We start from the raw sequence: 56721 nt of genomic DNA on the forward strand, positions 1-56721 counted from the left end.
GGCGCAGATCGAGGAGACCACCTCGGACTACGACCGTGAGAAGCTGCAGGAGCGTCTGGCCAAGCTCGCGGGCGGCGTCGCGGTGATCCGCGTCGGCGGTTCGACCGAGGTCGAGGTCAAGGAGAAGAAGGACCGCATCGACGACGCGCTGCACGCCACCCGCGCGGCGGTCGAGGAAGGCATCGTCCCGGGCGGCGGTACGGCGCTGCTGCGCGCCAAGGCGGCCGTTCAGGGCCTTTCGAACGACAACCCGGATGTCCAGGCCGGCATCAAGATCGTGCTGAAGGCGCTTGAGGCCCCGATCCGTCAGATCGCCCAGAACTCGGGTGTCGAGGGCTCGATCGTGGTCGGCAAGATCCTGGCCAATGCCTCGGCAACCTACGGCTTTAACGCCCAGACCGAAGAGTACGTCGATATGCTCCAGGCCGGCATCGTCGACCCGGCCAAGGTCGTCCGCGCTGCCCTTCAGGGGGCGGCTTCGGTCGCCGGCCTGCTGGTGACCACCGAGGCGATGATCTCCGAGGCTCCGCGCCAGGAGGCTCCTGCCATGCCTGCCGGCGGCGGTATGGGCGGTATGGGCGGCATGGATTTCTGACCTGCCGAATGAACTCAGGAAGCTCTTCGGCGAGCCGTAGGTCGGTTCGTTGGGGGGTATCCTCGCGCAACGCTGGCCGGGTCGCATGGGCCGGCGCCCCGTCGGTCGAGCGGGCGCGCTGAGCCTGCAGAGCTCCTGTGATCCGCGCCATCTCACCTCGATCGAGGTCGCCGGCTCGCACAGTGATGCGGTCTGGGGCTTACGGCGCCGTGGGGGCCGACGCCGATCCCGCAGTTGCTCCTGAGGACAACGCCCATGCGCGCAGTCTCGTCGGCTGCGAGATGACCAACGAACTCCCCCACCCCACCCCATCTCGCGACGCTCAACGTCCACACATCGCGCTTTTCGGATCTTGAACGGCCCAACGACCTGCTTACGACCCCGCTTTGCCTGTCGACGGCTACCGCGATAGCTTCGGGAAATGGTGCAGCCGTATGGTTCCCCCGGCCGGCCGCTTCACCCTGAAGATCGATACGATTGTGCGAGACCCTGCCTGCGGTGAAACGCATGCGTTTGACGCCCCGGGAGATTGCCGTCGAGGATCGGCAGTCAGTATTGTGTGACCGACGGCCTGCCATCGATTGCTTGGGATCTGTTCAGGCGCGTACCACCAGGCTGGGGGGCGTGTGCAGGCGATCTGCGGCTACGTCCACGAGCGGATCATCTTCGGATACGAACATGCGCGAGCAACGCGGACAGCCTTCGACGCATTCGAAGAGCGGCAAGACGTCTGTCGTGACTATGCGCATCTAAAGATCGCGTTCAGCCGCTGTTATAACATCCCGGCACGCTAATGTAGCGGTTACGTCAGCGACATCGGCCTGCCGCTTCCACATGCGCCCGGCGATGTTACTGCCTGGACGGAAGTCTATCTCGGCGGCCATCGGCACACATTGATCCGCGCAACAACAGCTCACCTGTCGGTCGGATCCTGGTCGCCTATGGTCGCGACGCCGCGGACTTGCCGTTGACGCTGAGTTTTGGACCTAACGATCTCGTCGGGTTCCATATGGAGGCGGAAGAAGAGCCTCTGATACCCTGAGGGATTTTCATGGGCCGCGCTGAGGCCTGGCAGCCCTTGGCCCTTCAACCACGGATCATCATCGGCACCGCATTGAAGGCACCTGGAGTCCCTATCGCTCTTCAAGGCGGATTAGCAAAAGCAGAGGCAATGTCCTGTGTGGATGGCTCCCGCATTGCAAGTGGCGAATTGCGCTTCTGACGCCTTGGTCGGGTGCAGTCTTGTGTCCGGCCTGTCGATGCAGTCGTTCATGTTGACTGCTGGCCCTGCCGGCCGTGACGAACGATCGGCAATTTGCCACACTGGATATTCAAAGACGCTTCTATATCAATACAGTCTCGTTTATTACAGAGATTGCACATATCAAAATATCATGAGTCTCATTTTTTAGAAAATCGCGTCGAAAAATTTACGTGTTGCACAAGAATTTGTACTTAATTCGATTTCATTGCCGCTCGTCGTTATGTATCGCCTCGTACATGAGTATTGTGGGAACTCAGCCCGAAGCCTAGGGTAGGATGTTGGGACAAGCGCGTTGGAGTTTTATCGAATTCAATCTCTGCGAATGCTTAATACGCAGCCATCACAGCAGTAGCCAAAAAACTGCGAAATCAATGCCACATATATTATGAAAAGAAACCCCGGAGATATACTTGAATCCATTTCAAAATTTGTTGGTATGCGCGACATTTCTCGATTCGCAACTGTGCATCTGAGCACGGATGACGTGCCACAGCAGGCGCGTTTTGAATATTGGGAGCATGCGTGCCGGGAACTTATTGGAGATTTTGAATTTACAGGCCATAAAGCGAAATATTTTCATGCAAAATTCAGTATGCTCTCTGTAGATAATCTAACAATAGGTCATTATTCCGGTTCGCCTCACGCAATGGATTGAAAGAAGTCCCACATCAAATCCGTCGACAATGACTCTTATTTGGTGATACTTCAGTCTCAGCGCCGATTCAATCTATCGCACGGGCCACATCGACAATCTACACTGGGTGGAATTTCTCTGCTCAACAACGTTCAGCCATTTTTGGGCGCCCACCCTGAAGGATTAGACATTATTAATGTCTTTATCCCTCGTACCGTTTTTGAAAATGCGATCGGTCCAGTCAAGCATGTCGTGGGATTAACCCTTGATCCGGCGCAGACAACATTTCCGATAATTTCATCGTATCTGCAATCGCTCATAGAGCACAGTACATTTCTCACTCCGGCGCGCAAAGCTCGCATGGCCGCTGTCGCCGTTGAACTCATTGCAGCCGGTTTCGGGGAGAGAATGGAACAAGACCCGCCTCAATCTTTGAGCGGCGCAGCGCTCCTCGATCGCGCGCAGACCTTCATCGCCGACCATATCGGAGCAGAGGGCCTATCAATGGAGGATGTAGCGGCTGCGCTCAACTTGTCGGTCCGACGCCTTCAGGAGGTTGCCAGCGCGGAAAATATCTCGCTGATGGATTGGATGGGGGAACGCCGACTGCAATTGGCTCATGCGAAGCTGGCCGACGTGGCCAATTCCGTCATGCCGGTCGGCCTCATTGCATATCATTGTGGATTTGTCAGCCAAGCGCATTTCTCTCGCCGCTTCAAGGAGCGGTTCGGACAAACGCCGACTGAATTCAGGGCCTCCATTATCGCAGATCATTCACGAGACAGAGCCGGCGTTCGCCTTCTAAAGCGACGCTAATAATTTTAAGGCTACTAATAGCCTCGGCCACATCGGCAGCCTGAAAACAGGCCTTCCCGGGGCGCATAATGGGCCTCAGGGAACATGGGGGGCCGCGTCGCTCCGGTAACGTGCCCTCATGCGAACGGCCCGAGAATCCCGCAGCGTCCGCTTACGGGATCTCGTCAGAGGCAGCTGAGTGACTGTATCGGGCCGAAAGCGGCATTACCTCCATGGGGTCAGCGCGCGAACTATGGAGTTGCGGGAGCGGCCTCCACGGACCGCCACCGCCTCGAGTTCCGCCGCGTTCGGCTGATCGCCAATCCGTCGGCCTCCAGGCGCTCTGCGGCCCGGGCGGCGCGTATGGCGCGCTCCCGGCCGGGCAGCCCATCGCGCTCGGCGATCTCGGTGGCGGTAGACGGCTCGGATGTGAGCGTGTCCAGGATACGCGGGCGGATGTCTCGGCGCGGCCGGGCGCCTCAAGGCGATGGCGCGTTCGGCATGCCGCTACCCCAGCGCGATCAGCATCCAGGTGCGCGCCTTGGCCATCAGGTCCCCGTCACCGGCTGAAGGCTCGGACGCGATCACGCGATCGATGATCTGGCGCGCTTCCGTCCCGCTCATCCCGATTCCCTGCGCGAAGCCGCTCAAGCGCTCCTTCAGGCGTTCGGCCGTCGCCTCGAGATCAGGATCGGTCTCGCTCATCCCTTCACCGGATGGGCCTGCAGGATCGCGGTTCGGACCATGACCGCCTCTCAGCCCGACACGAACAGCATCATCATGCGAGCCGCGGTCGCGATCTGCTCGACGGAGGCCTCCGGTATGTCGGCAACCGCCTTCTCGACGATGCTGCGCGCGATTCCCTCGTACAGGCCGACGCCGAGCGCAAAGGTACTGAGCCGAGCCAGCACGCTGTCAGCGATCGTCTTCCGTTTCTGATCGGGCACGTCGCTCATCTCGGTACCGGAAGGCCCATGATGACGGCGGTCTTCACCATCGTGCGGCGAAGGCCGGGTGTGCTCGCTTCGTCGGCCAGCAGCTTCTTGGGCCTGAGGGTGCATCTCGATGTCCTTGGCCATGTCGATAGTGTTGCCCAAGTTGAGGGCGAACGGCTTCGCGGTGTCGTCCTTCAGGTAGGCTGCCGTGGCCGCTTCGATCTCCTCAACCGTCATCTCGGACTTGCGGCGCAGGTCGCCGACGCTGGGGATCTCTTTGGCCATTCGGGACTGTGCCGGCTTTTGTGCCGCCGAAAAACACCTTCTGTTCCGGTGTGTCCGTTATGTCCGGGTCTCGAAGGTGCTGTTTTACTTGGAAAATTTGGCTGGGGCGCCAGGATTCGAACCTGGGAATGGCGGTACCAAAAACCGCTGCCTTACCACTTGGCGACGCCCCAAGGTGAGCGGACGCTGTCTAGACGCCGCGCTCTCCCCTGGCAAGCCGTGGATCACGGCTGATCGGCCCGCCCGCCGTGGCTCAGCGGTGCTCGGGCACGCCGTCGATCCGCCGGGGAAGCCCCAGCGGATTGGCGGCCTGAAGCGCCGCCGGCAGCAGGGCGTCGGGAAAGTCCTGGTAGCTCACGGGCCGCAGGAATCGGTCGATCGCGAGACTGCCCACCGAGGTTGTCCGCCCATCCGAGGTCGCCGGATAGGGACCGCCATGGACCATCGCGTGCGCCACTTCGACCCCGGTCCCGAAGCCGTCCACCAGGATGCGGCCGACACGGCGCTCCAAGAGCGGCAGCAGTTCCCGTGCGGCCGCGTGGTCCTCCGGCACGAGATGCAGCGAGGCCGTGAGTTGCCCCTCCAGATGCTCCAGGACCGACCGCATCGCGTCGAAATCCGCGCAGCGCACCACGAGACCTGACGCGCCGAACATCTCCTCCTGCAGCTCGGGATCCGCCAGGAACACGTCCGAGTCCGCGGCAAACAGGGTGGCCCGGCCCTGGATTGCCCCACCCTCCGCACCCTCTGCGATACGGGTCACGGCGGCGTGGCCGGCCACTCGCGCGACGGCCTCGCGGTAGGCGCGCTGAATGCCGGGCGTGAGCATGGTCGCGGCCGGGCTCTCCTGCAGGGCCGCGCCGGCCGCCTCCAGGAAGGCGTCGAGGCCCGGGCCGGGGAGTGCCAGGATCAGGCCAGGATTGGTGCAGAACTGTCCGGCACCCAGCGTCAGCGAGGCCGCGAAGGCCTTGCCGATCTCTGCGCCTCGCTTGGCCAGCGCGCCGGGGAACAGCAGCACCGGGTTGATGCTGCTCATCTCGGCATAGACCGGGATGGGCGTCGGGCGCCCGGCCGCAATCGCCATCAGGGCGGTGCCGCCCCGGCGCGAGCCCGTGAAGCCCACGGCGGCGATCCGGGGATCGGCCACCAGCCCCTGCCCGATCGACTGACCGGCATCGAACAGCAGCGAGAAAGTCCCCTCGGGCAGACCGCAGGAAGCTACCGCCTTCTGGATGGCGCGGCCGACGAGCTCCGAGGTGCCGGGATGGGCGGGATGCGCCTTGACCACCACCGGGCAGCCTGCCGCCAGGGCCGAGGCGGTGTCGCCCCCCGCCACCGAGAAGGCGAGCGGGAAGTTCGAGGCGCCGAACACTGCCACCGGGCCGACGGCGATCCGGCGCAGGCGCAGATCCGGCCGGGGCAGCGGCTTGCGGTCCGGCAGGGCCGGATCGATCCGCACCTCGACGGAGCTGCCCTCGCGGACCACGCCGGCGAACAGGCGCAGCTGGCCCACGGTCCGGGCGCGCTCGCCTTCGATCCGCGGCCGGGGCAGCCCCGTCTCGGCCATGCAGCGGGTGACGAGATCGTCCCCGATTTCTAGGATGTTCGCGGCAATCGCCTCAAGGAAGCCGGCCCGCGCCTCAGGATCGGTCTCGCGGTAGGTGTCGAAGGCGGCCTCGGCGAGCGCGCAGGCCCGGTCCAGGTCGCTCCGGCTCGCGCCCGGGAAATCCGGCTCCAAGGTTTCGCCAGTGGCCGCCGCGACGGCCCGGAAGGCCGACTCGGTGCCGCGCCGCGCCTCGGCGCCGATCAGGTTCTCGCCGCGCAGGGTCATGAGCTGCTCCTCTTCGTTTGGGTGCGGGCGGGCCGCACCGGGACGGACGCGCGACGGGCAATCAGCCCCGCTGTGCCGCCAGGGCTTTCTCGCGGATAGCCGCGAGGGTCATGGTCGGGGTGAGCGCCTCGGGATCAACGCGGCAATGGATCATCGCCGGCAGTCCGGAGGCGAGGCTGCGCTCGAAGGCGGAGGCGAATTCAGCGGTGCGCTCCACGAACTCGCCGTGGCCGCCGCAGGCGCGGGCGAGCGCTGCAAAATCGGGATTGCGAAGCTCTGTCGCCGAGACGCGGCCGGGATACTCGCGCTCCTGATGCATCCGGATCGTGCCGTACATGCCATTGTCGAGCACGACCACCACGATGGCGATCCCGTATTGCACGGCGGTGGCAAATTCCTGCACGGTCATCATCACGTCGCCGTCGCCCGCGAGCGCAACGACGATCCGCTCTGGATGGCTGCGCTTGGCCATCACGGCCGCGGGCAGGCCGTAGCCCATCGAGCCCGAGGTCGGTGCGAGCTGCGTGCCGAAGGCGCGGAACCGGTAGTAGCGGTGGACCCAGGTGGCGAAGTTGCCGGCGCCGTTGCAGATCACCGCGTCCGGCGGCAGCCGCTCGCGCAGCCACGTGATCGCTTCCCCGTACTGGAACGCGCCGGGCTTCGGCTCCGGCGTCTCAGACCACGCGCGATAGGCGGCGTGGGCCTGGGCGGCCCGCCCGCTCCCGGTCGGGACGAAATCCGGCAGGACGGCGCAGAAGGTCTCGGGCGCCGCCTCGATCGCCAGTGCCGGCTGGTAGACGCGGCCGAGCTCCGCCACGTCGGCATGGACGTGAACCAGCGGCAGCCCAGGATCAGGGATGCCGAGCAGGCCGTAGGATTGCGCCGGCATCTCGGAGAGGCGCCCGCCCACCATCAGCAGCAGGTCGGCCTCCTTGATCCGGGCGAGCAGCGCCGGGTTCGGCCCGATCCCGAGTTCACCCGCGAAGTTCGGGTGGTCGGCGGGGAAGAGCTGCGCCCGCCGGAACGAGACCGCCACCGGCAGATCGTGGCGCTCGGCCCAGGCGGCCAGCGCGGCGACGGCGCTCTGCGTCCAGCGGGAGCCGCCGAGCAGCACCACCGGCCGCCGCGCCTCCGCCAGCATCGACCGCAGGCGCGCGACATCGTCCCCCGACGGAGCCGGCGCGGCCGGGACGACGTGCGGCGCGTCGGACACGGCCGCAACGTCGTCGAGCATATCTTCCGGCAGAGCGACAACGACGGGGCCTGGGCGGCCCTGCATTGCGACCCGGAAGGCCCGGGCCAGGATCTCCGGGATGCGCGCGGCGTCATCGATCTCCACCGCCCACTTGGCGACGCCGCCGAACATCTGCCGGTAATCGACTTCTTGGAAGGCCTCGCGGTCCCGCATCTGCCGAGCGATCTGACCGACGAACAGGATCATCGGCGTCGAATCCTGGCGTGCGATGTGCACGCCGGCGGAAGCGTTGGTGGCGCCAGGGCCCCGGGTGACGAAGCAGATTCCCGGGCGGCCCGTGAGCTTGCCGGCGGCCTCGGCCATGATCGCCGCGCCGCCCTCCTGCCGGCAGACCAGCACGTCGATGCCGCTGTCGCGCAGGGCATCGAGCACCGCGAGGTAGCTTTCCCCGGGAACGCAGGTCACGCGCTCGATCCCCTGCGCGCGGAGTTGGTCGACGAGCACCTGCGCGCCGGTGCGTGGGGGCAATCCGCTCAAGACGTTTCTCCCTGGCGCTCGAGCCGCGTCCCGACTCTTTAGCTAGGATCAGCCACCGTTCCTCCCGCAGCTGAGATGCATCTGATATCTCAGGTCAGGATAGGGGCGGGTTCGAGGTGATCAGACTGTCAGACGAGGGGACGCCGGTCGAGGGCCCGGCGGGTCATCCGGTCGAGAAAGTCGAACAGCGCCCCGATTCCGGCAAGGGCTGCCGCCTCGTCCCGCGCCGCGAGTCCGGACAGGATGTCCGCGTGGATCCCGGCGCAATCCACGAAGCTCGCGGTCGGCTCGTAGGTGTACCAGAACCGGCGCGACTGCGCGTGGAGCGGCGTCATGGTGCCGGTCAGGGTCGGGTTGTAGGCGGCGCCGACCAAGCCCTCGTGCAGGGCGCGCTTGTGCTGGAAATAGGCCTCCCGATCGCGGGCCTGCGCGGCGTCCCGCAGGCCGGCGACGCGGTCCAGAAGGCGCGCCATGTCCTCCTCCGTGCCGCGCGCGATCACGCAGCGCGCCACCGTCTCGTCGAGGGGACGGCGCACCTCCAGCAATTCGAGATGCTTGATGATGTCGACCTGGGTGACGAGGACGCCGCGCCGCGGATGGACTTCCACGAATCCGATCGTCTTGAGCCGCGCCAATGCTTCACGGACCGGAGTCCGGCCGAGACCCAGTTCCGCGCCGAGTTCGCCTTCGGAGACCATGGCGCCCGGGGCGAGGCGGCGGCTGATGATCATCTGCTCGATGGCGTCGTAGGCGGTCTCGGCGAGCGAGCGCGGCCTGCGCGTGTCCTCCGGTGGCGCCTGTCCGCTGCCCGCAAATCCCAATCCGGCCAAGAGCTTCCTCGTCGATATCAAACCATGTCCGTCGCAACCCGCGCTGGTTGACAATGGCGCTGCGCACCGTGCTACTCAAGACCTGGGATATCAGTCGCTGTCCAGCAGAGGCCGAAACCAAATTCGGCCCAAGCGGCGCGTGATCGTCATCGATCACGATCGCGCAGACCGGGTCCCAGGGAGGAGTTACGTATGGCCGGGCTGTCCGCCGAGACGCGCGCCAAGCTGAAGTCGGTCAGCACGGCAACGCTGATGACCGCCCTCTACAAGCGCGGCTTCCGCAACCAGATGATCCAGGACGTGCGTCCCTTGAAGGCCGGCGGCGCCACGATGGTCGGCGAGGCGTTCACCCTGCGCTACATCCCGGCCCGCGAGGATCTGAACCCCATCACCGTATTCCGGGACCGCGCGCATCCGCAGCGCAAGGCCGTGGAGGAGTGTCCGCCCGGCGCCGTGATGGTGATCGACAGCCGCAAGGATGCGCGGGCGGCCTCCGCCGGGTCGATCCTGGCCACCCGCCTGATGGTGCGAGGTTGCGCCGGGCTCGTCACCGACGGTGGCTTCCGCGATGCCGCCGAGATCGCGCAACTCGAGATGCCGACCTACCATGTGCGTCCCTCGGCGCCGACGAATCTCACCATCCATCAGGCCATCGACGTCAACGTGCCGATCGGCTGCGGTGACGCGCCGGTCTTCCCCGGAGACGTCATCGTCGGCGACGGCGACGGCGTCGCGGTGATCCCGGCCCATCTCGCCGAAGCGGTTGCCGACGAGGCCGTCGAGATGACCGCCTACGAGGATTTCGTGACCGAGGAGGTGCGCAAGGGGCGCTCGATCCTCGGCCTCTACCCTGCCACCGACGAACAGAGCCTCACCGACTTCGCCGCCTGGCGGGAACGCACCGGACGCTGAACGCCTCCGTGCCGCCCGGCCTGCCGGCGGCCCATTCGACCGCGCGTGAGGCCGGAGACAGAGCGATGACCGCGCGCAAGAAGACCCTGGACGACCTGCGCAGCCAGCGCTGGTTCGGCGCCACCGACCTGCGCAGCTTCGGCCACCGCTCCCGCATGCTCCAGATGGGCTACGAGCGGGCGGATTTCAGCGCCAAGCCGATCGTCGGCATCATCAACACCTGGAGCGATATCAACCCCTGCCACCAGCATTTCCGCGAGCGCGTGGAGCAGGTGAAACGCGGCGTCTGGCAGGCGGGCGGATTCCCGATCGAGTTGCCGGCGCTCTCGCTGTCGGAGAACTTCGTCAAGCCGACCACGATGCTCTACCGCAACCTCCTGGCCATGGAGGTGGAGGAGCTGCTGCGCCAGCATCCCGTGGACGGCGCGGTGCTGATGGGCGGCTGCGACAAGACCACGCCCGGCACGGTGATGGGCGGCATCTCCATGAACCTGCCGATGATCTTCCTGCCGGCGGGGCCCATGATGCGCGGGCATTTCGGCGGGACGATCCTGGGCTCGGGCTCCGACGTCTGGAAGTACTGGGCTGAGAAGGAGGCCGGCAACATCACCACGCAGGAGTGGAACGACATGGAGGCGGGCATCGCCCGCTCCGCCGGCACCTGCATGACCATGGGAACGGCCTCGACCATGACGTCGATCACCGAGGCCCTGGGGCTGTCGCTGCCCGGCTCGGCCTCGATTCCGGCGGCCGACGCAGACCATCCGCGCATGGCCGGCGCCTGCGGCCGGCGGATCGTCGAGATGATCTGGGAGGACCTGAAGCCCTCCGACATCCTCGACCGGCGCTCCATCGACAACGCGCTGGTGGTCCATAACGCGCTGGCCGGCTCAACCAACGCGATGATCCACCTCGTGGCCATGGCGGGCCGCGCCGGCATCCCGGTCAAGCTCACCGAGTTCGACGAGTTCGCCCAGAAGGTGCCGGTGATCGCCAATCTCCGGCCCTCGGGTCAGTGGCTGATGGAGGATTTCCACATCGCCGGCGGCATCCGGGCGCTGATGGTGCGCCTGTCCCCCCTCCTCCACCTCGACGCCCGCTCGGTCACCGGCGGCACGATCGGCGACGGGCTCGCCGGCATGAAGGTCTTCAACGACGACGTGATCCGCCCCCTCGACCGGCCGATCGTCGCCATGGGCGGGACCGCGATCCTCTACGGCAACCTCGCCCCGGACGGCTGCGTGATCAAGCCGCCGGCCGCCGAGCCGCGGCTCCTGAGCCATACCGGTCCCGCGCTGGTCTTCGACAGCTACGACGCGATGAGCGCGGCGGTGAACGACCTCGACCTCGACGTCACACCCGACCACGTGATGGTCCTGCGCAATGCTGGCCCGATCGGTGGCCCCGGCATGCCGGAATGGGGCATGTTGCCGATCCCCAAGGTCCTGCTCCGGCGGGGCGTGCGCGACATGGTCCGCATCTCGGATGCCCGGATGAGCGGCACCAGCTACGGCGCCTGCATCCTGCACGTCGCGCCGGAATCGGCCGCGGGCGGTCCGCTGGCGGCGGTGCGCAACGGCGACCGCATCACGGTGGACGTGCCCGGGCGGCGGATCCACCTGCACCTCGACGCGGCCGAGATCGCCGCGCGGGTCAAGGCCTTCGTGCCGCCGGACCGGGCCTATCCGCGTGGTTACAACCGTCTGTTCGCGCAGCACGTGCGGCAGGCGCACGAGGGTTGCGATTTCGATTTTCTGGAGGGCGCCGGCGGTATTCCGGAACCCGAGATTCACTGACCGGCCCAAGCCGTCGGCTACAGGCGGCGGGCCACACCACGGGGAGGTACCATGGTCATGATCGCACGCCGGGGTCTGCTCGCCGGAGCGGCCCTGCTCGGTGCCGCGCGAGCGGCCGGAGCCGGGTGGGAACCGTCGCAGCGGGTGCCGGATCCATCCGTCGAGATCCTCGATCCGGCCTTCGCCAAGTACCGGCTCGCCTCCGCGACGGTCGAGCGGGTCGCCACGGGCTTCCGCTGGGCCGAGGGGCCGGTCTGGTTCGGCGACATGGGATCGCTGCTGTTCAGCGACGTGGTCAACGACCGGATCATGAAATGGGAGGAGGCCTCGGGCACGCTCTCGGTGTTCCGCAAGCCGTCGAACTACGCCAACGGCAACACCCGCGACCGGCAGGGCAGGCTGATCACCTGCCAGCACAAGACCCGCAGCGTGACCCGGACCGAGCACGACGGCAGCCTCACCACGCTGCTCGACCGGTTCGACGGCAAGCCGCTGAACTCGCCGAACGACGTGGTCTGCCACTCCGACGGCGCGATCTGGTTCACCGACCCGGCCTTCGGGCCGAACCCGCACGAGGCGATGGCCGCGCCGGAGCTTCCCGGCAACGTCTACCGGATCGATCCGAAGACCGGGCAAGCCAGCGTCGCGGTCGAAGGCGTGGCGGGGCCGAACGGCTTGTGCTTCTCGCCGGACGAATCGAAGCTCTACGTCATCGAGGCCCGCGCCAAGCCGAACCGCCTGATCCGCGTCTACGACGTAGTCGAGAACGGCACGAAGACCGCCAACGGCCGCGTCTTCTACGACGCCGGCACCGGCACGCCGGACGGATTCCGCGTCGATGTCGACGGCAATCTCTGGTGCGGCTGGGGGATGAGCGAGGCCGAGGACGGGGTCATCGTGCTGTCGCCGCAGGCCAAGCTGATCGGCCGCATCCGCCTGCCGGAGCGCTGCGCCAACTTGTGTTTCGGTGGCGTCAACCGCAACCTGCTGCTGATGACGTCCACGCACTCGGTCTATTCGCTGTACGTGAATACGCGGGGTGCGGGGACCTGCTGAGGGCGCGCGTTGCGTCCCGTCTCCCGCATGGGAGACGGGACGCGTGCGGCCTAAGACCGGATGGTCTTGTGGTGCGGTCAGCCCTGCCCCTACTCCGCAGCCTGCGCCAGATATCGCGCCGGGTCGTAGTTCAGGATCGGTCCGAGCCAGCGCTCGACCTCGCGGATGTCCATGCCCTTGCGGGCGGCGTAATCCTCGACCTGATCCCGCTCCACCTTGGCGACGCCGAAATAGTGCGCCTCCGGGTGGGCGATATAGACTCCTGACACGGAGGAGCCCGGCCACATGGCGTAGGACTCGGTGAGCTTCACGCCGATCCGGCTCTCGGCCTTCAGCAGGTCGAACAGCGTCGACTTCTCGGTGTGGTCGGGCTGGGCCGGGTAGCCCGGGGCCGGGCGGATCCCGGCGTAATCTTCCTTCATCAACTCCTCGGGGGCGTAGGCTTCCTCGGGCGCGTAGCCCCAGAACTCCTTGCGCACCCGCTCGTGCATGCGCTCGGCAAAGGCCTCGGCGATGCGGTCGGCCAGCGCCTTCACGAGGATCGCCCGGTAATCGTCGTTCGCCCGCTCGAAGCGCTCGGCGATCCGCACCTCCTCCAGGCCGGCCGTGACCACGAAGCCGCCGATGTAGTCGGCGATGCCGGTCTCGGCTGGGGCCACGAAGTCCGACAGGCAGGTATTGGCGCGCCCGTCGCGCTTCGAGAGCTGCTGGCGCAGGCCGTGGAAGGTGGCGAGCCGCTCCGACCGGCTCTCCCCGGTGTAGAGCGCGATGTCGTCGCCGACGCTGTTGGCCGGCCAGAAGCCGATCACCGCCTTCGGGTTGAACCAGCGCTCCGCCACGATCTGCTTCAGCATCGCCTGCGCATCTTCGTAGAGCGCGCGGGCGGCCGGGCCCTGCTCCGGATCGTCCAGGATCGCCGGGAAGCGGCCCTTGAACTCGTAGGTCTGCAGGAACGGCGTCCAGTCGATGTAGGGCACGAGGTCGGCGACTTCGTAGGAGCCGTAGACCCGGGTGCCGGTGAAGGTCGGCTTGGCCGGCTTGTAGCCCGACCAGTCGATCTTGAAGGCATTGGTCCGCGCCTTGGCGAGCGGCAGCCGCTGCTTGTCGACCTCCGAGCGCTTGTGGGCGTCGGCGACCTTGGCGTACTCGGCCCGGACCTTCTCGATCGTGGCGCCGCGGGTCTCCTTGGAGATCAGGCTCGACACCACGCCAACAGCCCGGCTCGCGTCGGTGACGTAGACCGCCTGGCCCTTGGCATAGGCCGGGTGGATCTTCACCGCCGTGTGAACGCGGCTCGTGGTGGCGCCGCCGATCAGCAGCGGCACGTCGAAGCCCTCGCGTTCCATCTCGCCGGCCACGTGGACCATCTCGTCGAGCGAGGGCGTGATCAGCCCGGACAAGCCGACGATGTCGACCTTCTCGCGCTTGGCGGTGTCCAGGATCTTGGCGGCCGGCACCATCACGCCGAGGTCGATGATCTCGTAGTTGTTGCAGGCCAGCACGACGCCGACGATGTTCTTGCCGATGTCGTGGACATCGCCTTTCACGGTGGCCATCAGCACCTTGCCGGCGGCCTGGCGCTTGCCGTCGCCGCCATTGGCGAGCTTCTCGGCCTCCATGTAGGGCTCGAGATAGGCGACCGCCTGCTTCATCACGCGGGCGGACTTCACCACCTGCGGCAGGAACATCTTTCCTGAGCCGAACAGGTCGCCGACCACGTTCATGCCGGCCATCAGCGGGCCCTCGATCACGTGGAGCGGGCGCTCCACGCCCTGCCGCGCCTCCTCGGTGTCGGCCAGGATGTACTCGGTGATGCCGTTGACCAGCGCGTGCTCGATGCGCTTCCCGACCGGGGCCTCGCGCCAGGACAGGTCGGCGGTCTTGGCCTGGGCCGAGGCGCCGGTCTTGAACCGCTCGGCCGCCTCCAGCAGGCGCTCGGTGGAATCGTCGCGGCGGTTGAGGACGACATCCTCGCAGAGCTCGCGGAGCTCGGCCGGGATCTCGTCGTAGACGGCGAGCTGGCCTGCATTGACGATGCCCATGTCCATGCCGGCCTTGATGCAGTGGAACAGGAACACCGCGTGCATCGCCTCGCGCACCGGCTCGTTGCCGCGGAACGCGAAAGACAGGTTCGAGACGCCGCCCGAGATGTGGGCGTGCGGCAGGGTCTCGCGGATCGTGCGGGTCGCCTCGATGAAGGCGACGCCGTAGCCGTTATGCTCTTCGATGCCGGTGGCGACCGCGAAGATGTTCGGGTCGAAGATGATGTCCTCGGGCGGGAAGCCGACCTGCTCGGTCAGGATCCGGTAGGCCTTGGTGCAGATCTCGACCTTGCGCTCGTAGGAATCCGCCTGCCCCTGCTCGTCGAAGGCCATCACCACTACGGCGGCGCCGTAGGAGCGGCAGACCTTGGCGGCCTCGATGAACTTCTCCTCGCCCTCCTTCATGGAGATCGAGTTCACGATCGGCTTGCCCTGGATGCACTTCAGGCCCGCCTCGATCACCTCGAACTTCGAGGAATCGACCATCACCGGCACCCGGGCGATGTCGGGCTCGGCGGCGACGAGGTTGAGGAACTCGACCATCGCCTTCTGGGAGTCGAGCAGGCCCTCGTCCATGTTGACGTCGATCACCTGGGCGCCAGCCGCGACCTGATCGCGGGCGACGTCCAGCGCAGCCGCGTAGTCGCCATTGGTGATGAGCTTGCGGAACTTGGCCGAGCCCGTGACGTTCGTGCGCTCGCCGACGTTCACGAAGGGGATCTCCTTCGTCAGCACGAAGGGCTCCAGGCCGGAGAGCCGCATCAGGCGCGGGATCTCGGGGATCGGCCGCGGCGCTTTGCCGGCGACCGCCTCCGCGATGGCGCGGATGTGGTCGGGCGTTGTGCCGCAGCAGCCGCCGACCATGTTGACGAGGCCGGATTCGGCGAACTCGCCGACCAGCTTGCCCATCGCCTCCGGGCTCTCGTCGTAGAGGCCGAACTCGTTGGGAAGGCCGGCATTCGGGTAGGCGCAGACCAGCGTGTCGCAGATCCGCGACAGCTCGGCGATGTGACCACGCATCTCGCGGGCGCCGAGCGCGCAATTGAGGCCGAAGGTCAGCGGATCGGAATGCCGCAGCGAGTGCCAGAAGGCCGCCGGGGTCTGGCCCGACAGGGTGCGGCCCGAGAGATCCGTGATCGTGCCGGAGATCTGAATCGGCAGGCGGATGCCGGTCTCGTCGAAGGCCTGCCACGCCGCCGCCACCGCAGCTTTGGCGTTGAGCGTGTCGAAGATGGTCTCGATCAGGATCAGCTCGGCGCCGCCGTCGATCAGGCCGCGGACCTGCTCGACATAGGCCTGCTTGACCTGATCGAAGGTCACAGCCCGGAAGCCCGGGTTGTTCACGTCCGGCGAGATCGACAGGGTGCGGTTCGTCGGGCCGATGGCGCCGGCCACGAAGCGGCGCCGCCCATCCTTCTCTTCAGCGAGCTTGGCCGCCTCCCGGGCGAGCCGCGCTCCTTCGGCGTTCAGCTCGTGGATGATCGACTCCATGCCGTAATCGGCCTGGGCGATGGTAGTGCCCGAGAAGGTGTTGGTCTCGCAAACGTCGGCGCCGGCCAGGAAGTAGTCGAGGTGGATCTGACGGATCGCGTCCGGCTGGGTCAGGATCAGGAGGTCGTTGTTGCCCTTCTGATCGTGGCCGTGATCCTTGAACCGGTCTCCGCGAAAATCCTCTTCCGAGTACTTGAGCCGCTGGATCACGGTGCCCATCGCCCCGTCGAGGACGAGGATCTTCTCCGCCGCGCGCTGGCGCAGGGCCTTCGCGATCTCGGTGCCGTCGACGGGGGCAAAAGCGGTCATCATGCGTCCTGTCAGATCACCTCATCCTGAGGTGCCGGAGCGAAGCGGAGGCCTCGAAGGAGGCTTCCAGCTATCTCGGTGTTCCCTGGAGCCCTCCTTCGAGACCGCTGCCGCAGCACCTCAGGAGGGTGAAAAATTTCGTCCTACTCAGACGCTTCCGTGCCATCGGCGCGGAAACGTCCCTGTCTTTGCGAACGGAGCGAAGCAATCCAGCAGCGCCACGCTAACGGACGTCGCGCTGCCCTGAGTTGCTTCGCTGCGCTCGCGATGACGGATCGGGGGCATCAAGCGCGGCCTCAAAAGTTAAGCCGCCGCCTTCGCCGCCGCCAGCTTCGGTGCCTGCGCGCGCAGGCCGAGCAGGTGGCAGATCGCGTAGACCAGATCCGAGCGGTTCATCGAGTAAAAGTGGAAGTCGTTGACGCCCTCGTCCACGAGATCGAGCACCTGCTCGGCCGCCACCGCGCCCGCCACGAGCCGGCGGGTCTCGACGTCGTTCTCCAATCCCTCGAACCGGGCGGCCAGCCAGTAGGGCACTGACGCGCCGGTGCGGCGGGCGAAGTTCGCCGCCTGCTTGAAGTTCTGCACCGGCAGGATACCCGGGATGATGGGGATCGTGATCCCGGCAGCCCGGACCTTCTCCAGGTAGCGCAGGTAGATCTCGTTCTCGAAGAAGAACTGGGTGATCGCCTGATCGGCCCCGGCATCGACCTTGGCCTTCAGGGCGTCGATGTCGGCGTCGAGGGAGGCCGCCTCGGGATGCTTCTCGGGATAGGCCGAGACCGAGACCTTGAAGTCGCCGATCCGCTTGATCCCCGCCACCAGCTCGGCGGTCGAGGCGTAGCCCTCCGGATGCGGCCGGTAGGCGTGGCCGACGCCCTCGGCCGGGTCGCCGCGCAGAGCCACGATGTGGCGAACGCCCGCGTCCCAGTAGGACTGGACCACCGCGTCGATCTCCTCGCGGGAGGCGTCGACGCAGGTGAGGTGCGCGGCGGGCTTGAGGCCGGTCTCGCGGACCATCCGGGCGACCGTGTTGTGGGTGCGCTCCCGGGTCGAACCCCCGGCCCCGTAGGTCACCGAGACGAAGCTCGGCTGCAGCGGCGCGAGGCGCTCGATGGAGTTCCAGAGGATCTTCTCCATCTCGTCGGTCTTCGGCGGGAAGAACTCGATCGAGACGCGGATCGGGTGGTAGCCGTCGCGGCTGGCGCGGTGGGTGGAGCGGCGCATCGGGGTCTCGTCCTCTATGTCGGTCGGTTCAGACGAAGTCTGCGGAGGTCAGTGTCTCAGGCGACGGCGCGCTGAGGCTGTTCTGTGTCGGCGTCGGCCAGCCCATCCTGGGCCAGCCAGAGGGTGACGGTGAGCTGGCCTGACTCGCGCGGCGCCAGATCGCGGGTGGCCACCGTGGCGAGCCCGGCTTCGGCGAGCCAGCCGGAGACCTGATCGGCCGAGAAGCCGAGCCGGCGATGGGCCTGGCCCGTGCGCAGAAACTCGAGCTCGTGCGGCGCGAAATCCACCACCAAGAGGCGGCCACCCGGTGCCACGAGGCGCGCGGCGCCGCGCAGAGCCCGGGCCGGGTCGTCGAGATAATGCAACACCTGATGGACCACCACGAGGTCGAAGCTCGCCCGCGCGAAGGGCGGCGCGTGAATGTCGCCCTGCCGCAGGTCCACCCGCGCGAGGCCCTGGCGCTCCAGGTTGGCGCGGGCGACGGACAGCATGGCGTGGCTCGAATCGAGCCCGGTCGCGCGGCTGGCCCGGGGCGCCAGCAGGCCGAGCATGCGGCCGGTACCGGTGCCGAGATCGATCAGGCTGCCGATGGGGCGGTCGCCCAGTGCGTCGAGCACCGACGCCTCCACGATCGCCTCGGGTACGTGCAGGGAGCGCAGCTCGTCCCATTTGGGCGCCAGCCGCGCGAAGAAGGTTGTGGCCGCCTCCGCCCGCTGGGCTCGGACGGCGTCGAGCCGGGCGCGGTCCTCCGAGAGCGGCGGCGCGGTCCGGTCGAGGCCGGACAGGAGCGGATCCGCCAAGCCGGCGCGGGCATCGGACAGCCGGAAGAACGCCCAGGCCCCTTCGCGATGGCGCTCGACCAGCCCGGCTTCCACCAGGAGCTTGAGGTGCCGGGAGATCCGCGGCTGCGACTGGCCGAGGATGTCGGTCAGATCGGAGACCGACAGCTCCCCCTCGACGAGCAGCGCCAAGATGCGCAGGCGCGTCTCCTCCGCGGCGGCACGCAGGACGCCTAGGGCTTCCGGAAAGGGGATCGCCCCCGCTTCTTGCCTGCGTTCAATAGACATAAAGATATGTTTATGTCCGTTTCGGTTCGGGTGCAAGCGCGATCTTGAGACCGCTCGAGACGGTTTTGCCGAGCCGATGAGACCGGAGCGCGGCGGCCGCGTTGTTGGCAGGGTTGATGGCAGGGCCGCGGACCGCGAGCCCAGGAGGCGCGCATGTCCGAGAGCCCGTTCCCGCGGATCACGCTGGTTCGCCACGGCGAGACCGCCTGGAGCCGGTCGGGTCAGCATACCGGGCGCAGCGACATCCCCTTGACCCCGGAAGGCGAGGCCGCGGCGCGTGCCCTCGCCCCGCGCTTGGCGGTGCGCGCCTACGCGGAGGTCTGGTCGAGCCCGTCGAGCCGAGCGGCCACGACCTGCGCGCTGGCGGGCTTCGGCGGCCGCCGCGTCATCGATCCGGATCTCGCGGAATGGGATTACGGCGCCTACGAGGGCCGGACCACGAAGGCGATCCTGGCCGAGCGGCCGGATTGGCGGTTGTTCCGCGACGGCTGCCCCGAGGGCGAGACCGCGGCGGCCGTCGGCGCCCGGGCGGACCGGGTCATCGCCCGGGCTCGCGCCCGCGACGACGACCTCGTCGTGTTCTCCAGCGCGCACTTCCTGCGGGTGCTCGCCGCGCGCTGGATCGGCCTGGAGCCGGAGGGCGGCGCGCTTCTCGTCCTCTGCACTGCCAGCGTCTCGGTGCTCGGCTACGAGCACGACCGCACCGAGCCCGTGCTGCGCGCCTGGAACGGGTAGGCGGCTAGCGCAGCCAGCACCCGTCCGGTGCCAGGGCCTCGGGCATCGGCTCGCCGAGAGCGTGATGGACGATGCGGTCCACGGCGCGGACCAGGGCGTCGAGAGGCAGGTCGTTGGGCTCGGTGCCGAACGGCTCCTCGAGTTCGTCCCCGAGGGCGTCGAGGCCGAAGAACGTGTAGGCCACGAGCGCCACCACGACCGGGGTCGCCCAGCCCAGAGAGCCCGTGAGACCCACCGGCAGGAGCAGGCAATAGAGCCATGCGGTCCGGTACACCAAGAGGGTGTAGGCGAAGGGGAGCGGCGTGTTGGCGAGCCGCTCGCAGGCGGTGTGCACGCCCGACAGCGCGTCGATCCGGGCTTCGAGGATGCCGAACTGGATGTCGCTGAGCTGGCCCCCGCGCGTCAGCAAGGCGAGGTCGCGGGTGATGGCGGCCAGGACCGAGTCGGTGGGATTTGGGCCCGACAGGTCCGATCCGGGGCTCATCCGATCCACCGCGGCAGCCTCGTCGAGGTCACGCAGGCGGGCATGGAGCCCGTGCGCGAAGGCCGACAGGCGCCGGAGCTGGACCGCTGCCTCACGCTCCGGCAGCAGGGCCGGGAGGGCGCGGGCGAGGTTGCGCACCTCGCCGATCAGGTTGCCCCAGTGCTTCCGGGCCTCCCACCAACGCTCGTAGCAGGCGTTGTTGCGGAAGCTCAGGAAGATTGAGAGAGCGAGGCCGACCACCGTGAACGGCGTGACCCCCGCGGTGATCGGGAACAGCTCGGGCCAGCGCGACTCCGCCCACACCACCGCGCAGGAGACCGCGACGATCCCCGCGAGCTTGGGCGCCACCCGCGGCAGGATCGAGCCGCGCAGGGTGAACAGCAGGGTTAGCAGGTTGGGCCGGGTGCGGACGATCATCGGGGTTCGGGGCTACGGCGCTGCCGTCCTGCCCTGCCCCCTTCGGGCCCGCAAGCGACGTCTCTGTGAGCGGCACTGCCCGATCGGCTTCAGACGGCCTCCGCCTCCCACAGCCATGCCGCCCCGCGCACGCCCGATGCGTCGCCGTGCAGGCTCGCCCGCACCGGGGTGTCGAACGTGTCGGAGAAGACATGGGGGGCGATCGCTGCCGGCAGGCCGTCGATCAGTTCCGGGATCCGCGACAGGCCACCGCCGATCACGATCACATCCGGGTCGAGCAGGTTCACCACCTGGGCGGCCGCGCGCCCGAGCCTCTCGATGTGAATGGCGAGCGTCTCCTGCGCCTCCCGGCCGCCGGCCCGCGCTTCTACGACGACCGCCTCGGCGGTGGGGCTGCCGCCGTGCCGCCGCGCGTGATCCGCCGCGAGCCCCGGACCGGACAGCCAAGTCTCGACGCAGCCCCGGCGGCCGCAATAGCAGGCGGGACCCGGCCGCTCATCGTCGCGGGGCGCCGGCAGGGGACCGTGGCCCCATTCGCCCGCGATGCGGTTGCGGCCTGTCAGCACCCGCCCGTCGAGGGCGATGCCGGAGCCGACGCCGGTGCCCAGGATCACCGCCCAGACCACGTGGGCCCCGGCGCCGGCCCCGTCGATCGCCTCGGATACCGCTAGGCAATTGGCGTCGTTCTCGATCCGGAGGGGACGTTCCAGCCGCTCCTCGAGATCGGCCGCGAAGGGATGGCCGTTGAGCCAGTGCGAGTTGGCGTTGCGGACGAGGCCCGTGGCCGGCGACAGGCTCCCCGGCATGCCGATGCCGACGCTGCAGGGCGCGTCGGACCCGGCCTCGAGACGGAGGACCAGATCGGCGACGGCCTCGACGGTCGCCCGGTAGGCGCCGCGTGGGGCGGGTATCCGGGCCTGGGCCAGGGTCGAACCGTCGCGGCCGAGCACGATCCCGGCGATCTTGGTGCCGCCGAGATCGATGCCGAGGCGCGGGCGATTCTCGGTTCCTGCCACGGCTGACCCGCTCACTCGGCGGCGGCGACCTTGCTATCGGTGCCCATCGGCTGCGGCGACTCGTCGGCGATTTGGGTGCCGATGGCGACCGGGTGGGCCATCACCTCGTTGAGTTTGGCGACGTCGAGCTCGCCCTCCCAGCGGCTGACCACCACGCAAGCGACACCGTTGCCCACGAGGTTGGTGAGCGCGCGGCACTCGGACATGAACTTGTCGATGCCGAGCACCAGGGTCATGGCGGCGACCGGAACCGGGCTGTTGGGGATTGCCGACAGCGTCGCCGCCAGGGTGATGAAACCCGCGCCGGTGACCCCCGAGGCGCCCTTCGAGGTCAGCATCGCCACCAGGATGATGGTCGCGTATTGTGTGAAGTTGAGGTCGACGCCCACCGCCTGCGCCAGGAACAGCGTCGCCAGCGTCATGTAGATGTTGGTGCCGTCGAGGTTGAACGAGTAGCCCGTGGGCACCACGAGCCCGACCACCGAATCCGAGGCGCCGAGCCGGCGCATCTTGGTCATGAGCTGCGGCAGCACCGTCTCGGAGGACGACGTGCCGACGACGATCAGCAATTCGTCCTTGATGTAGGCGAGGAAGCGCAGGATCGAGAAGCCTGCCACCCGGGCGATCGTTCCGAGTACCACCAGCACGAACAGGATCGCCGTGATGTAGAAGGTGCCGACCAGCCACGCGAGGTCATAGACCTTCTGGATGCCGTACTCGCCGATCGTGAAGGCCATGGCGCCGAAGGCGCCGACGGGGGCGAGCTTCACGATGATGCCGATGATCCGGAAGAAGATCTGGCCGGCGGTGTCGATCGCGTGGTTCACCGAGGCCGCGCGATCGCCGAGATTCGTCACCACGACGCCGGTGAGGATCGAGATCAGCAGCACCTGCAGCAGGTCGCCGGTGGCGAAGGGGTCGAGGAAGCTCTTCGGGATGATCGCCAGGATGTGGGCGACGGTGGAATCGGCGGCCGCCTTGCTGGCATAGGTCGCGACCTTGCTTGCGTCGAGCTTCGACGGGTCGGCGTTGAAGCCGGCGCCCGGCTTGATCACCTCGCCGACGATAACGCCGATCAGGAGTGCGATGGTGGAGACCACCTCGAAATAGACCAAGGCCTTGAGGCCGACGCGGCCGACCTTCTTCAGGTCGCCGATCGACGCGATGCCGTGGACGATGGTGCAGAAGATGATCGGTGCGATCATCATCTTGATCAGGCCGATGAAGGCGTCGCCGAGCCACTTCATCGACTTGCCGGTGGCCGGATCGTACCAGCCGAGCAGCACGCCCAGGGCGATGGCGATCAGGACCTGTATGTAGAGCACCTTGTACCAGGGCTCGCGGGGCGCTGCGGCGGGAGCCGTCGCGTGGATTGCCTGTGCCATGTCCATCCCGTGCGACTGCCGCGCACCCTCCCGATTTGCGGGCACGCTAGCGACAATCATCCCGCGCCTCAACGGCCGCACGCTTATCTGCCGCGGACCATCCATGACAAAAACCTGTCAGTCCCGGCCAGCAAGACTTCTTTAGTCTGACAAACACGGACACACGCGTCTTCCGCAATCTCCTTCTGTCGCGGCGCGGCGTGAGTGATCGGCGCCTCGAAGCCCATCCGTTTCGGATCCCTGACGCAGACGGGCCGCAGCGCGATCTGCGCTGCGGCCCGAAAGAATCTCGCCTCGTGTTGCGAGGGCTCAGGTCTGCTGCTGGGTCCGGCGGGGGCGAACGGTCCACCGCTCGAACATCGAGGCGGGATCCTCGCTCTTCCCATCCTTGGTCTCGGCGCCGGGCTCCGGCTGCTGGTGGATCGCCGCGCCGAGCGCCTGGGACAGGCTCTCGATCACGTCGTCGATCCGGGCATCCCCGTGCAGGTTGTCGCCGGTGCCGGCATGCGCAGCGGGCGTCTCGGCGGCGGGCGCGGCTACCTCGGGTGCGGGTGCGGCTTCCGGCTGAGGCTCCGGCTCGGGGTGATGCTCGGGAGCCGGCTCGGGCGGATGCGGGGCGGCCGCGGCGGCTTCCGGAGGCGGCGGCGCCACGACCGGCGCGGCGGGCGGGGCGGCCGGGGTCACGATCCGGCGCATGGCGCCCGACGCACCCTCGTCAGACTCGGAGGTCCGGCTGCCGCCGCCGTAGCGGCCGAAGCCGAACCGGGGCTCGATCAGGTCCAGGACTGCGTCTAGCGCGGCGTTGCTCAGCGCCACTTCCTCGGCAGCCGGCACCCCCTGAATGGCGAGGGCCTGCCGCTCGAAGGCGGGCTCGTTGCTGACCTCCCGGCCGAACCAGCTCGGGACTTGGAACGCGGTGGCATCGCCGTCGCTGTCGAAGACGATGCTGATCAGGTCCAGGCTGCCGGGCGTGACGTAGCGGTCGATGGCGATTTCGCGACCGCCGGCATTCACGGTGGTGCGATCGTAGGCGGCTTTGCCGGGGCAGACGTCGAGCAACGCGTCGCCATGGGCCCGCGGGACGTCGGTGCGCTCCTCGACCGGGATGCCGTCCGGCCCCTTGTTCACCAGGACCAACTGACAGACCTGCCCGTCGACGCGCACGTAGGAGGCGCGACCGCCCTGCGGGGCGAAATGACCCTCGGTAATCCGGGCGCCCCCCCGTTCCTTGCGGATCAGACGGACCAGGGATGGTGCGACCAGAAATCGGCGAACGGTGCTCATGAACTCAAAACCCCTCCCGCTTGGTCGGCGGCGCGCCGATCCGGCGGACAGCCCTCAGCGCCGCCGGGCCGCACGGAAGGGCACAAGTGGAACCGACCCGCACGGCGTATAAGCTGGACCGCCACGCCGTATTCGCCAGAGCCTGACCGCTTCCGTCGCCAATCACCGGACAGCGACAATCTGAGACTATAAAGCGCTAAGCAAAAACGCGACGAAATCAAGACCGCATCGGGCTGGGGATCCGGCCAAGGCGCCCTCTGTCCCCGATATCCCGGCTTCGCCCCGGGTTTCCGAACCCAGGTTAGCGGACCCCGCGCGTCACTCTGCCGGCTCGAAATTCATCGCCAAGCCATTCATGCAATAGCGCAGGCCGGTCGGAGCCGGGCCGTCGTCGAAGACGTGGCCGAGATGGCCCTTGCAGCGGGCGCAGTGCACCTCGGTACGGACCATCCAGTGGCTGCGGTCCACAGTTGTCTCGACGGCGCCGTCGAGGGGTTCGAAGAAGCTCGGCCAGCCAGTCCCGGACTCGAACTTGGTGCCCTGCTCGAACAGCGGCTGCCCGCAGCCGGCGCAGGTGAAGGTCCCGGCCCGCTTCTCGGCGAGCAGGCAGCTCGTGCCGGCCCGCTCGGTGCCGTGCTCGCGCAGGACCCGATACTGCTCCGGCGTCAGGGCCGAGCGCCATTCGGCGTCGCTGCGGGTCTCCGGGCTGGTGGTCGGCGTGTCGGCCATGACGATCTCCCTTTTCGCCACGCTATATAGGGATCGTGTACGGTCTCCGGCAGTCCCGGAGCGGGTTGCCGAACCATGGCCGGGGCCGGAGACGCCCCGTTCAGGCGGCCGCGCCGACGGTGTCGGCCATCCGCGCCTTGCGCGCACCCATCGGCAGCGGCGCGCCCGTGGTGGTGTCGCGGGCGGTCTGGTGCTCCAGCTCGGCGTTGATCTCGCCCCCGAGCAGCACGATCGTCGACGAGATCCAGATCCAGGTCATGAAGCCGATCACAGCCCCCAGAGAGCCGTACGTCTCGTTGTAGGTGCCGAAATTGGCGACGTACCAAGAGAACAGGAGCGAGGCGGCTAGCCAGAGCAGGCCCGCGACTACGCTGCCGACCCCGACCCAGCGCCAGCGCGCGTGCTCCCGGCTAGGTCCGAAGCGATAGAGCACCGACAGGCCGCCGAGCAGGACGATCAGGATCGCCGGCCAGCGCAGGGCCGCGAGCAGCCACGCGGTCGAGCCGAGGCCCAGGAAGTTCAGCGCCACCGGCACGACCACGATCACGTTGAGGGCGATAATGATGAACAGCAGGGCGCCCACCGTGAAGGTGAGCGACCGAAGGTTGAGCCAGAAGAAATTGCGCTTCTCCTCCTCCTCGTAGACGACGTTCAGAGCGTCGAACATCGCCTTCATGGCGGCGTTGGCGCTCCAGAGCGACAGGAGCAGGCTGGAGAAGAACGTGATGCTCAAGGAGCCGCTGCCCTTGGCGGCGATGCGCTTGACCTGATCGCCGATGAGTTCGACGGCCCCGGAGGGCAGGACCGCGTGCAGTTGGGCGAGGTGGTCGTTGATGACTGCCACGTCGGCAAAAAGGCCGTAGCAGGAGACCAGCGCGGCGATAGCGGGAAACAGCGACAGCAGGGTGTAGAAGGTCACGCCGGCGGCGACTGCCAGCACCCGGTCCTTGTTGAATTCCAGGTAGACCCGGACGGCGATGTCCTTCCAGCCGGACCGCGTCATCTCGGCGGGGCTGTCGGCGGCCCGGCCCCGCTCCGGTTGGGTCGCGGCGGTGAGCTGCGCGGCGCGCCCCGAGATCGAGCGCGCCCCTGCGGCCACGCCCTTCTGCAAGCCCCGATCGTCGGAGGGCGGTTCACGGTCGCGCGGCGGTTCCTTCGCGGGGCGCGCCGCCGACACGCCGCGCCGCGCCGGTGCTGCCGCCAGGGCGACCAAAGCCGAACCGAGCATCAGGATCCACAGGATCGAGCCGGTCTCGGGTTGTCCGGTCGAACGCGACGGTGACGGGGGCATGTGTCGGGGCCAGTGCGCGGAACTGCCGCGCTCGGGACTCCCAACGTCGTCGTGCCGCGGCCGTTCCGCTTGTTTCGCGGGGACGCCGCGGCCCTCCATGCGTTGTGCTCGTTATGCGCGATCAGCCCCGCCTCGGTTTCTGCTGCAAGTTCGTCCTGGACGAGCCACCCGGCACTCACGCCACCCTCAAGGCGGAGCGGGAGGCCACGCTGCACATGAACCTCACCAGCGTGACGATGGCCTATCTCACCAAGCTGGAGCCCGCCGCGCGGCGGGCGAAGCTCGTCGGCCTCGTCGCCCACAACCTGGAGGCTCTCGCCCGCCAGATCGCCTGGGTCGGGGCGCGGCCGCCGCTCGAACGCCTCCTGCGCATGGCCAGCAACGTGCTGCCGGGCTACACCCACCCGATCGCGCAGGCGATCTACGCCGAGCCCGAGATGGCGGCGCTCGTGGAGCGCGGCCTTGCCGAGGCCGGGGCGCTGGCCCGCCGGCTCGGGGTGCGCCTGAGCTTCCACCCGGGGCCGTTCTGCCTGCTGGCGAGCCGCAACCCGGCGGCGATCGCAAACGGCCTGTCCGAACTCGACTACCACGCCGAGATCTTCGACCGGATGGGCTACGGTGGCGGCTGGCATCCGCACGGTGCCCATATCAACATCCATGTCGGCGCGGGCGACCCCGGCGTCGCGGGCTTCCGCGAGACCCTGCCCCGGGCGAGCCAGGTTGCGCGCGACCTCGTCACCGTGGAGAACGACGAGAACGTGTTCGGCCTCGACGCGGTGCTGCAGCTCGCCGACATCGTGCCTGTGGTGCTCGACCTGCACCACCACTGGGTCCAGAGCGGCGGAGAGTATCTGGAGCCGGACGAGCCCCGGATCGCCCGGGTGAAGGAATCCTGGCGCGGCGTCCGGCCCGTAGCCCATATCAGCGTGTCGCGCGAGGCGGTCTCGTCCGGATGCGACCCGGACGCCCTGCCCGACTTCCCGGCCCTGCGCGAGTCCGGCCACGCGGTCCGGGATCTCGCGGCCCATTCCGACATGATGTGGAACCGGGCGGTGAACGACCTCGTCGCCCGCCACCTCGTTTGGGCGGATTTCGAGATCGAGGCCAAGGCGAAGAACCGCGCCTCCACGCAGATCGCCGAGCACATCCGGGACCTGGAGCGGGCGAGCCCGATCGCTGCAGAGTGACCGATCGGTCTCGACGCGTGCGCCGGTCCGCTCTAGGCAATGCGACATGAAGACCGCCGATTGCGACATCCTCATCGTCCCGGGACTCGGGGGCTCCGAGGAGGACCATTGGCAGGCTCGCTGGGCGGGCCGCCTTGCCACCGCGCGCGTGGTCGAGCAGGACCAATGGCACGCCCCGACGCCGGAGGCGTGGTGCGGGCGCATCGCCGAGGCGGTCGCGGCGGCGACGCGGCCGGTCATCCTGATCGCCCACAGCCTCGGCGTGGTGGCCTGCGTCGAGGCGGTGCCGCTCTTCCCCGCGGGGGCGGTGCGCGGCGCCCTGCTGGTGGCGCTCCCGGACGTCGAGGAGGCACCGGGCCTGCCCGACTCGGCCCGGGCCTTCGCGCCGGTGCCGCGCGATCCCCTGCCCTTCCCGTCGCTGCTGGTCGCCAGCCGCACCGACCCGTATTGCCGCTACGAGCGGGCGGACGACTTCGCCCATGCCTGGGGCGCACTGACGGTCGACGCGGGCGAATCCGGTCACCTCAACGTGGCGAGTGGGCACGGACCCTGGCCCGAGGGGCTGATGCGGCTCGCCGGGTTCCTGAAGGGCCTCTGAGCCTGCACGCGCTGCTGGGCGCGCAAGGACGGCCGGCGTCCCCGTGGTTCGACCGGATGGGGCGGCTCGGGTTGCGTTAACGCGCTGTTTACCACCGCCACTCTTCAGTGGCTGCACGGGCGGTCCTTCGTCCCGAAGCCGCCCCTGGAGAGCACCGTGACGCGCAAAGAGCTTCTGGAACGACTCGAAGCGGTGCAGACCGCCCTCGGCCCCCGGGCCCAGAGCAACTTCAACAGCTCGCTGTTCAACGACGTGACGCTGCTCAAGCGGATCGAGGCCTTCGAGGCCAAGCTGGGCGAGCCCGAGAAGCCGAAGACCGCCGACTACACCGGCAACATGTTCTCCCGCATCGCCAACCGCCGCGCCGCCGCGGGCGCCAAGTAGCCCGCCTCTATTTCGGCTCGGCCTCGGCCGAGCGCAGCAGTTCGCCGGCGACGTCGGCGAGCCGCGGCGGGGCCTCCCGCACGAACGGCAGCGGCCGGCAGACGTTCAGCGCCGCGAGCCCGAACCGGGCGGTCATCAGCCCGTTGAGCACGCCCTCCCCCAGCTTGGCGGAGACCCGGGCGGCGATCCCGAGACCCAGAACCTGCTGCATCACGCTCTCGCCCACCGCCATCCCGCCGGTGACGGTGAGATGCGCGAGCGCCGCGCGTCCCAGCCTGAGAAATCCCAGGAACCCCGGCCGGCCGCCGTAGATGGCGGCGATCCGGCGCAGCAGCCGCACGGCCGCGAACACCACGAAGGCCACGTCCACGATCGCCCGCGGGCTCAGCGCCGTCACCGCCGAGACCTGCTTGGCCGTCGTCGCGATGGCGTTGCGCGCCTGCCGGTCGAGTCCGGCCAGAAGTTCGTGCTCGGCCAAGCCGATCCGGTCGTCGACGTCGAGGATCGCGTCGGCGGCGGCGTCGATCCGGGCCCGGCCCGCCGACAGGGCGTCGCGGTCGGCGTAGAAGGTCGAGAGCGCCTGCACCACCGCCTGCGCGCCGGTGTGGTCGCGGGTCGCGAGGGCGTCCAGCGCCGACTGGCGTAGGCGCTCGATCTTGCGCTCCCGCCGCAGGCCGGCGAGTTCCCGCACCACGATCGCCAGCAGCGCAAGCGCCGCGAGGCCCAGCAGCGCGAGAGCCACCCAGCCGAGCCAGGGAGCGGCCTGGAACAGGTCGGCGATCATCCGCTCGACCGACAGGCCGACGCCCAGGGAGACGAGGCCGCCCACCGCCGAGAGGAACAGGGCGCCCCAGGGCGAGCGCCGCCGCGGCGCCACCGGCACGGCGACGCCGTCGGCGGCGTCGACGATCTCGAAGGGCTCCTCCACGATCCGGGCCTGCGTCGGCCGGGCGGCGAGCGGCGTCGTGGTCACGGTCGGCTCGGCGGCCGGCTCGGGATTGATCCGGAAGGCGCGGGGTTTCTGGCCGGAGGTCATGGTCGCGGGCTCCGCATCGCACACATCGTCACGCCAGCCGGTCGCCGATCAGGAACTGCATCGCCCGGTCGAGCCGGATCTGCGGCAGGTGCCCGGCGCGGCCGAGCCCGTCGGGCCGCACCAGCGGCGGCCGGAAGCGCGGGAAGCGCAGCGAGCCCGGTTCGACCGCGCCCTCCAGCACCGCCTCGGCGCGGGCCGGCAGCTCGCCCGGGAAGATCGCGGCCTCGCTGTTGCCGTCGAAGACCTCGTTACCCACCACCTCGCCGGCCTCCGGGGTGCCGGCCACCGCCCGCAGCGTCTCCGACCCGTCGTGGACGGTGGTCTCGCGGGTGGCGCGCACGGAGGCCAGCGCCACGGTGCCCACCCGGGCGCCCGCGGCCTCGGTCCGCCGCATGGCCCGCGACACGAGCAGCCGCAGCAGCGCGTCGAGCCGGTCGTGGCTCGTCTGGTGGAGGTGATCGGCCTTGGTGGCGGCGAACAGGACCCGGTCGGCCCGGGGCGCGAACAGCCGCGACAGCACCGTGTTGCGGCCAATGTTGAGGCTGAGCAGCACCGCGTCCAATGCCTCCTCCAGCTCCGCCAGGGCGGTGGGGCCGGCATCGACCGCCGACAGGACGTCCACCAGCACGATCTGCCGGTCGACCCGCTGGAAATGGTCGCGGAAGAACGGCGTCACGACCTTGGCCTTGTAGGCCTCGAAGCGCCGCTCCATCAGCCCGGCGAGGCTGTCGGGGGCGATCCCCTGGGTCAGCCGGTCGAGGGGTGCGAAGGTCAGCGCCGGGGAGCCTGCCAGGTCGCCCGGCATCAGGAACCGGCCCGGGGGCGTCGTCGCCACGGCTTCGGGCCCGGCGCGCAGCCCTGCGAGGTAGGTCTTGAAGGCGTCGCTCGCCCGCTCAGCCGCGACCTCGTCGAGGGGCCCGTTCGGATCGAAGCCTTTCAACGCCTCAAGCCAGGGCGCGGCGACGGCGGCGCGGCCGGGTCGGCGGGTGCCGCCAATCGTCGCCCGGGACCACGCCGTGTAGCTGGTCTCGATCAGGGCGAGGTCGAGGAGCCACTCGCCGGGGTAATCGACCACATCGAGCATCAGGGTCGCGGGGCCGGTGCGCCAGCCGGCGGCGCGCTCGTAGGCGATCTCCAGGCGGAACTGGCTGATCCGGTCGGTGGAGCGCGGCCAGCGGCGGGCCTCGGTGAGGGTCGCGAAATGCTCCTCGAAGGGGAAGCGCGGCACGTCGTCGTCGGGTTGCGGCACCAGCTTGGCGCGACGCAGGCGCCCCTCCTGCGCGGGCGCGAAGGCCGGCAGCGCGTGCGTCTCCACGAGGTGGTGGATCAGCGCCGTGGTGAAGACGGTCTTGCCCGAGCGCGCGAGCCCGGTCACGCCCAGCCGCAGGGTCGGCTGGACCAGCAGGTCGTGCGAGGCTTCGGCGAAGGCTTTGACGGCCGAGCCGGCGCGCGCGGCAAGGTCGATCAGGGGCACGGGCGGGCTCGTGGTGAGGGGAACAGGCCGGGCAGAGGTGGCGCGGCGGCGACCGAACCGCAAGGCTTGTCGCTCGGGAAGGCCTGCTGCTCGAAGAGGCTCAACTCTAGGGTTGCGGGCCGTTGGCGGCCGACGTCAGCGGCCGCAGCCGCGCGATGGCCCCGGCGACGAGGTCCGGGCCGGCCCGCAGCGTGCCGAGTTCCACCGCCGACATCGCCAGCATCACCGGCGCCAGATTGGCGCGCGGCACGCCGTCCGGCCCGAACAGGTCGAGGTCATCGCCGGGCTTCAGGCCGACGCTGGCGCTGATCCGGCCGGCATAGGCCTGGATCCGGACCTCGTCGCCGGTGCAGAGCGGGGCCGGCAGGCGCAGGTCGAGGACCGGAAGCCCGGTGGCGATCGCGGGCAGCAGCGCAGATTCAGCCAGCATCCGGTCGGGGCTCGGGACCCGGCTCTCCGCCTTCCGGTCGAGGAGCGCCGCCGGGCCCGCGGCGCCTCGCGACGGCCAGCCGGCGGATCGCCGCGCCGGCTCGGACGACGACGGGGCGATCCCCGCCGCGATGTCGGGCACCGGCTGGAGCATCGCCACCCGCGGCACGGCGGCCGGGCGGCGGGCGGGGCGACCCGCCATCCGGGCTAACGGCGACCAGGGCTGCACCCGCAGGGCTGCCCGGCCCCGGGATGCGCCACCGGGGCGATGCGTGGCGAGATAGCGGGCCCGAAGTGTCCGCCCGAGGCCCCGGGGCGCCAGCGCCGCCGAAACGGCGGGCGTTGCGATCGAGCGGCCCGGCCGTGCGGGGGCGGCCGCGACGCGGCACTCCGCTGGCGCCCAGCGGCGCACGATGGCGAGCGCCGTGCGCCGGTTGTAATCGCGGTAGTAGCGCCGCAGCAGGCTCGCGGCGGCGTCGGCGCCGTCATCGAGGGTGGCGAAGGCGGTGTGGCCCTCCGCGTCGGCTCCGATCTCGCCGGGCCAGCGGGCAGACTTAATGCACCAGCCGTTGTTGAGCCGCACGCAGCGGGCGACGTAGGGCGGGTCCTCGGCGAGCGAGGCAGTGACCGCCAGCGCCCGGGGCGTCAGCTGCGCGCCGGTCTGCGCGTGCCAGTTGGACACGGAGCGCGTCGCGGGGTCGAAGCGCGGGGGCTGGGTGTCTGCCCGTGCGTAGGTCGCAGCCAGCGGTGGAAGGGCGCGCAGCCAAGCATCGGCGCCCGCCTCCGCGTGGGGCAACAGGGTTGTGACCAGGATCAGGGTGTTCAGCAGCACGCGGTCATGCCTTGGCGGTGAGTGCGGGCATGCCGGACACCACGGCGCATCATGGATTCAGCACCTTGAGCGCCGCCGCGTGCAGCCGCGGGTCGCCCGCCGCTATCACACGTCCGCCGCCGGCGGCGGAGCCGCCGTCCCAGGCGGTAACCCGCCCCCCTGCCCCCTCGACGATCGGGATCAGCGCGACGATGTCGTAGGGCTTCAGCCCGGCCTCGACGACGAGGTCGATCTGGCCGGCCGCGAGCATGCAATAGGCATAGCAATCGGCGCCGTAGCGGGACATCCGCACCTGGCCTTCCAGCGACCGGAAGCGCTCGGCTTCCTCGCCCGCGGCGAACAGCCTGGGATCGGTGGTCGCCAGGATCGCCTGGCCAAGATCCGCGCAGCGGCGCGTGCGCAGGGTCCGCTCGCCTGAGGGCGCGCGCAGGCGCGCGCTGCGCCCATCCCCGGTGAACCGTTCCGCGAGATAGGGCTGGTGCATCATCCCGCGCACCGGCACGCCGTTGCGGGTCAGCCCGATCAGGGTGCCCCAGGTCGGCAGGCCGGCGATGAAGGCGCGGGTGCCGTCGATCGGGTCGAGGACCCAGACGCATTCGGCATCGGTGCGCTCCGAGCCGAATTCCTCGCCGAGGATCCCGTGACTGGGGAAGGTCTGGCCGATCATCGCCCGGAGGACGACCTCGGCGGCCCGGTCGGCCTCGGTGACGGGATCGAAGGGCGCGCCGCCGCGGGCCTTGTCGTCGAGACCGAACTGGGCGCGGAAGAACGGCAGGATCGCCTTCCCGGACGCGTCCGCCAAGTCGTCCATGAATCGGCCGAGTTCGACGACGCTCATCCGTTCCGTCCCGTGTTCCGCCCGAAAGCCGTTCGGCCAAGAGGCCGGCCCTGACGAAACCGGCGGGCGCCCCCGGCCGTCAAGCCCCCGGGGCTCATGCTCCGGCCGGCACTGACAGACGCGGCGCTCCGTCTTGGGTGTCCGGCGCGGTGTCTGTCCCGGCTTCGCCAGTCGCATCCTTCTGCGCGGCCGCCAGCACAGCCTCGACGGCCTCGCGGAGCGACCCCACCTGCTCATCGGCCACGGTGGCCCGTCCCGGTCCGCCGGCAAGCCGGATCGCCCCGGCGTCCTGGGCAAGCCACAGGCCCAGCAGGATCGGAACGTCGGGCATCCGGCCCTTCAGCCGCCAGATCAGCCGGCGCAGATGTGTCGGCTCGCCATCGAGCGCCAGGGAGATCACGCAGGCCATGCGCGCCGGACCCGGGCCGAACCGCTCGATCCGCACGGAGGCCGTATCGGCGAAGGGCACCGCGCGGGCGCCGATGCCGCGCTTCCCCAGGATCTGCGTCAGAATCGCGGCCGCAGCCTCGTCGAGGAAGCCGCGCCCCGCGACACACAGAACCGCACCTTCGCGGGTCCACGCTGCGTCCAGCGACCCGGGGGGCGGTCCCATCGGCAGCGCGCTGCAGGCCCCCTCCTCACCGTCCGCGCCTCCGACGGCGTCGCTCCGATCGGAGAGGTCGGCGATCAACTCGGCGAGGGCGGCGCGCATCGCGCCCTTCTGCTGCGCCGTCAGCACTCCGCGGGCGGCATCCCGGGCGGCGAGTTCCAGCCCCTTGAGCACGACCTCGTCGTAATAGGACGAGAGCGAGCATTGCTGCAGGATCAGCTCGGCATGGCCCAGCACCTCCTCGGAATCGCCCGCGAGGATCCGCTGATAGAAGTTCTGGACGGGCGTCAGAGCCGGACGGTCGCCGAACAGCACGTCCAGGAATTCCAAGTGTTCGACATAGCGGCCGAGCACCACGAGGCAGGCCGTAAGCGGTGTCGACAGGATCAGGCCGACCGGACCCCACAGCCAGGTCCAGAACAGGGCGGAGACCAGGACCGCGAAGGGCGACAGCCCGGTGGATTGCCCGTAGAAGATCGGCTCGAAGACTTGGCCGGTCAGCGGCTCCAGGACGATGAACAGGATCGCCACGGCGATCATCATGTTCCAGCCGGGATCGACTGCGGCGGCCAGCGCCATCGGCAGGATCGCCGACAGGACGGCGCCGAGATAGGGCACGAAGCGCATCAGGGCCGAGAAGATCGCCCAAAGCACCGGATTCGGCACGCCGATCAGGTAGAGGCCGATGCCGATCACGATCCCGAAGGCGGCGTTCAGGGCGAGCTGCACCACGAAGTAGCGGCTGAGGCGCTTGGCGGCGTCATCGATCGCCACGGTGGTGCGATGCAGGTCGCTCGATCCCGCAAGCCGGATCATGCGGTCGCGCAGGTCCTCCCGCTGCATCAGCACGAACAGCAGCACCACGAAGACGATGCCGACCGTGGCCAGGGGATGCATCACCGGCGTGAGCACGGTCGAGAGCATCTCCAGGGAGCCCGGCGGGCTCGTGGCGACCTCGACCAAGACGGGCTTCGGCGCGGCCGGGGCCTGTTCGGGACCTGGCGATGGTGCCGATTGCGGCGCGGCTGGCTGCGCCTCCGGGCTGCCGGCCTCCTTGGCGCCGCCATGGAGCGCTCGCCCGATATTAGCGACGTATTCGGTGACGTGCCCGACGGGCGAGTCGCGCAGCCCGTTGATCTTGCGCTCGATGGTAGCCCGGTAGCGCGGGACGTCGCCCGCGAGATCGGCCGCCTGAATGCCGATCAGGGTCGCGAGCGCCGCCCCGATGCCGACGGTCAGGAGCACGCTGACGCCCACCGCTACCAGACGCGGCAGCCGCAATCGCCGCAGGCTGTTCACCAGCGGCGTGAGCACGAACGACATCAGCAGTGCGATCGCGATCGGGATGAAGATCTCGCGGCCGAAATACAGGGCCGCGATGATGGTGGCGCCGACCACGATCGGCGACGCTGTCGCGGCCCGCGGCGTTTCGGCCGCGGCGACTCGGGTCGGCCGCGGCGGGATCAGTGGTGTCCCGGGTCGCGCTGCCGATTCGACCCCGACCGGGGTAGTGGTACCCATACAGTGACTCGCGTCCCGAACGCCACGCGCGGGCAACCGCCGGGGGCAACGGAAGCCTCGCGGACGGGGAACGGCACAGGGCCTGAAAACGATCCCGGCAGCCTTCGCGTATCGGTCAGGACCCCGCGACGCCGGCCCGCGCCACCTCGCCAGCATCCTTGAGTTCGGGCAGCGACCAGCAGAGCTGCATCACCCGCTTGGCCTGTGCGTCCGGCAGCACGCCCGCCGCGAGGTCGGCGAACTTCGCCTCCAGCTGCGCGTCCGACATCGGCTTCTCGACGCTGCCGATGGCGTGCTCGATATGCCGGTGGAACGTCTGCCCGTCGTTCAGCGTCACGGTCATGTCGACCTGCGCGGGATCGATGCCGGGCGTGATCACCGGGACCACCCTCTGGCGCAGGGTCACCACCCGCGGATCGTTCACCGCCCGGTCGCTGAACTGCTTCTCGCCGCCCGCACCTTCGACGAAGGCCACCGCGGCCGCGTGGTAGATGCTGAATTTGCCCTCAAGGCCGGTCTTCGGCGCGGTCTTGCCGGTCAGTTCCAGCACGAGCGGGTGGACCTTCAGGTCGACGCGCTGGATGTCCTCGGGCCTGACATGGTCCGCGTCGCGGATCTGGATCGCCGCGTCGATCGTCGGGTGCATGACGATCCCGCAGGCGAAGGGCTTGTAGGTGTTGAGCTGCGCCTCGTAGCGGGTGCCGAGGCCGTCGGTGATCTCGGACCAGTCCTGCTTGGTGGAGATCGTGTTGGCCCAGCCGCGCTTGGCCTCGATCATCCCGTCCGACGAGGTGAAGCCCTTCGCGGCCAGGATCGCCGCGAACAGGCCGTTCGAGGCCGCGCGGCCCGGGTTGAAGCTCTTGTTCATCGAGCCGAAGGACTCGCGCAGTCCCACCGGCTGCGATGCGGCGAGCCCCAGGGCGTAGACCATCTGCTGCTCGGTGAGCCCCATCAGCTTGCCGGCCGCCGCCGCGGCGCCGAACGGTCCGCAGGTGCCGGTGATGTGCCAGCCGGCATCGTAGTGGTTCGGGTAGACCGCGTTGCCGATCCGGCACTCGGCCTCGATCCCGACCACCAGGGCGTCGAGGAAGTCCTTGCCGGAGACCGGCTTCATCGCCGCGTAGGCGAGGATCGCCGAGGCGACCGGGCCGGCCGGGTGGATGATCGTCTTCAGGTGGGTGTCGTCGAAGTCGAAGATGTGGCTCGACACACCGTTGAGGAAGGCGGCGTTCATGATGTCGAACCGCTCGGTCCGGCCGAACAGCCCGGCCTGGGGCGGCCCCGAGAAGGGCTGCAGGGCCGAGACCGCCACGTCCACGGTCTCGTGGTGCGAGCCGCCGATCGCCACGCCCACCCAGTTGAGGAAGCTGCGCACGCCCTCGCGGCGGACGGGGTCGGGCAGCGTGTCGTAGGAGGAACTGAGGATCCACTGCGCGAGGATCTTCGTGACGTGCGGCGGGGGCGCCTTCGCGGCCGGCTTCGTCGCTTCGGCCGCCCGCGCGCCCTGCAGGGTGGGCGCCGTCAGGGCAAGGCCCGCGGCCCCGATGAGCGAGCGGCGATTCATCGACATGGCGTTCTCCCAGGAGGGACCGCCTGAGGCGGCTCCGATTGGCCGACATGATAATGAATTCAGTCGCCGGCCGTCAGCCCGCGTGTTTCACCGTGCCGGGTCTGACACCCCTCACACCACCACCGGCAGCGCCTCCTGGTCGCCGATGCCGAAGACCCGCCGGTAGCGGGCGACCTCGTCGGCCGGGCCCTGCGCCTTGGTGGGATTGTCGGAGAGCTTCACGGTGGGCCGGCCGTCCGCCTCCGTGACCTTGCAGACGATCGAGACCGGGTCGAGCTTGCCGTCCGGCAGGAGCCCGCGGAAATCGTTGGTGAGGAGCGTACCCCAGCCGTAGCCGATGCGCATCCGGCCGTGGAACCTGGCATGGATGCGCTCGATCTCGTCGATGTCGAGCCCGTCCGAGAAGATCGCGAGCTTGTCGCGCGGATCAAGCCCGCGCTCCTGCCAGAAGCGGACCACCTCCTCGCCGCCCTCGATCGGGTCCTTCGAGTCGATGCGGATGCCGGTCCAGTCGCTCACCCAGTCCGGGGCGTTCGCCAGGAATCCGGTCGTGCCGTAGGTGTCGGGCAGGATCACCAGCAGGTTGCCGCCGTAATCCTCCTGCCAGTCGGACAGCACCGCGTAGGGGGCTGCGGCGAGCGCGGCGTCGTCCTCAGCGAGCGCCGCGTAGACCATCGGCAATTCGTGGGCGTTCGTGCCCACGGGCTCGACCTCCTGCCGGGCCGCGATCAGGCAGTTCGAGGTGCCGAGGAACGCGCCGCCCAGGCCCTCCGCCATCGCCTGCACGCACCAGTCCTGCCACAGGAAGCCGTGGCGCCGGCGCGTGCCGAAATCCGCCACCGACAGGTCCGGCAGCTTCTGCAGCCGCTCGATCTTCTCCCAGACCCGCGTCATGGCGCGGGCGTAGAGCACCTGCAGGTCGAGCTTGCCAAGGCCGCGCAGCACGGCTCGCGCCCGCAGCTCGTTGAGGATCGCCAGCGCCGGGACCTCCCACATCGTGGTCTCGACCCAGGGACCGTGGAAGGTCAGCTCGTACTGGCCGTCATGGACGGCGAGCTCGTATTCCGGGAGCTGGAAGTCCTCGAACCAGCTCACGAATTCGGGCCCGAGGATGCGCCCCTGGCCGCGGAAGACGTTGCCGCGCAGCCACGTGACCTCGCCCTTGCTGAGGCGGACGGTGCGGGCGTGGTCCAGCTGCTCGCGCAGGAGCCCGGCATCGACCTCGTCGGCGATGCGGATGCGCCGCGTGCGGTTGGTGATGCCGAAAGTCGTCCGGATGTCGGGATGCCGGCGCAGGATCGTCTGCGCCATGAGCAGCTTGTAGAAATCCGTATCGAGCAGCGACCGCACGATCGGGTCGATGCGGAAGCTGTGATCGTAGACTCGCTTGGCCAGATCGAGCATTCGTGACGCACTCTGCCGCCCTTCGCTCGCGCAGAGCGCATGCCGAGCACGCGCCCGTCAAGGCAACGGGCGGCCTCCTCGTGGAGACCGCCCGCGGAAACGCTGTGTCCTGAAGCCGGAGGCTCAGGCGAGATCGACCTTCTTGGTCTCGGTCTTCGGGCTCTCGCCGGTGAGCGAGGCCTTCACGTAGCCGTAGAGGTGGAGCATCGTGCTGTTCGGGCTGTCCCAGTACTCGCCCTTCTCCGGGTGGACCCGGATCAGCGCCACCTCGGGGTCGTCCTTGCCGTTAGGGAACCAGGTCTTCAGGCTCTCATTCCACTTCGCGTCGATGATCGACTGGTCGCGGACGATCTCGGCCTTGCCGGCCACCGAGACGTAGTTCTGGCTCGACGGGTCGGAATAGGCGAGATTGATCTGGTTGTCCTTGCTGATCTCGGCGGTCTTGGGCGAGTGCAGCTTGGTGAAGAACCACAGGTCGCCGTTCTCGTCGGCGTCGTTGTTCCACATCGGACGGCTGTTGAGCGTCCCGTCGGAATCGACGGTCGTCATCATGGCGATCTTCACGTCCTTGATGAGCTCGAACAGCTTCTTCGCGCCCTCGTGGTCGCGGTGGTTGCCCTGATGCATGAACGTGGTCTCCTACGCGTCGTTTCGGTCCCGGCGGGGTCTCCGGAGGGGGCCCCCGGCCGAAGGCTGCCCCGACAACGGATCAGTCTCCCGTTGGTTCAGCTTGCCCGTGCGGCGAGGAGGTTCGGATGCGACGTGTTCGGGTGATCGGTCGCGCAGCGGCGCTGGCGCTCGGCGCGCTCAGCCTCTGCGCGCTGCCGGCCGCCGCCGAGGTGCGCTTCGGCCCGGGCGTGCACATCGGCGGTCATGACTTCTCAAACCGGCGCTACGGCAGCGTCCATATCGAGCGCGTGAAGCGCCTGCGCGGCCCGCTCGGGTGCCGTCGCCTGCGCCACGGCGTCTACAGGCGCGGCGACGGCACAGTGGTGCGCGGCCCCATGGAGGAATGCAACCTCATCGCCCGCCCGCACTGACCCGGACGCTGTCCGGGCTGCCGGCCCGGGACGGGCAGAGGGACGCAGGCGATCGGGCCGGCGGCCGATTGCGGGCGCGGGGTCTGGTGTTCTCGGCACGCTTGGTTACATGCACTGGCATACCTGCTTGCCCCGTGGAGAACGATTTTGGCGATCACCCGTGACGACGTGCTGAAGGCGCTCGCCGACGTCACCGTCGACGCCGCCGGAACCACCCTGCCCGGCTCGGGGCGGCTCTCCCAGGTCGTGGTCGATGCGAACAGCCGCGTGATGTTCTCGATCCTGGTCGATCCCAGCGAGGCCGAGCGGTTCGAGCCGGTGCGGCGGCAGGCCGAGGGCCGGGTCCTGCAGATGCCGGGCGTCTCGGGCGTGTTCGCGAGCCTCACCTCCGAGCGCAACCAGAGCCACCCGGCCCAGAGCAGCGCCGCCCCGCGGCCCGTGAGCCCGCCGCCGGTCGCGCCGCCGCGGCCCGGCGCACCGCCGAACCAGGGCCCGCAGATCGCCGGCGTGCGCCACATCGTGGCGGTCGCCTCCGGCAAGGGCGGCGTCGGCAAGTCCACCACTGCCTGCAACCTCGCCCTGGCGCTCCAGGCGCAGGGGCTGAAGGTCGGCCTCCTCGACGCCGACATCTACGGCCCGTCCGTGCCGAAGCTGTTCGGCCTCTCCGGCAAGCCGACCGTGGTCGACAACAAGGCCATGGAGCCGATGGTCGGCTACGGGCTCAAGGTCATGTCGATCGGCTTCCTGATCGAGCCCGAGACGGCGATGATCTGGCGCGGCCCGATGGTCCAGTCGGCCATCACCCAGATGCTGCGCGACGTGCTCTGGGGCGAGCTCGACGTGCTCCTGGTCGACATGCCGCCCGGCACCGGCGACGCGCAGCTCACCATGGCGCAGGCGACGCCGCTCTCGGGCGCCGTGATCGTCTCGACGCCCCAGGACCTCGCGCTGATCGACGCGCGGCGCGGCGTGACCATGTTCAAGAAGGTCGCGGTGCCGATCCTCGGCGTGATCGAGAACATGGCGACCTTCGTCTGCCCGAACTGCGGCCACGCCTCGCACATCTTCGGGCACGGCGGCGCGCGGATCGAGGCGCAGCGCCTCGGCGTGCCGTTCCTCGGCGAGGTCCCGCTCGACATGACCATCCGCGAGACCTCGGATTCCGGCCAGCCGGTGGTGGCGACCGATCCGGACGGGCCGCACGCCAAGGTGTACCGGGACATCGCCGCCCAGCTCTGGTCGAACCTGTCCGGCGCGCCGGCCGGGCGGGCGGCGCCGAAGATCGTCTTCGAGTGAGGCCGTGGCGCGGCCGGTTCTGGGCCTGATCCTGGCCGGCGGGCAGGCGCGGCGCATGGGCGGCGGCGACAAGCCGCTGCTGCGGCTCGGCGGCCGGACCCTGCTGGACCGGGTGGTCGAACGGCTCAAGCCGCAATGTGGAGCGGGGCTGGCGCTGAGTGCCAACGGCGACCCGTCGCGGTTCTCCGCCTTCCCCGGGCCGATCCTGCGAGACCCGGTGCCGGATCAGCCGGGACCGCTCGCCGGCATCCTCGCCGGGCTGGAGCACGCCGCCGCGCAGGGTGTCGCGCGGGTGGTGAGCGTGTCGGGCGACGCGCCCTTCCTGCCGGCGGATCTGGTGGCGCGGCTCGAGGCTGCGGGGTCGGAGACCGGCATCGCGCTGGCGGCCTCCGGCGCGCGGCAGCACTACACGATCGCCCTCTGGCCGACGGCCCTGCGCGACGACCTGCGCGGCTATCTGGAGCGGGGCGAGCGGCGCGTCGGCGCCTTCATCGCGCGCCACGGGGCCGCGGCGGCCGCCTGGCCGGAGGAGCCGGTGGACCCGTTCCTCAACCTCAACACGCCGGAGGATCTGGCGGCGGCGGAAGTCGCGTTGCTGCGATCGGAAGCCGACGGTCGGGGTAGCGGGCGATCAGCGGGCGCGTGAGCCGCATTCAGTCTCGCCCTCGCCCCTTACCCTAAAGTGCCGGAGCGCAGAGAGGGCCTCGAAGAAGGGCTCCAGGGATCGCGGGGCTGGCTGGAGGGCTCCTTCATGGCCCGCTGACGCGGGCGCTTCAGGATGAGGGCGCGGTTCGGAGGCACCGAGTCGCCCGCAGGCTGCGGGCGACTCGGCGATCCAGTGACGATCAGGCGATGCCGACGGTCGCCTTCACGATCTTGTCCGGCGAGCGCGGCGGCTCGCCCTTGTTGATCGTGTCGACCACGTCCATGCCTTCCACGACCTTGCCCCACACCGTGTACTGCTTGTCGAGGAAGCGGGCGTCGTCGAAGCAGATGAAGAACTGCGAGTTCGCCGAGTGCGGGAAGTTCGTCCGCGCCATCGAGCAGGTGCCGCGCACGTGCGGCTCGGCGTTGAACTCGGCCTTCAGGTCCGGCAGGTCCGAGCCGCCCGAGCCGGTGCCGGTCGGGTCGCCCGTCTGGGCCATGAACCCGTCGATTACCCGGTGGAAGGGCACGCCGTCGTAGAAGCCCTGCGCGGCGAGCGTCTTGATCCGCTCGACATGGCCCGGGGCGAGGTCGGGGCGCAGCGCGATCACGACGCGGCCCTTGGTGGTCTCCAGCACGATGGTCTCGTTGTCGGCCATGGTCTTTCCTTCCGGTTGTTGGAACTGTATCGGCGCGCACCGGATCCGGCCAGCGCCCGTGACAGGTTCGCCAGCGCTCAGGCCGGCGGGCGGTAGACGAAGCGGAGCGCCACCGGCCGGCCCGCGATCGCCCGCCCCAGGCCCGGCGTGATGTGGGCCGGGGTGCAGCGCGCGAGGGCATCGAGGGTCCCGCGCACCAGGGCGGCCCGCCGATCGCCCGCGACCCCCGCCGCGTAGGTGACGCGGGGCGGCCCGATCAGGCTGCCGTCGCGCCGCAGCGCCAGCCGCAGGGTGATCTCGATGTCGTCGGCGCCGCCGCTCGGGCGGCCGAGGCCGCCCGGCGCGTGCCAGCAGGCGGCGAGCGCCGGATAGAGCTCGGCCAGGGTGTCGGCGGGCTTGGTCGCCATCCGGGTGACCGGCACCGGGACCGTCCCGCGCAGGGTCTGGGGCAGGCTCAGCGGGTAGCCGCCCCCCGGCCCGTAGGCGTAGCCGTAGAAGGGCACGCCGTCATACGCCGCGGCGGCCGCCGGGATCAGACTCAGCAGGATGATCGAGGCGGCGCGCCGGCCCGGCATGCGGCCGCTACTTGGCCTTCTCGGCGAGCGTCATGCTGACGATCTTGTCGGGATCCTGCACGGCACCGCCGGGCGCGCCGGGGGCGGCCTTCTTGATCTTGTCGAGGACGTCGAGCCCGTCCGTGACGTTGCCGACGATCGTGTACTGGCCGTTCAGGAACGGCGCGTCGCCGAGGCAGATGAAAAACTGGGAATTCGCCGAGTTCGGATCCTGCGAGCGGGCCATGCCCACGGTGCCGCGGCGGAACTGGGCCGCCTGTGTGAACTCGGCCGGGATATTCGGCAGGCTGGAGCCGCCGGTGCCGTTGCCCTTCGGGTCGCCGGTCTGGGCCATGAAGCCGTCGATGACCCGGTGGAACTTGAGGCCGTTGTAGAAGCCCTGGGAGACCAGCGTCTTGATCTGCTTGACGTGCTTGGGCGCCAGGTCCGGCCGCAGCTCGATGGTGATCCGCCCGTCCTTGGTCTGGAGATAGACCGTGTTGGCATCGGCGGCCCGGGCGGCCTGGGCCGTGCCGAGGGTGAGGGCGAGCGCGAGGAGGGCGTGGCGTCGGTTCATCGAAGTCCTTCCGGGGTCGGGCTGGTCTCAGGAATGGGCGGCGAAGCGCTGGCGGAGGCGCGCGGCGACGGCCGCGGGCACGAAGGGCGACACGTCGCCCCCCATGCCGGCGATCTGGCGCACCAGCGTCGCGGTGATCGGGCGGGCCTGCGTCGAGGCTGGCAGGAACACCGTCTGCACCTCCGGCGCCATGGCGCCGTTCATGCCGGCGAGCTGCATCTCGTAGTCGAGATCCGTGCCGTCCCGCAGGCCGCGGATGAAGACCGCGGCGCCGCAGCGCCGGGCGGCCGAGACGGCGAGATCGTTGAACGTGACGATCTCCAGCGCCGCGCCTTCGGCCTCGGCCACCGGCCCGCAGGTCTCGGTGAGCAGGGCGGCGCGCTCCTCGGCGGAGAACAGCGGCGCCTTGCCGGGATGCACGCCGATGGCGATCACGAGGCGGTCCACCAGCCGACAGGCTTGGCGGACCACGTCGAGATGGCCGTTCGTGACCGGATCGAACGAGCCGGCATAGAGCGCAGTGCGGGTCATTGAGGCCCGACCTAGAGCATTTTCGCGTCGGACGGAACCTGCGGGCGGGGGCGCGGCGCGTCAGGCCTCGTCGCCGCCCTCCGCAGCACCCTCCGCACCGCCCTCGGCGGTCCCTTCGTCCTCGCCCTCGATGTGCTCCACCGAGACGACCTTCTCGTCCTTGGCAGTGTTGAACACCGTCACGCCCTGCGAGGCGCGGCCGACTATGCGGATGTCGTCCACCGGCACGCGGATCAGCTGGCCGCCGTCGGTGACCAGCATGATCTGGTCCGAGGCCTCCACAGGGAACGACGCCACGAGGCTGCCGTTGCGGGCATTGACCCGCATCGCCGTGATGCCCTTTCCGCCGCGTCCCGAGGTCCGGTACTCGAACGACGAGGAGCGCTTGCCGAAGCCCCGTTCGGACAGGGTCAGCACGTACTGCTCGGCCGCGCCCATCTCGTTGTAGCGGTCCAGCGAGATCGCCGCCGCCTCGGCGCCGTCCTCGACCTCCGCGTCGCCGTTCTCCTCGGCCTCGCCGGTCACGGCGCGGCGCATCTTCAGGTAGCCGGCCCGCTCCTCCGCGGTGGCATCGAAGGCGTTCAGGATGGTCATCGAGATGACCCGGTCGTCCTTGGCGAGCAGGATGCCGCGGACGCCCGTCGAGTCGCGGCCCTTGAACACGCGCACGTCCTCCACGGGGAAGCGGATGCACTGCCCGAGCGCCGTGGTCAGCAACACGTTCTGGTCCGGACGGCAGATCTCGACATGGACGATGTGGTCGCCCGGATCGAGCTTCATGGCGATCTTGCCGTTGCGGTTCACCGTGGTGAAGTCCGACAGTTTGTTGCGCCGGACATTGCCGCTCGCGGTCGCGAACATCACGTCGAGCGTCTCCCAGGAGGCCTCGTCCTCGGGCAGCGGCATGATCGTGGTGATGCGCTCCGAGGTGTCCTGCAGTTGCAGGATGTTCACCAGCGCCTTGCCGCGGGCGTTCGGGGCCGCCATCGGCAGCCGCCAGACCTTCTCCTTGTAGGCTTGGCCCTGGCTGGAGAAGAACAGCACAGGCGTGTGGGTGTTGGCCACGAACAGGCGGGTGACGAAATCCTCGTCGCGGGTCGCCATTCCGGAGCGGCCCTTGCCCCCGCGGCGCTGGGACCGGTAGGTCGAGAGCGGAACGCGCTTAACGTAGCCGGCGTGCGACACGGTGACCACCATGTCCTCGCGGGCGATGAGGTCCTCGTCCTCGACGCTGCCGTCGAAATCGACGATCTCGGTCCGGCGCGGCGTGGCGAATTGCTCGCGGACCTCCACCAGCTCCTGCTTCACGATTGTCTGGATGCGCACCCGTGAGCGCAGGATGTCGAGATAGTCGGCGATCTCGTCGGCGAGCGTCTTCAACTCGTCGCCGACTTCGTCGCGGCCGAGGGCCGTGAGGCGCTGCAGGCGCAGGTCGAGGATCGCGCGGGCTTGCGTCTCGGACAGGCGATAAGTCCCGTCCTCGGCGACCCGGTGGCGCGGATCATCGACCAGGGCGATCAGCGGCGCAATATCGTGGGCCGGCCAGTCGCGGCTCATCAGGGCCTCGCGGGCCGTGTTCGGATCGGGCGACGTCCTGATCAGGCGGATCACCTCGTCGATATTGGCGACCGCGATGGCGAGGCCGCACAAGACGTGCGCGCGCTCGCGGGCCTTGCCGAGGAGGAACTTGGTCCGCCGGGAGACGACTTCCTCGCGGAAATCCACGAAGGCCTGGAGCAGGTCCTTCAGGTTCATCAGCTCGGGGCGGCCGCCGTTCAGCGCCACCATGTTGCAGCCGAAGGAAGATTGCAGGGGCGTGAACCGGTAGAGCTGGTTCAGCACCACGTCGGCCATGGCGTCGCGCTTGATCTCGACGACGATGCGCATGCCCGTCCGGTCGGATTCATCGCGCAGGTCCGAGATGCCCTCGACGCGCTTCTCCTTCACCAGCTCAGCGATCTTCTCGACGAGCGTCGCCTTGTTCACCTGGTAGGGGATCTCGGTGAAGATCAGCGCCTCGCGCTCTTTGCGCAGCTCCTCGACATGCGACTTGGCGCGCATGATCACCGAGCCGCGGCCGGTGGCGTAGGCCTGGCGGGTGCCGGCGCGGCCGAGGATCATGCCGCCGGTGGGGAAGTCCGGACCGGGGACGATCTCGGTGAGTTGCTCGATGGTCAGGCCTGGATCGTCGATCAGCGCCACGCAGGCGTCGATCAGCTCGCCGAGATTGTGCGGCGGGATGTTGGTGGCCATGCCGACCGCGATGCCGCCGGCGCCGTTGACCAGGAGATTGGGGAAGCGGGCGGGAAGGACACTCGGCTCCTCGCGCGACTCGTCGTAGTTCGGTCCGAAATCGACGGTGTTCTTGTCGATGTCGGAGAGCAGCGCCGTGGCAGGTTTGGCCAGCCGCGATTCGGTGTAGCGCATGGCCGCCGGCGGATCGCCGTCCACCGAGCCGAAATTGCCCTGCCCGTCAATGAGCATGAGGCGCATGGAGAAGTCCTGCGCCATCCGCACGAGGGCGTCGTAGATCGATTGGTCGCCGTGCGGGTGGTAGAGACCGATCACGTCGCCGACGATGCGCGCCGACTTGACGTATTTCCGCTCGGGCAGGTGCCCGGATTCGAAGGCGGAGTAGAGGATGCGCCGGTGCACCGGCTTGAGACCGTCGCGGGCGTCGGGAAGCGCCCGGCTCACGATCACGCTCATCGCGTAATCGAGGTAGGAGCGGCGCATCTCGTCGGTGATGGAGACGGGGCGGATGTCGCTGGCGGGCGGGGCGGCGCCAGTCGGATCGTTCTCGGCCAAGTCGATTTCCGTTCTGAAGCCCGGACGGGCGGTGCTCGCGACCGTTCCGGGGTGGCGCGCGGTGCGCCGGAACGGCCTCTCGGAAGAGCAGTGATATCAGACGGTTAAATAAGGTTTTCCGAGGCCGCCCGCAAGGTCGCGGCGCGGTCGCCGACAGGGGCGTCGGGAGGGCCGCGTCCCGGCCGCATTGGGCCGGGACGCGGGTCGGTCCGCTTAGTAGAATGTGAGGTGGCGGTGGCCCACGGCGCGACCGCGGAACGCGTGGTGTCGGTAACCGTGATAGCGATGCCCGTAATGGCGGCGGTATCCGTGATGGCGATGCCAGTGGTGCCGGCGCCAGTGGTGACGGCGGTGCCAGTGGTGACGGTGATGCCAGTGGTGCCGGCGGTGCCAGTGGCGGCGGTAATGCCAGCGGGCCTGCTGCACCGCGGGGGCGGGCGCCGCAGCCTCGGCGCTCGCCGGGACCGGAAGGGGTGCCGCGCGCGCGGGCGCGCTCGCCAGCCCGCCGAGCAGCGCGGCGAGGAGGACCAGGATTGGCCAGGGTCGCATCGTTTCTCTCCCGTGTGAGCACCCGTCCGAGTCAAGCGGATCCGGGCCGGCACGTGGCGCGCGCCGTCGCCTGAAACGGCCAAGGTCGGCAAACGGTTCGATCCGTTCTGACTGCGCAGACGCACGCCCTTGCGTGCGGCCGGAAAGCGCCCAGTTTCCGAACAGGCGCACCCGGGCCGTCCCCCGCCCGGCCTCATGACGAGCGACGTAAGACCCCCATGGCGTTTGCGTTCCCCGACTCCTTCCGCGCCCTCCTCCCACGCCGCTTCCGGGACCGCCGCCCGCGGGTCGCCGTGGTCCGGCTCTCGGGCACGATCGGGGCAGTCTCGCCGATCCGGCCGGGCCTCTCGATCGGCGGTGTGGCGGGCAGCCTGGAGCGCGCCTTCGGAATGCCGGGGATCAAGGCGGTGGCTCTGGTGATCAACTCGCCCGGCGGCTCGCCGGCGCAGTCGCACCTGATCCACCGCCGAATCCGGGCGCTGGCCGAGGAGAAGGGCGTGCCGGTGATCGCCTTCGTGGAGGATGTCGCGGCCTCCGGCGGCTACATGATCGCCTGCGCGGCCGACGAGATCGTCGCCGATCCGACCTCGATTGTCGGCTCGATCGGCGTGGTCTCGGCCGGGTTCGGCTTCCACGGCCTCTTGGAGAAGCTCGGCGTCGAGCGCCGGGTGCATACGCAAGGTGAGGCGAAGTCGATGCTCGACCCGTTCCGCCCGGAGGATCCCGCCGACGTGGAGCGCCTGAAGCGCATCCAGTCCGATGTGCAGGACCTGTTCACGGGCCTCGTCACGGCCCGGCGGCCGACCCTGTCGAAATCCGAGAACCTGTTTACCGGCGCAGTCTGGACCGGGCGGCAGGCATTGCCTCTGGGCCTCGTCGATGCGCTTGGCGACGTACGCACCGCGATGCGCGCCCGCTTCGGCGAGAAGGTCGATCTGCGCCTCGTCGCCGAGGCGCGGGGCGGCCTCCTGTCCCGCCTGCTGCGCCGGGGCGGGGCCCCCGGCGGGATCGGGCTCGCCGCGGGCGCCCTCGCGGCGTTCGAGGAGCGCGCGGCCTTCGCCCGCTTCGGGCTGTGAAACGGGGCTCCGAAGAGCAGCCCTGATCACTCCCTTGAGGCTTAGCTCTCTGGAAAGCCGCTACCGTCCGGCGCGACGCGCCGAGACGCGCGCCAGGGCGGCGAGGTCCTTGTCGCCGTCGCCGTGGCTGATCGCCTCGATGAGGCCGTCGCGCAGCACGCTCGCGAACGGCATCGGCACGCCGGCCCCCTCGGCGGCCTGGAGGGCCAGCCGCACGTCCTTGGCCCCGAGCTTGAGGATGAAGCCCGGCGGCTCGTAGCGGTTCTGCGCGATCGAGGCGCCGTAGCCCTTGTAGACGGGCGAGGCGAACAGCGTGTTGGTCATCAGGTCGAGGAAGTCGGCGCCGGGGACATCGTGGCCTTCCGTGAGGGCGCAGGCCTCCGCCATGGCCTCGATGGCCGAGATCAGCATGAAGTTGCCAGCGAGCTTGACGGCGTTCGCGCGGGTCGGGTCGTCGCCGAAGCGCCAGGTCTTGGTGCCCATGGCGTCGAGGAGCGGGCCCGCGCGGTCGATCTGGGCCGCCGCGCCGGCGGCCACGATGTTGAGCTTGCCGGCCTCCGCCACGTCCGGCCGGCCGAAGACCGGGGCCGAGATGTAGGGGACGCCGGCCCGCTCGTGCACGGCGGCGAGCTGCCGGGCGAGGGCCACGGAGATCGTGCTCATCCCGATATGCAGGCCCGGGCGCTCCGGCTGGTCGAGGAGGCCGCCGGCCACGATCACGGCTTCGAGGGCGGCGTCGTCCGCCAGCATGGTGACCACGGCCTCGCCGGCGAAGGCTTCGGCAGCGCTCGCCACAGGGGTGACGCCCTCGATCCCGCGCGCGGCCTCCGGCGAGCGGTTCCAGGCGCGGACCGTGTGACCGGCTCGCGCAAGGTTGGCGGCCATGGCGCGGCCCATCCGCCCCAATCCGATGAATCCGACGTCCATGGCGTGCTCCTTGATCCGGTTTGCCGCCTCACCAACCAGAGAACCCGGTCGGGCGGTCCGCGGCGCCCGCGGGCATTTGCGTCGATCGCCCGGCGTGGCAAGCTCCGCCGATGCTGCAGAATTGCATCACGGATATTCCCGGCCTGCGGGTCGGCCACGCGAGCGATCTGCGGATCGCCAGCGGCGTCACCGCGATCCTGTTCGACGCCCCGGTGGTCGCCTCCGTGGACGTGCGGGGCGGCGGGCCCGGCACCCGCGAGACCGACCTTCTCGACCCCGAGCGCACCGTCGAGCGGATCGACGCCCTGGTGCTGTCGGGGGGCTCGGCCTTCGGGCTCGACGCGGCGGCGGGCGTGACGGCGTGGCTCGCCGAAGCCGGGCGGGGCTTCCCGGTCGGCGGGATGCGGGTGCCGATCGTGCCCGGGGCGATCCTGTTCGACCTGCTCAATGGCGGCGACAAGGATTGGGGCCGCTACCCGCCCTATCGCGAACTCGGTTTTTCCGCCGCCGCGGCGGCGGCCGAGGATTTCGATCTGGGCTCTGTGGGGGCCGGGACCGGCGCGCGCACCGGGCGCCTGAAGGGCGGGATCGGCTCGGCCTCGGCGCTCGTGGCAGGCACCGGTTTCCGGGTCGGGGCGCTCGTGGCGGTGAACGCCTTCGGCAACGCGACGATTGGTGACGGGCCGCATTTCTGGGCCGCGCCCTTCGAGGAGGGCAACGAGTTCGGCGGCCTGGGATCCCCGGGGCGGATGCCGGCCGACGCCCTCGCCTTCCCGGCCCGGGCGCTGCCGGGCGCGGCCACGACGCTCGCCGTGGTGGCGACCGACGCGGCGCTGACCAAGGCGCAGTGCCGGCGCCTCGCGGTGGCAGCCCAGGACGGCCTCGCCCGCGCCCTCGTCCCGGCGCATACGCCCCTCGACGGCGATCTGGTGTTTGCCGCGGCCACCGGCGCCGTGCCGCTGGCCGATCCGGTGGGTGCGATGGCGCGTCTGGGCGATGCGGCCGCGCGGGTGCTGGCGCGGGCGGTGGCGCGGGGGGTCTTTTCCGCCACGCGTCTGCCGGGGCACGCGGTGGCGCCGCCGCTATCATGGACGGGGTTGCCGCCGGCTTGGGGCGACGTTTTCTCGGCAGCTTAGAGCCGAGGCTCGACGTCGCCCGCCCCGTCATCACGCACGCAGCGAAGTGCCCATGGCGGCGCGACCTCGGAGAACGTGGCGCTACACTGGGTTGCTTCGCTCCGCTCGCAAAGACGGCAGCTTACACCTCCCCGCGCGCATCCTCGATCAGTTGCGCCAGCCCGGTATCGACCTCGTCGGCCAGCATCTTCCGCTCGGCGTCGGTCAGATCCTTGGCCCAGGAGCCGCTGCCGAATCCGTCGGTGCAGCGCGCCCGTTCCGCGGCGATGTAGGCCTCGGTCTCGGCCGGCCGCGTCTTCATGGCGTGGACGAGGCCGAACCACGCTGCCCGCTCCACCACCGCGAGCCGTGCCCGCAGGCGGATGGCCACAGCCTTCTCCGGATCGATCCCGTCTTCGCTCATCGTGATCCCCCTACATCGTTCTCGGCAAGTCGCTCGATCAATCCCTGCAGCCGTCCCGGTACCGGCTCGTCCGCAGCGCGCGCATACAGGACACGGAGCTGCCGGCCGATCTCCGCCAGGCTCATGGAGCCCTTGGCGATCACCCGGTCGGCCTGCCGGTTCAGGCTCTCCTTCTCGGCCTCGGTGATCTCCTTGGCGGTGAGCACCACTACGGGTACGTCGCCGTCGGGCTGCGCCCGCAGCGCGCGCAGGAAGCCGAACCCGTCCATCTCGGGCATCATCAGATCGAGCAAGATCAGGCTCGGCCGCGCCTGGCTGACGCGCTCCAGGCCGATCCGGCCGTTCTCCGCCTCGTCGACGGTCCATCCCTCCCGGCCGAGGGAGCGGCGCAGGCGCTCCCGAGCATCCGCATCGTCGTCGACGACGAGGACCCGCGCCTCGTTCGGCGCCTCCGGCCGGTAGCGCTCCATCAGGCCCTTGAGCCGATCCCAGTCGATCGGCTTGACGAAATAGTCGGTGGCGCCAAGCGCCTGGCCGAGCCCCTGCTCGGCCACTACCGAGGTCATGATCACCGGCGTCCCGGCGAGATCCGGATCGTTGCGGACCGCGTGGAGCACCGCCCAGCCGTCCATGCGCGGCATCTCGACGTCGAGCAGGATCGCCCGGGGCTTCAGGGCCCGGGCCAGCGTCAGGCCGGCGCGGCCGTCATTGGCGCTGCGGACATGGAAGCCCTCGCGCTCCAAGAAGCGCTGGAGCAGCTCGCGGGCCGCCGGGTCGTCGTCGACCAGCAGCACCGTCTCGTGCTGCTCGTGCGGTTCCACCGGCGTGTGCGCCTCGGCCTCGGCCGGCGGCGCATCCTCGGGCCGCAGGGTCGCGGGCAGGCGGACCGTGAAGGTCGCACCGGCACCCGGGGTACTGGTGACGCCGATGTCGCCGCCCATCGTCCGGCAGAAGGCGCGGGTGATGGCGAGCCCGAGACCCGTGCCGCCGAACTGCCGGGTGGTCGAGTCGTCGGCCTGGACGAAGCGCTCGAACAGGCGACCGATCTGCGCCTCGGTCAGGCCGATGCCGGTATCGGCGACCGCGAAGGACAGCCAGTCGGCGCCCGCCTCCCGGTGTCGTCGCACCGTCAGGGTGATCGTGCCGCCTTCGGTGAACTTCGCCGCGTTGCCGATCAGGTTCAGCAGGCATTGGCGGATCTTGGTCTGGTCCTGGTGCATGGAGCCCAGACCGGCCTCGCCCGCCGCGCTGGCGTCGAGGACGAAGCGGTTGCCCTTCTTCTCGACCAGGGAACCGGTCGCGTCGCGTACGTCCCGAAGCAGGTCCGCCACCGAGAAGGTCTCGGCCGAGGCGGTCATGCGGCCGGCCTCGATCTTCGAGATGTCGAGTACGTCGTTGATCAGCGACAGGAGGTGGCGGGCCGCCGCCTCGATCTTGCGCAGGTCCGGCAGCAGGGCGGCCTGGCCGATATCCTCCAGCTCCTCGCCGAGCATCTCGGAATAGCCGATCACCGCCGAGAGCGGTGTGCGCAGCTCGTGGCTCATATTGGCGATGAACTGGCTCTTCGCCCGATTGGCCGCCTCGGCAGCCTGTCGGGCGCGCTCCACCGCCTCCTCGGCCTCCTTCCGCTCGGTGACGTCGACGCAGGTGCCGACCCATTCCCGCAAGGAGCCGTCCTCGGCAAGAACCGGCACGCCGCGCACCTCCATGGCGCGCCAGGTCCCGTCATACCGGCGCAGCCTGTACTCGACCTCGTAGGTCCCGCGCGCCTCCACGCAGGCCGCCCAGGCATCAGCCGCGTGGCCCCGGTCGTCGGGATGGACGGCATCCAGCCAGCCCCAGCCCTGGTAGGCCTCCTCGGTCTGGCCGGTATAAGTGCTCCACCGGACCTGCGGCGGCGTCAGCTCGCCGGCCGCGTTGGTGTTCCAGATGACCGCCGCCGAGGCGTCCACCAATGCGCGGAAGCGCTGCTCGGAATGGCGTAGCCGCTCCTCGACCGTGCGGCGGCCGGTGATGTCGGTGTTGGTCCCGTACCAGCGCAGGATCCGCCCGGACTCGTCTCGGTGCGGCAATGCCTTAGACAGGAACCAGCGATAGCTCCCGTCCTGTCCGCGCAGCGGGAACGTATCCTCCCAGGACCGGCCGAGCGTGATCGCGGCGCGGTAGCGCTCAGTCACCGCATCGACATGCTCCGGGTGATGGACCGTCCGCCAGCCCCACCCCAGCATCTCCTCGAGGGATGTGCCGGTGTAGTCGTACCAGCGCTGATTGTACCAGATGATGGTGCCGTCGGCCTCGGCGATCCAGGCGAGCTGCGGCAGCGTCTCGGCGAGGTTGCGGTAATCCGTATCCGTGACGGTCCCTGGGCCGCTCTCAGTCTCGCTCATCGGCCCGACGCAGTCCCGACACCCGCCCCACGGCGGTTTCCCCGTATTCCTTATACACGCATCGTGTCTGGATCCGACCGCGGAGACATGGGCGCCGGCGGCCGTCGAAATCGTAGGGCGTCGATCGTGTAGAGTGCGAGCGCCACCCAGATCAGCCCGAGCATCAGCGCCCTGTGGGGCTCGACGCGCTCGCCGTAGACGAGGACGCTCAGGATGAGCAGGCAGGTCGGCGCCACGTATTGCAACAGGCCGAGGGTGGTGAGCCGCAGCCGCATTGCGGCGGCGGCGAACCAGATCAGCGGCAACGCGGTGGTCAGGCCGGTGAGCATCAGCAAGGCGCGATCCGCCGGTGCGGATGGCAGGAACGGCTCGGGCGAGAGGATGAGCCAGACGATCGCGGCCGGCAGGAGCAGGAGGGTCTCGGCCAGGAAGCCGACCAGCGCATCGACGCCGACGATCTTCCGGGCGAGCCCGTAGAGCGCGAAGCTCACCGCCAGCGACAGCGACATCAGGGGCAGTTCCCCGGCCCAGACCACCGCGACGGCGACGCCCGCCGCCGCGATGCCGATCGCGATGGCTTGGCCCAGCCGCAGCCGCTCGCCGAGCACCACGCGCCCGAAGGCGACGCTCACCAGGGGGTTGATGTAGTAGCCGAGACTTGCGTCGAGAAGGTGCCCGCTGCTGACCGCGTAGAGGTAGAGCAGCCAGTTCACGCCGATCATCGCCGCCGAGAGCAGCAGAAGCGCGTGGCGTTTGCGCAGCGGAAGCGGCAGGTTCAGGCGGTGGCGCGCCGCGAGGATCAGCGCCAGCGCACCGGCGAACAGACTCGACCAGACGATCCGCTCGGCCAGGATGTGGTACGGGGTGTAGGCCCCGAGCATCCGGAAATGGACCGGAACCAGGAGGCCCCAGCTCAGATAGGCGGCGAGCGCGTAGACGAGGCCCACGGCGTCCTCCCGTTCGACCCGGATGGGCGGCCGGGTCCGCGGGCTTTATCGCGATGGGGCGAATCCTGTCAGGGGGAACGGCGCAGGGCTGCCATCCCCGAGCCGTCCCATCGCTCGTCAAGCCACCCAAAGCGTGGCGAGAATGCTCCTGAGCTCGCCGCCGAGTTCCTCGGATTGGCGTGCCAGGGCGGCAGCGGCGGCCCGAACCTCCCGGGCGGCCGATCCGGCCTCCACGGCCGCTGCCGCCATGCCGGTCATGTTGGCCGTCGCCTTACGGCCGCGTCATTGAGACCTACGTGTCTCTGATCGTCGACTGGCTGCCCGACTCGGGGGAGATGCTGATGCCCGACCCGAACGGCGGATACAAATGCTCAGGTCCGCAGGCGTGCTGCCCCATCAGGGGGCGACCCAGCCGCCGACCCAGAGGTCCCCCGTCCAATGCCAGACCGCCCGGCGATGGCCGCGTCGGTCGAGGTAGAGGAGATCCAGGAGTTGCGCATGCACAACCACGGCGGCGAAATGCGGCCGGCCCAGAATTGCCGCCGCGGTCTCGTCCGGCAGGCTGTAGGCGCCCCCGGTCGGCAGAGCAGTGCCGGGATCGGGCTCGGTCCCGTAGCAGACCCGGCTCATCGCCCGAGACCCCGCCCACGCTGCGTCGGCCACGGCGTCGTCGGTGTGCAGCCTGGCGTAGCCCTCGACGCGGATCTGGACCTTCGCGCCCGCGTCGTAGGCGGCAAGGGCGCAGGCAGGATGGGCCAGGAGTTCGGCGGCCTTGTCGGAGCGTCGGTCGCAGTGGAACCGGAGGGTTCTCCCCGCCCGGTCGGCGGCGCGCAGGACGACGGTGCGCAGCCGCGGCCCACCAGCGGCGGCCAGTGTCGCGAGGGTCGGCAGATGAAACCCGCCCGGGCCCTGCGCGGCGCCGTCCGTCAACAGCCGCCACAATTCGGCGAAGGTAGCGTCCAAGTCGTCGTAGAAGGCCGGCAGCGGCGTGCGACTCATGCGGCACCCCGCTTCCGCCCTCGCTCGCGGAAGATCAGCGCAAGGTTGCGCAGGTAGATGCCGGTCGAGAGGCCCTGGCCGATGATGATCACTGGCTCGCGGCGCACGAACCCGTAGACCAGCGTCATGATCCCGCCAAGAATCGACAGAAACCAGAACGACAGCGGCATCACGCTCCGCCCCGCCCGCTCGCTGGCGATCCATTGCAGGATGAAGCGCGAGCCGAAGACCAGCTGGGCAACGATGCCGAACACCAGCCAGAAGTCGAGCCGAGTGACGAACACGTCATAGAAATAGGCTGGCAGATCGTGGGCGAGCTGGATCAGCATCCGACGTCCTGGTCTGCTCGCCGGCCGGCCGGTGGGCTGGTGGGATCGGCGATCTCCTTTGGTCGCGGATCCGCGCGCTTGCGTCGGATCAGCCACCAGACGCCGGCAAGATCGAGGAGCCCGACCCAGAGGCGGTCGAAAAGGCCGTAATTGGATATCCCCGTCAGCCGCGGCCGGTCGACGACGTCACGGTGGACCACGGAGAAGCCCTCTCGGGCCACCAGGGCTGGCATGAACCGGTGAAGGGCATCGAAATACGGCAGCTTGAGGTACACGGCGCGCCGGAAGACCTTCAGGCCGCAGCCGGTGTCGCGGGTGGCGTCGTTAAGGATCCGCCCGCGCACGCCATTGGCGATCCGGGACTGGAGCATCTTGAACGGGCCGTCCTTGCGGCCGCGCCGCTGACCCTGGGCCAGACCGGCGTCGGGCCCGGCCGCTTCCAGGGCATCCAGCAGGGCGGGGATGAAGGCCGGGTCGTTCTGGCCGTCGCCGTCGAGGGTCGCGATGATGGTGCCCCGGGCGGCCAGGACGCCGCTGCGCACCGCCGCCGACTGGCCGCCGCTCCGGGCGTGGCGCAGCACCCGCAGCCAGGACCGCCCCGCCCGGGCCGCCGCCAGGGCTGCCGGGGTGCCGTCGGTGGATCCGTCATCCACGTAGATCAACTCGAAGGCGCGGCCAGCGCAGGCGGCCTCGATCTCGGCCACCAGGGGCCCGATATTGCCGGCCTCGTTCTTCACCGGCACGACGATGCTGAGATGCGGGGCGGCGCTCACGGGGCCACCGCGTAGGCCGTCACGAAGACCCGGCGGCCGGTGTTGAGGTTGAAGCCTTCGACCTCCGCCAGGGGCGCGGGGGCTCCGCGGCCCACCGGCCAGGCCGCATTGAAATCGTCACGGTCCCGGGATTCGACGTAGAGCAGGCGGCAGCCGCCGGCCTCGAGAAAGGATCGGGCCGCGGCGCCGTCCGGCGGCAGGGCGAGATCAGTGCCGGTCAGGAACACGAGGCTCGGTTCGCGGTAGCCCAAGCTTGCCACCTCCGGGTTCGGGCAGGGCACCCGGTCGCGCAACGCCGCGAGCCGCGGCGAGACCTTCAGGGCCGGCAGCGAAAGCTGCGCCAAGCCCAGCACGGCCGGACCGAGCAGGCCGGAAGCCAGGATTCCCAGGACGAGGGCGCGCTCCGCGGATCCCTGCGCGAAGGCGAGCCAAGCCAGGATCGCGACCGCGCAGGCGGCAGCGAGCAGGGGCAGAGCCGGCCACGGGATCGAGTGGGCGTCGAGGCGCCAACCCGCGAGGCAGAGGCCGAGCGTCAGGGCCACGGGGATGGCTGGCACCAGCAGGGCCGTGAGGCGCGCCCCCCGCAGGCTCGGGTGCAGGGCCCCCCGGGACAGCGCCAGGCTGGTCAGGATCGCGAGCCACGGCATCAGCGGCAGCACGTAATGGGGCAGCTTGGTGGGCACTGCCTCGAAGATCACCCACGCCGGCAGCACCGCGGCGATGAGAAAGGTCAGGGCGGGCTCCCGCCGCGCCCGCCACGCGAAGGGCAGGCTCATGGCGGTGAAGGCCGCCGCCGGCCAGAAGGTCGCGAAGAATACGAGAGCGTAGGCCCCGGGCGGTCCCCAGTGCCGCTCCGCCGCGCCGCCGACCTTGCCGAGCATGTCGTGCCCGACCGCCTCGGCGTAGAAGGCGCCGCCGCTCTTCCAGGCGATCGCCACGAACCAGGGCGCTATCAGCAGAAGCGTGAGGGCGAGGCCTCTCCACGGCCGGAGGGGCAGCAGCCAGCGGGCGGACCGCCCTACGAGCGACAGGCCGAAAGCCGGCAGGGCGACGAAGAGCGGCA

Annotated in this window: 51 protein-coding genes, 1 tRNA gene and 1 pseudogene (1 of these 53 only partly in view); 16 read left to right on the forward strand and 37 right to left on the reverse strand. The window is 69.5% G+C overall.

Translation table 11 applies throughout. The features are described from left to right. The 4 genes and pseudogenes from CIW48_RS25205 to CIW48_RS25220 form a co-directional block, all read left to right on the forward strand. A partial coding sequence (locus CIW48_RS25205) for a TCP-1/cpn60 chaperonin family protein (protein WP_281407388.1) occupies positions 1-595 on the forward strand: 595 nt, incomplete at its 5' end. Positions 596-876: 281 nt separating this feature from the next. Continuing rightward, positions 877-1637: pseudogene (locus CIW48_RS25210) on the forward strand (transglutaminase family protein). Between the two features lie 607 nt (positions 1638-2244). Beyond that, positions 2245-2514: a hypothetical protein gene (locus CIW48_RS25215; protein WP_149313204.1), complete on the forward strand. Its 270-nt coding sequence runs from the start codon at positions 2245-2247 to the stop codon at positions 2512-2514. A 42-nt stretch (positions 2515-2556) separates the two neighbouring features. Beyond that, on the forward strand, positions 2557-3309 hold the full coding sequence (locus CIW48_RS25220; RefSeq protein ID WP_246695418.1) for an AraC family transcriptional regulator: 753 nt from the start codon (positions 2557-2559) through the stop codon (positions 3307-3309). A gap of 486 nt (positions 3310-3795) precedes the next feature. Here the strand turns inward: CIW48_RS25220 and CIW48_RS25225 are convergent, their stop codons facing one another. From CIW48_RS25225 to CIW48_RS25255, 6 genes are all read right to left on the reverse strand, one after another. Then, positions 3796-3993 carry a hypothetical protein gene (locus tag CIW48_RS25225; RefSeq protein WP_149313206.1) on the reverse strand — a complete coding sequence of 66 codons (198 nt, stop codon included), beginning with the start codon at positions 3991-3993 and terminating at the stop codon, positions 3796-3798. A 50-nt stretch (positions 3994-4043) separates the two neighbouring features. Then, on the reverse strand, positions 4044-4508 hold the full coding sequence (locus CIW48_RS34270; protein WP_246695416.1) for a hypothetical protein: 465 nt from the start codon (positions 4506-4508) through the stop codon (positions 4044-4046). Between the two features lie 98 nt (positions 4509-4606). Beyond that, a tRNA-Gln gene (locus CIW48_RS25240) sits at positions 4607-4681 on the reverse strand. Between the two features lie 80 nt (positions 4682-4761). Next, complete coding sequence (locus CIW48_RS25245) at positions 4762-6339, reverse strand: aldehyde dehydrogenase (NADP(+)) (protein WP_149313208.1); 1578 nt, start codon at positions 6337-6339, stop codon at positions 4762-4764. A 61-nt stretch (positions 6340-6400) separates the two neighbouring features. After that, positions 6401-8071 (reverse strand): thiamine pyrophosphate-binding protein, encoded by a 1671-nt coding sequence (locus tag CIW48_RS25250; RefSeq protein WP_149313209.1) that lies wholly within the window; start codon positions 8069-8071, stop codon positions 6401-6403. A 128-nt stretch (positions 8072-8199) separates the two neighbouring features. Further along, on the reverse strand, positions 8200-8901 hold the full coding sequence (locus tag CIW48_RS25255; protein WP_149313210.1) for a GntR family transcriptional regulator: 702 nt from the start codon (positions 8899-8901) through the stop codon (positions 8200-8202). Between the two features lie 192 nt (positions 8902-9093). Between CIW48_RS25255 and CIW48_RS25260 the strand changes: the two genes are divergently transcribed. From CIW48_RS25260 to CIW48_RS25270, 3 genes are all read left to right on the forward strand, one after another. Further along, entirely contained in the window at positions 9094-9813 is a 720-nt protein-coding gene (locus CIW48_RS25260; protein ID WP_149313211.1) for a ribonuclease activity regulator RraA, read from the forward strand. 65 nt (positions 9814-9878) lie between these two features. Next, a complete protein-coding gene (araD, locus tag CIW48_RS25265) occupies positions 9879-11609 on the forward strand; it encodes an L-arabinonate dehydratase (RefSeq protein ID WP_149313212.1) in 1731 nt (576 codons plus the stop codon). Positions 11610-11660: 51 nt separating this feature from the next. Further along, positions 11661-12665 carry an SMP-30/gluconolactonase/LRE family protein gene (locus CIW48_RS25270; protein ID WP_149313213.1) on the forward strand — a complete coding sequence of 335 codons (1005 nt, stop codon included), beginning with the start codon at positions 11661-11663 and terminating at the stop codon, positions 12663-12665. Between the two features lie 89 nt (positions 12666-12754). Here the strand turns inward: CIW48_RS25270 and metH are convergent, their stop codons facing one another. From metH to CIW48_RS25290, 3 genes are all read right to left on the reverse strand, one after another. Continuing rightward, positions 12755-16507 carry a methionine synthase gene (metH, locus tag CIW48_RS25275; RefSeq protein ID WP_149313214.1) on the reverse strand — a complete coding sequence of 1251 codons (3753 nt, stop codon included), beginning with the start codon at positions 16505-16507 and terminating at the stop codon, positions 12755-12757. Positions 16508-16810: 303 nt separating this feature from the next. Beyond that, the gene (gene metF, locus CIW48_RS25285; protein WP_149313215.1) at positions 16811-17731 is read right to left on the reverse strand and encodes a methylenetetrahydrofolate reductase [NAD(P)H]; all 921 of its coding nucleotides are present in this window, start codon (positions 17729-17731) and stop codon (positions 16811-16813) included. A 56-nt stretch (positions 17732-17787) separates the two neighbouring features. Continuing rightward, positions 17788-18798 (reverse strand): metalloregulator ArsR/SmtB family transcription factor, encoded by a 1011-nt coding sequence (locus CIW48_RS25290; protein WP_149313216.1) that lies wholly within the window; start codon positions 18796-18798, stop codon positions 17788-17790. A 153-nt stretch (positions 18799-18951) separates the two neighbouring features. Between CIW48_RS25290 and CIW48_RS25295 the strand changes: the two genes are divergently transcribed. Beyond that, positions 18952-19533, forward strand: coding sequence for a histidine phosphatase family protein (locus CIW48_RS25295; protein ID WP_149313217.1), 582 nt, complete (start codon positions 18952-18954; stop codon positions 19531-19533). A gap of 4 nt (positions 19534-19537) precedes the next feature. Here CIW48_RS25295 and CIW48_RS25300 read toward each other — a convergent pair whose 3' ends face one another. The 6 genes from CIW48_RS25300 to CIW48_RS25325 all read right to left on the reverse strand — a co-directional run bounded on the left by CIW48_RS25300 (position 19538) and on the right by CIW48_RS25325 (position 26139). Continuing rightward, entirely contained in the window at positions 19538-20434 is an 897-nt protein-coding gene (locus CIW48_RS25300) for a bestrophin family protein (RefSeq protein ID WP_149313218.1), read from the reverse strand. Positions 20435-20523: 89 nt separating this feature from the next. Next, positions 20524-21450 (reverse strand): ROK family protein, encoded by a 927-nt coding sequence (locus CIW48_RS25305; protein ID WP_149313219.1) that lies wholly within the window; start codon positions 21448-21450, stop codon positions 20524-20526. Positions 21451-21461: 11 nt separating this feature from the next. Beyond that, positions 21462-22835 carry a dicarboxylate/amino acid:cation symporter gene (locus CIW48_RS25310; RefSeq protein ID WP_091782316.1) on the reverse strand — a complete coding sequence of 458 codons (1374 nt, stop codon included), beginning with the start codon at positions 22833-22835 and terminating at the stop codon, positions 21462-21464. 309 nt (positions 22836-23144) lie between these two features. Then, complete coding sequence (locus CIW48_RS25315) at positions 23145-24119, reverse strand: hypothetical protein (RefSeq protein ID WP_149313220.1); 975 nt, start codon at positions 24117-24119, stop codon at positions 23145-23147. Between the two features lie 318 nt (positions 24120-24437). After that, positions 24438-24848 (reverse strand): peptide-methionine (R)-S-oxide reductase MsrB, encoded by a 411-nt coding sequence (msrB, locus tag CIW48_RS25320; RefSeq protein ID WP_091782037.1) that lies wholly within the window; start codon positions 24846-24848, stop codon positions 24438-24440. A 100-nt stretch (positions 24849-24948) separates the two neighbouring features. Next, a complete protein-coding gene (locus CIW48_RS25325) occupies positions 24949-26139 on the reverse strand; it encodes a YihY/virulence factor BrkB family protein (RefSeq protein WP_149313221.1) in 1191 nt (396 codons plus the stop codon). A gap of 113 nt (positions 26140-26252) precedes the next feature. Between CIW48_RS25325 and CIW48_RS25330 the strand changes: the two genes are divergently transcribed. From CIW48_RS25330 to CIW48_RS25340, 3 genes are all read left to right on the forward strand, one after another. Continuing rightward, on the forward strand, positions 26253-27326 hold the full coding sequence (locus tag CIW48_RS25330; protein WP_149313222.1) for a UV damage endonuclease UvsE: 1074 nt from the start codon (positions 26253-26255) through the stop codon (positions 27324-27326). A gap of 46 nt (positions 27327-27372) precedes the next feature. Beyond that, the gene (locus CIW48_RS25335) at positions 27373-27924 is read left to right on the forward strand and encodes an alpha/beta hydrolase (protein WP_149313223.1); all 552 of its coding nucleotides are present in this window, start codon (positions 27373-27375) and stop codon (positions 27922-27924) included. 156 nt (positions 27925-28080) lie between these two features. Beyond that, positions 28081-28308, forward strand: a complete 228-nt coding sequence (locus tag CIW48_RS25340; RefSeq protein WP_012319110.1) for a hypothetical protein — start codon at positions 28081-28083, stop codon at positions 28306-28308. Positions 28309-28315: 7 nt separating this feature from the next. On the opposite strand, the gene CIW48_RS25345 is transcribed toward CIW48_RS25340, so the two are convergent. The 8 genes from CIW48_RS25345 to CIW48_RS25380 all read right to left on the reverse strand — a co-directional run bounded on the left by CIW48_RS25345 (position 28316) and on the right by CIW48_RS25380 (position 38649). Then, positions 28316-29344 (reverse strand): TIGR01620 family protein, encoded by a 1029-nt coding sequence (locus tag CIW48_RS25345; protein WP_149313224.1) that lies wholly within the window; start codon positions 29342-29344, stop codon positions 28316-28318. A gap of 28 nt (positions 29345-29372) precedes the next feature. After that, positions 29373-30818, reverse strand: a complete 1446-nt coding sequence (locus tag CIW48_RS25350) for a YcjX family protein (RefSeq protein ID WP_149313225.1) — start codon at positions 30816-30818, stop codon at positions 29373-29375. Positions 30819-30924: 106 nt separating this feature from the next. Continuing rightward, the gene (locus tag CIW48_RS25355) at positions 30925-32079 is read right to left on the reverse strand and encodes a hypothetical protein (protein WP_149313226.1); all 1155 of its coding nucleotides are present in this window, start codon (positions 32077-32079) and stop codon (positions 30925-30927) included. A gap of 49 nt (positions 32080-32128) precedes the next feature. Next, positions 32129-32917 (reverse strand): histidinol-phosphatase, encoded by a 789-nt coding sequence (gene hisN, locus CIW48_RS25360; protein WP_149313227.1) that lies wholly within the window; start codon positions 32915-32917, stop codon positions 32129-32131. A gap of 94 nt (positions 32918-33011) precedes the next feature. Further along, the gene (locus CIW48_RS25365) at positions 33012-35048 is read right to left on the reverse strand and encodes an AI-2E family transporter (protein WP_149313228.1); all 2037 of its coding nucleotides are present in this window, start codon (positions 35046-35048) and stop codon (positions 33012-33014) included. A gap of 115 nt (positions 35049-35163) precedes the next feature. After that, positions 35164-36618: an MmgE/PrpD family protein gene (locus CIW48_RS25370; RefSeq protein WP_149313229.1), complete on the reverse strand. Its 1455-nt coding sequence runs from the start codon at positions 36616-36618 to the stop codon at positions 35164-35166. Between the two features lie 111 nt (positions 36619-36729). Next, positions 36730-38022 (reverse strand): nicotinate phosphoribosyltransferase, encoded by a 1293-nt coding sequence (locus CIW48_RS25375; RefSeq protein WP_149313230.1) that lies wholly within the window; start codon positions 38020-38022, stop codon positions 36730-36732. 123 nt (positions 38023-38145) lie between these two features. After that, entirely contained in the window at positions 38146-38649 is a 504-nt protein-coding gene (locus tag CIW48_RS25380; RefSeq protein ID WP_024830124.1) for a pyridoxamine 5'-phosphate oxidase family protein, read from the reverse strand. Positions 38650-38777: 128 nt separating this feature from the next. Here CIW48_RS25380 and CIW48_RS25385 point away from each other — a divergent pair, with 128 nt between their 5' ends. The 3 genes from CIW48_RS25385 (at position 38778) to mobA (ending at position 41004) form a co-directional block, all read left to right on the forward strand. Next, positions 38778-39062, forward strand: coding sequence for a hypothetical protein (locus tag CIW48_RS25385; protein ID WP_149313231.1), 285 nt, complete (start codon positions 38778-38780; stop codon positions 39060-39062). 147 nt (positions 39063-39209) lie between these two features. Beyond that, complete coding sequence (gene apbC, locus CIW48_RS25390; protein ID WP_149313232.1) at positions 39210-40358, forward strand: iron-sulfur cluster carrier protein ApbC; 1149 nt, start codon at positions 39210-39212, stop codon at positions 40356-40358. A gap of 4 nt (positions 40359-40362) precedes the next feature. Then, complete coding sequence (gene mobA, locus CIW48_RS25395; RefSeq protein ID WP_149313233.1) at positions 40363-41004, forward strand: molybdenum cofactor guanylyltransferase MobA; 642 nt, start codon at positions 40363-40365, stop codon at positions 41002-41004. Between the two features lie 199 nt (positions 41005-41203). Here mobA and CIW48_RS25400 read toward each other — a convergent pair whose 3' ends face one another. From CIW48_RS25400 to CIW48_RS25425, 6 genes are all read right to left on the reverse strand, one after another. Next, positions 41204-41662 carry a peptidylprolyl isomerase gene (locus CIW48_RS25400; RefSeq protein WP_149313234.1) on the reverse strand — a complete coding sequence of 153 codons (459 nt, stop codon included), beginning with the start codon at positions 41660-41662 and terminating at the stop codon, positions 41204-41206. A gap of 77 nt (positions 41663-41739) precedes the next feature. Further along, a complete protein-coding gene (locus tag CIW48_RS25405) occupies positions 41740-42237 on the reverse strand; it encodes a hypothetical protein (protein ID WP_149313235.1) in 498 nt (165 codons plus the stop codon). Between the two features lie 7 nt (positions 42238-42244). Then, positions 42245-42793, reverse strand: coding sequence for a peptidylprolyl isomerase (locus CIW48_RS25410; RefSeq protein ID WP_149313236.1), 549 nt, complete (start codon positions 42791-42793; stop codon positions 42245-42247). A 27-nt stretch (positions 42794-42820) separates the two neighbouring features. Then, positions 42821-43324 carry a pantetheine-phosphate adenylyltransferase gene (gene coaD, locus CIW48_RS25415; protein WP_149313237.1) on the reverse strand — a complete coding sequence of 168 codons (504 nt, stop codon included), beginning with the start codon at positions 43322-43324 and terminating at the stop codon, positions 42821-42823. A gap of 60 nt (positions 43325-43384) precedes the next feature. Further along, positions 43385-46132: a DNA gyrase subunit A gene (gene gyrA, locus CIW48_RS25420; RefSeq protein ID WP_149313238.1), complete on the reverse strand. Its 2748-nt coding sequence runs from the start codon at positions 46130-46132 to the stop codon at positions 43385-43387. A gap of 213 nt (positions 46133-46345) precedes the next feature. Beyond that, positions 46346-46681: a hypothetical protein gene (locus tag CIW48_RS25425; protein ID WP_091781982.1), complete on the reverse strand. Its 336-nt coding sequence runs from the start codon at positions 46679-46681 to the stop codon at positions 46346-46348. 218 nt (positions 46682-46899) lie between these two features. Between CIW48_RS25425 and CIW48_RS25430 the strand changes: the two genes are divergently transcribed. Continuing rightward, positions 46900-47757: a S49 family peptidase gene (locus CIW48_RS25430; RefSeq protein ID WP_149313239.1), complete on the forward strand. Its 858-nt coding sequence runs from the start codon at positions 46900-46902 to the stop codon at positions 47755-47757. Between the two features lie 60 nt (positions 47758-47817). Here CIW48_RS25430 and CIW48_RS25435 read toward each other — a convergent pair whose 3' ends face one another. Next, positions 47818-48684: an NAD(P)-dependent oxidoreductase gene (locus tag CIW48_RS25435; RefSeq protein WP_149313240.1), complete on the reverse strand. Its 867-nt coding sequence runs from the start codon at positions 48682-48684 to the stop codon at positions 47818-47820. 110 nt (positions 48685-48794) lie between these two features. Between CIW48_RS25435 and CIW48_RS25440 the strand changes: the two genes are divergently transcribed. Continuing rightward, entirely contained in the window at positions 48795-49820 is a 1026-nt protein-coding gene (locus CIW48_RS25440) for a P1 family peptidase (protein ID WP_149313241.1), read from the forward strand. A 121-nt stretch (positions 49821-49941) separates the two neighbouring features. Here the strand turns inward: CIW48_RS25440 and CIW48_RS25445 are convergent, their stop codons facing one another. The 7 genes from CIW48_RS25445 to CIW48_RS25475 form a co-directional block, all read right to left on the reverse strand. After that, complete coding sequence (locus CIW48_RS25445) at positions 49942-50223, reverse strand: hypothetical protein (RefSeq protein WP_149313242.1); 282 nt, start codon at positions 50221-50223, stop codon at positions 49942-49944. Beyond that, complete coding sequence (locus CIW48_RS25450; protein ID WP_149313243.1) at positions 50220-52610, reverse strand: PAS domain-containing hybrid sensor histidine kinase/response regulator; 2391 nt, start codon at positions 52608-52610, stop codon at positions 50220-50222. The genes CIW48_RS25445 and CIW48_RS25450 overlap by 4 nt, the downstream gene beginning before the upstream one ends. A gap of 50 nt (positions 52611-52660) precedes the next feature. Beyond that, the gene (gene rarD / locus CIW48_RS25455) at positions 52661-53557 is read right to left on the reverse strand and encodes an EamA family transporter RarD (RefSeq protein WP_149313244.1); all 897 of its coding nucleotides are present in this window, start codon (positions 53555-53557) and stop codon (positions 52661-52663) included. A 396-nt stretch (positions 53558-53953) separates the two neighbouring features. After that, positions 53954-54556 carry a pyridoxamine 5'-phosphate oxidase family protein gene (locus CIW48_RS25460; protein WP_149313245.1) on the reverse strand — a complete coding sequence of 201 codons (603 nt, stop codon included), beginning with the start codon at positions 54554-54556 and terminating at the stop codon, positions 53954-53956. Next, positions 54553-54885 carry a lipid-A-disaccharide synthase N-terminal domain-containing protein gene (locus tag CIW48_RS25465; RefSeq protein ID WP_149313246.1) on the reverse strand — a complete coding sequence of 111 codons (333 nt, stop codon included), beginning with the start codon at positions 54883-54885 and terminating at the stop codon, positions 54553-54555. The genes CIW48_RS25460 and CIW48_RS25465 overlap by 4 nt, the downstream gene beginning before the upstream one ends. After that, positions 54879-55658, reverse strand: coding sequence for a glycosyltransferase family 2 protein (locus tag CIW48_RS25470; protein ID WP_149313247.1), 780 nt, complete (start codon positions 55656-55658; stop codon positions 54879-54881). The genes CIW48_RS25465 and CIW48_RS25470 overlap by 7 nt, the downstream gene beginning before the upstream one ends. After that, positions 55655-56721, reverse strand: partial view of a glycosyltransferase family 39 protein gene (locus tag CIW48_RS25475; RefSeq protein ID WP_149313248.1) — the 3' portion only. The gene runs 655 nt beyond the window's last position; the window shows 1067 of its 1722 coding nt (coding positions 656-1722); the start codon falls outside the window, past its right edge; it ends in the stop codon at positions 55655-55657. Before CIW48_RS25475 ends, CIW48_RS25470 begins: the two co-directional genes overlap by 4 nt.

Source organism: Methylobacterium sp. P1-11, assembly GCF_008329595.1.
Classification (GTDB): domain Bacteria; phylum Pseudomonadota; class Alphaproteobacteria; order Rhizobiales; family Beijerinckiaceae; genus Methylobacterium.

What these genes read in the sequence shown, in the direction of transcription:
- CIW48_RS25385 (WP_149313231.1), top strand. Translation starts at nt 38,778, where the DNA reads ATGCGACGTGTTCGGGTGATCGGTCGCGCAGCGGCGCTGGCGCTCGGC.
- CIW48_RS25270 (WP_149313213.1), top strand. Translation starts at nt 11,661, where the DNA reads ATGGTCATGATCGCACGCCGGGGTCTGCTCGCCGGAGCGGCCCTGCTC.
- metF (WP_149313215.1), bottom strand. Translation starts at nt 17,731, where the DNA reads ATGCGCCGCTCCACCCACCGCGCCAGCCGCGACGGCTACCACCCGATC.
- CIW48_RS25325 (WP_149313221.1), bottom strand. Translation starts at nt 26,139, where the DNA reads ATGCCCCCGTCACCGTCGCGTTCGACCGGACAACCCGAGACCGGCTCG.
- CIW48_RS25400 (WP_149313234.1), bottom strand. Translation starts at nt 41,662, where the DNA reads ATGGCCGACAACGAGACCATCGTGCTGGAGACCACCAAGGGCCGCGTC.
- CIW48_RS25225 (WP_149313206.1), bottom strand. Translation starts at nt 3,993, where the DNA reads ATGAGCGAGACCGATCCTGATCTCGAGGCGACGGCCGAACGCCTGAAG.
- CIW48_RS25375 (WP_149313230.1), bottom strand. Translation starts at nt 38,022, where the DNA reads ATGCTCGATCTGGCCAAGCGAGTCTACGATCACAGCTTCCGCATCGAC.
- CIW48_RS25440 (WP_149313241.1), top strand. Translation starts at nt 48,795, where the DNA reads ATGCTGCAGAATTGCATCACGGATATTCCCGGCCTGCGGGTCGGCCAC.
- CIW48_RS25260 (WP_149313211.1), top strand. Translation starts at nt 9,094, where the DNA reads ATGGCCGGGCTGTCCGCCGAGACGCGCGCCAAGCTGAAGTCGGTCAGC.
- CIW48_RS25330 (WP_149313222.1), top strand. Translation starts at nt 26,253, where the DNA reads ATGCGCGATCAGCCCCGCCTCGGTTTCTGCTGCAAGTTCGTCCTGGAC.
- CIW48_RS25245 (WP_149313208.1), bottom strand. Translation starts at nt 6,339, where the DNA reads ATGACCCTGCGCGGCGAGAACCTGATCGGCGCCGAGGCGCGGCGCGGC.
- CIW48_RS25465 (WP_149313246.1), bottom strand. Translation starts at nt 54,885, where the DNA reads ATGCTGATCCAGCTCGCCCACGATCTGCCAGCCTATTTCTATGACGTG.
- CIW48_RS34270 (WP_246695416.1), bottom strand. Translation starts at nt 4,508, where the DNA reads ATGGCCAAAGAGATCCCCAGCGTCGGCGACCTGCGCCGCAAGTCCGAG.
- CIW48_RS25430 (WP_149313239.1), top strand. Translation starts at nt 46,900, where the DNA reads ATGGCGTTTGCGTTCCCCGACTCCTTCCGCGCCCTCCTCCCACGCCGC.
- CIW48_RS25310 (WP_091782316.1), bottom strand. Translation starts at nt 22,835, where the DNA reads ATGGCACAGGCAATCCACGCGACGGCTCCCGCCGCAGCGCCCCGCGAG.
- CIW48_RS25295 (WP_149313217.1), top strand. Translation starts at nt 18,952, where the DNA reads ATGTCCGAGAGCCCGTTCCCGCGGATCACGCTGGTTCGCCACGGCGAG.
- metH (WP_149313214.1), bottom strand. Translation starts at nt 16,507, where the DNA reads ATGACCGCTTTTGCCCCCGTCGACGGCACCGAGATCGCGAAGGCCCTG.
- CIW48_RS25445 (WP_149313242.1), bottom strand. Translation starts at nt 50,223, where the DNA reads ATGAGCGAAGACGGGATCGATCCGGAGAAGGCTGTGGCCATCCGCCTG.
- CIW48_RS25450 (WP_149313243.1), bottom strand. Translation starts at nt 52,610, where the DNA reads ATGAGCGAGACTGAGAGCGGCCCAGGGACCGTCACGGATACGGATTAC.
- CIW48_RS25370 (WP_149313229.1), bottom strand. Translation starts at nt 36,618, where the DNA reads ATGTCGATGAATCGCCGCTCGCTCATCGGGGCCGCGGGCCTTGCCCTG.
- CIW48_RS25335 (WP_149313223.1), top strand. Translation starts at nt 27,373, where the DNA reads ATGAAGACCGCCGATTGCGACATCCTCATCGTCCCGGGACTCGGGGGC.
- CIW48_RS25215 (WP_149313204.1), top strand. Translation starts at nt 2,245, where the DNA reads ATGAAAAGAAACCCCGGAGATATACTTGAATCCATTTCAAAATTTGTT.
- CIW48_RS25365 (WP_149313228.1), bottom strand. Translation starts at nt 35,048, where the DNA reads ATGGGTACCACTACCCCGGTCGGGGTCGAATCGGCAGCGCGACCCGGG.
- CIW48_RS25345 (WP_149313224.1), bottom strand. Translation starts at nt 29,344, where the DNA reads ATGACCTCCGGCCAGAAACCCCGCGCCTTCCGGATCAATCCCGAGCCG.
- coaD (WP_149313237.1), bottom strand. Translation starts at nt 43,324, where the DNA reads ATGACCCGCACTGCGCTCTATGCCGGCTCGTTCGATCCGGTCACGAAC.
- msrB (WP_091782037.1), bottom strand. Translation starts at nt 24,848, where the DNA reads ATGGCCGACACGCCGACCACCAGCCCGGAGACCCGCAGCGACGCCGAA.
- CIW48_RS25405 (WP_149313235.1), bottom strand. Translation starts at nt 42,237, where the DNA reads ATGCCGGGCCGGCGCGCCGCCTCGATCATCCTGCTGAGTCTGATCCCG.
- CIW48_RS25380 (WP_024830124.1), bottom strand. Translation starts at nt 38,649, where the DNA reads ATGCATCAGGGCAACCACCGCGACCACGAGGGCGCGAAGAAGCTGTTC.
- CIW48_RS25300 (WP_149313218.1), bottom strand. Translation starts at nt 20,434, where the DNA reads ATGATCGTCCGCACCCGGCCCAACCTGCTAACCCTGCTGTTCACCCTG.
- CIW48_RS25315 (WP_149313220.1), bottom strand. Translation starts at nt 24,119, where the DNA reads ATGAGCACCGTTCGCCGATTTCTGGTCGCACCATCCCTGGTCCGTCTG.
- CIW48_RS25435 (WP_149313240.1), bottom strand. Translation starts at nt 48,684, where the DNA reads ATGGACGTCGGATTCATCGGATTGGGGCGGATGGGCCGCGCCATGGCC.
- CIW48_RS25425 (WP_091781982.1), bottom strand. Translation starts at nt 46,681, where the DNA reads ATGCGACCCTGGCCAATCCTGGTCCTCCTCGCCGCGCTGCTCGGCGGG.
- CIW48_RS25290 (WP_149313216.1), bottom strand. Translation starts at nt 18,798, where the DNA reads ATGTCTATTGAACGCAGGCAAGAAGCGGGGGCGATCCCCTTTCCGGAA.
- araD (WP_149313212.1), top strand. Translation starts at nt 9,879, where the DNA reads ATGACCGCGCGCAAGAAGACCCTGGACGACCTGCGCAGCCAGCGCTGG.
- CIW48_RS25460 (WP_149313245.1), bottom strand. Translation starts at nt 54,556, where the DNA reads ATGAGTCGCACGCCGCTGCCGGCCTTCTACGACGACTTGGACGCTACC.
- CIW48_RS25410 (WP_149313236.1), bottom strand. Translation starts at nt 42,793, where the DNA reads ATGAACCGACGCCACGCCCTCCTCGCGCTCGCCCTCACCCTCGGCACG.
- hisN (WP_149313227.1), bottom strand. Translation starts at nt 32,917, where the DNA reads ATGAGCGTCGTCGAACTCGGCCGATTCATGGACGACTTGGCGGACGCG.